This window comes from Acinetobacter sp. ANC5681, from assembly GCF_023488045.1.
Classification (GTDB): Bacteria; Pseudomonadota; Gammaproteobacteria; order Pseudomonadales; family Moraxellaceae; genus Acinetobacter.
The window spans coordinates 1-57,671 of the sequence record NZ_JAMFKZ010000014.1 but is presented as its reverse complement, the minus strand read 5'-3'; the positions used below and the strand labels follow the sequence as shown (position 1 = coordinate 57,671).

Below are 57,671 nucleotides of genomic sequence, written 5' to 3'. Positions count from 1 at the left end.
TGGAATCACAACTTCTGGAGTGGGTGGGACAGATTATGCCTCGCTTTCACCGCTTCCACAGCCTACTAGAAAAGCTGGACTAAGCAAAAAAATACTGCTTACGCCTAAACTGATGTATTGGTTTAATCTTTGTTTTGATCTCAAAGAAGGCATTCCAGCTCTCCAAAATTTAGCATCCATGAAATTTATTATTACAGCATGGTTTTTATTCTATGCGAATACTTAGATGATTCAATAGTATTTCTTGACCAGTGGTAAAATTGAATTTATATAAAACAATTTGACAGAACTTTTACACTGTTTTTAATGTTATAGCGACCAGTTAAGTGAAAAATAAGTTGTTAAATTTACATTTTTGTTTTTAGAAATTTTTATATTTTTACTAACTTTAGCTAGATACAAAATCAATCCTTCAAGTTGTAACTTAGAAATGCTATATAACTTATAGGGTTATGGATTGTGGAAATGGCGTCAAACTGCCATACTACAACCACTATTTATAGTTTGAGGTAGAGCACGTGATTTCTGTTGGCATCGTCGGTGGAACTGGATATACAGGCGTCGAATTATTACGTCTTTTATTAAGGCATCTACAAGCCCAAGTACGTGTTTTAACATCTCGAACTGAAGCAGGAAAACGTGTTGCAGATATGTTTCCAAGCTTAAGAGGGCATACAGATTTAGCGTTCTCCGATCTTGACCTAGATGCATTAAAGCAGTGTGATGTTGTTTTTTTTGCAACGCCACATGGAGTTGCAATGCAACATGCGGAAGAGTTGATAGCTTCTAATGTTAAAGTAATTGATCTTGCTGCAGATTTTCGATTGCAAAATCTATCTGAATTTGAAAAATGGTACGGCATGCAACATAGCTGTCCAGATGTATTAGTCGATTCAGTGTATGGTTTAACTGAACTAAATCGTGAAAAAATTAGAACAGCTCAAGTGATTGGTAATCCTGGTTGCTACCCAACAACAGTACAGTTGGGTTTAGCTCCTTTACTAAAAGCTTCAGAAAAATTGATCAATCCGCAAAGTATTATCATCGATGCAAAGTCTGGTGTATCGGGCGCAGGTCGCAAAGCTAGTTTAGGCATGATTTACAGTGAAAATGCTGATAATTTTAAAGCTTATGGTGTCGCTGGACATCGTCATCATCCAGAAATTGTTGAAGCTTTAGAAAATATTTCAGGTGAAAAGGGACAATTTAATCATCTTATTTTTGTTCCACATCTTGTACCGATGATTCGTGGTATGTTGAGTACAATTTATGTCGATTTGACTGAGCAAGCTCAGAATATAGATCTGCAAGCATTGTATGAGCGTTTCTATGAAAATGAACGTTTTGTTGATGTAATGCCAGCAAATAGTTCGCCTGAAACACGTAGTGTGCGCGGTGCAAATGAGCTACGTATTGCTTTATATCAACCTCAACCGAATAAATTAATTATATTAGTTGCGCAAGACAATTTAGTGAAAGGTGCAGCAGGTCAAGCGATTCAAAATATGAATTTAATGTTCAATTTTGATGAAGCTGCTGGTTTAGAAGGTATTGGTTTATTACCATAAAAAACGCTTTTTTACTTCACACACATTTAAATTTGGATTTAAATGTGTGCTTTGATGTAAATCATAACGATAGAGATGATGATGGAAAACGCTGAACCGACTACTTCACCAGAAAGTTCCGTTAAAAAAAATAAATTCCTCAAGACGAATTTGCCTTTAGTGATTGCGGCTACATTACTGATTGGTAGTAGTTTTATGTTGGGATATACTGTTGGGCATCGTCAAGGTTTGACTGTTGTTGGTTATGATGCAGATGCTGAACAACTTGTTGATGTTCTACAAAAGCAAAAAACCACTTTGGATTCTGTTAGTAAGAGTTTAAATGCTGCTGTTCAAGAACGTGATATGGCGGTTAGTAATGCCGATGAGTTATTTAAAGGTATTAATCAAGCTAATGCTGATAAAACTCAGTTTGAAAGTATGAACGCCATTTATCGTGAAATTTTAAGACAACGTGGTGGTGTTAGCTTAACTGTACAAAATTTAGCGATTAAATCTTTACCCGAAAATGCTTTTGAATATCAACTGGACTTGGTTCAAGTAAGCCCAAATAAACGTCGAGCTGTTGGTAGTGTTGAGTTAAGATTAATTAAAGATACTGAAGTTTTGGTTGTGCCATTAGAAGATGCCAATTTTAATTTCGATGATTTTGAACGGTTGACTGGGCGCTGGACCATGCCTAAAGGTTTCACACCTCAGTTTATTGAAGTTCGCTTATCTGGTTCACCTACACCAGTGATTAAACGCTTTAGTTGGCAACGTGGTCAACCTGTTGATGTGAGTTCTGCTTTTGTATCAGAAATTCCTCAAGCTGAAGCAAATGCCCAATAAAATTTAGTAAGAACTGGATATGCGAAGATATAAACGTCAAATGAATTTAAGTGAAGTGAAAAATGCCTTTCATCAATCTGGATATGTCGATTGGCACTTAAATCCACGTTTAAGTGACTCGCAAGAGGATCATGATGGCGAAGTCATTGTTCAGACAGCACCACCTGAATTAAAAAAACCGCCACTATACGCTGTTGTTTTACTGAATGATGATTACACACCGATGGATTTTGTTATTGAGGTACTACAAAGTTATTTTGGAATGAATCTTGATCAAGCAAGTCAGGTGATGTTGACAGTTCATTATGAAGGCAAAGGAACAGCAGGTATTTATCCACGTGATATTGCAGAAACAAAAGCGAATCAAGTGAATAACTTTGCACGATCTCAAGGCCATCCATTATTGTGTCAGATCGAACCTGAGCAGCGTTAAAAAAAGCGAAGCTTTTTAGCTGCGCAAGACGAGCAACTGTGTTGGGAGTGAAAGCGTTAAAAAAAAGCGAAGCTTTGTTCCGAGTGCAAAACGAGCAACTTTGTTGCGAGTAACAGCGTTAAAAAAGCAATGCACTTGCTTCATATATGGCTCATAAGCTAAGAGTGAAAGCGTAAAAAAGCTGCTGAATATCACTTTGAGTAACCATATCTTGCGAATAGGTCTTTAGAAAACAAGGCTATCTTTCGATATGTTATTTAAGTGCTAAATCAAGACATATATTGTTTTGTGTTAAAAATATGAATCAATATACTGACAATCTTTATATTCAACCTATACATGATTTGTTAGGTTTTAACTAAGATCATAGCATATTAAAATTTTTCATAGGTTGAATACGCTTTCATAAATAAAGAATAGATTTGCTGTCTTTTTGAGCGACTAGGCAAGTCTTATTCTCTTTGTAATCGAAATTTTACAACAATACTTTGTTTTGAATCTTGACCAAGATACTCAAGTAATGCTAACTGTAGATTATGAAGTAAAGTGTTATTGTAAACGTATACTAGATAACGCTTTAAAGCCTCAGACAAACCAAGTTAATACCAGCTTATTCTAATATTATCCTTTTAGATGAAGCACAAAATATAAGGGGGTTGCATGCTCAGTCGTCAATTAGAAGTATCGTTACGTTTGGCTGTTAGCATGGCTCGTCAAAAGAGACATGAGTTTCTGACAGTTGAACACTTGTTGCTTGCTTTACTTGATAATGATTCAGCAGTCAATGCGTTAAAAGCATGTGGTGCTGATATCGTTACATTGCGTAAAGAATTAGAGGAATATGTAGAGCAACATAGCCCAAAACTTGGTGATAATAGTGAACAGGCGCCTCATCCAACTGAGAGCTTTGATCGAATTTTGCAACGTGCAATTTTCCATGTTCAATCGAGTGGTGGTGACCGTACGGTTGAAGGTGCAGATGTTCTAGTTGCAATGTATTCAGAACGAGATTCGTTCGCGGTTTATTTACTTAAACGTCATCAAATTAACCGTTTAACTTTGACTCAATACCTATCTCATGGCACTCGTAAAGATGAGATTCAAGTTGAAGAAGAAGTTGAAGATATTGAAGGTGAAAGTGCAGCTTCAGCAAATGCTGGGCCACTTGAGCAATACACGCTTAACTTAAATATCGAAGCACAAAAGGGCAAAACTGATCCTTTAATTGGACGTGAAAAAGAAATTGAGCGTGCAGCACAAATTTTATGTCGACGTCGTAAAAATAATCCGTTGCTTGTTGGTGATCCGGGTGTAGGTAAAACCTCAATTGCGGAAGGTTTAGCTTGGCTGATTGTAAATGGCAAGGCACCAAAACCACTTGCAAATGCTGAAGTTTATAGCTTAGACATTGGTGCTTTGGTTGCAGGGACTAAATATCGTGGTGACTTTGAAAAACGTTTAAAACAGTTGTTGAATGCTTTGAAAAAGAATCCAAATGCGATTTTATTCATTGACGAAATTCATATGATCATTGGTGCAGGCTCGAGTATGGGCAGCACTATGGATGCATCGAATTTAATTAAGCCTGCATTAGCGAATGGTACTTTGCGTTGTATTGGTTCAACAACTTTCCAAGAGTATCGTCAGGTATTCGAGAAAGATCATGCCTTGTCTCGTCGTTTCCAAAAGATCGATGTGAATGAACCAAGTATTAGTGAAACGATTGAAATTTTACGTGGCTTGAAAAGCAAGTTCGAAGATTTCCATCATGTTGAATACGATGATAAAGCTCTTGTTGCTGCTGTTGAGTCGTCAGCTAAATTTATCAATGATCGTTTTTTACCAGATAAAGCGATTGATGTGATTGATGAGGCTGGTGCACAACGCCGTTTGAAAGCTGAAGTCGATGGTACAACCATCTCGGTTGAAAATATCGAAGACATCGTTTCTAAGATTGCGCGTATTCCACCGAAAACAGTATCTAAAGATGACAAGTCTGTACTTGAGAATTTGGAACGTGATCTTAAACGTGTTGTATTTGGTCAAGATGAAGCGATTACAGCACTTGCATCAGCGATCAAATTATCTCGTGCAGGCTTGAAAGCACCAGATAAACCAGTGGGAAGTTTTGTCTTTGCAGGTCCAACAGGTGTAGGTAAAACCGAGGTTACGAAACAACTTGCGAAATTGCTCGGTGTAGAGTTGGTTCGTTTCGATATGTCTGAATATATGGAGCGCCATGCAGTTTCTCGTTTGATCGGTGCGCCTCCAGGCTATGTTGGATATGATCAAGGTGGTTTGCTGACAGATGCGATTCATAAAAATCCGCATTGTGTACTCTTGCTTGATGAGATTGAAAAAGCACATCCAGATGTATTCAACTTGTTGTTACAAGTCATGGATCATGGTGCTTTAACAGATAACAATGGCCGTAAGTCTGATTTTAGAAATGTGATCATTGTTCTTACGACTAACATCGGTGCAGAAAGTATTGTTCGCGCGAGTATTGGTTTCACTGAACAAGATCATAGTGCAGACAATCAGGATGCAATGAAACGTGCATTCTCGCCAGAATTCCGTAACCGTTTGGATGGTGTTATTCAATTTAAAGCACTTCCGACTACGATTATCGACTCAGTTGTAGATAAATTCTTGACTGAGTTACAAGCGCAGCTTGATGAGAAACAAGTGGTACTTGATGTTGATCAAAGCGCTCGTGATTGGTTGTCAGCTAATGGTTATGACCGTCTGATGGGTGCTCGTCCAATGCAACGTCTGATTCAAGAGCATTTGAAAAAGCCACTTGCTGAGATGATTTTATTTGGTGAGCTTGCAGAGCATGGTGGTAACGTTGCGGTTTCTGTGAAAACAGAAAATGGCAAAAACATTGGTTTAAAATTGGAAGTATTTGAAGATCATATTAACCCGAGTGCTGAACCTGCTTAATGTTTGAACTGTCTTTCTCTATAACCCAAGTACTTAAAGTATTTGGGTTATTTTTCGTCACAGCAATCGCTGAAATCTTAGGTTGTTATTTTCCTTATTTAATTTTGAATCAAGGAAAGTCGCATTGGTTATGGGTTCCTACGGCGTTAAGCTTAGCCGTTTTTGTTTGGTTACTGGCTTTGCATCCTGCTGCGTCAGGGCGTATTTATGCGGCTTATGGTGGTATCTATATTTTCACGGCATTGATGTGGTTACGTTATGTTGATCAGGTGTTATTAACTCGATGGGATATATTAGGAGGAATGATTGTTTTGTGTGGTGCAAGCTTAATTATTTTACAACCACATGGTTTGGTACGTTAAATGCTACAAAATATTTTTCAAAAACACTTGTCAAATGCTGAAATAGTGCGTAATTTAAGTGTTAGGAACAGTTTTTTAGATATTTGAAATAAACATGTTAAAGCATACTGTAAACACAAACGCATACTTTTATTTTTGGCAATATATGTAGTTGCCTGATGCGTTTCGGGCAGCAAAAAAGGGTTGCCCAACCAGTTAATACCTGATCGGCAACACCGATCAGGTTTTTTTATGCTTTAACAATCATGATTTTAGGAGAAATACCATGTATACATTCAATTATTCATATTTTAGCAAGATTTCTTGGTTTTACTTTGCAAAAAAATCAACATCACTTAGATCACACTTGCTCAAATAAATGATAGGACTGCGAAGAAGGTCAGTCCAAAGGAATTGAAAATGAATGCTTTAAATACTGCTTTGACACAACCACACACTCATTCAAAAGAATTAATACTTAGCTTGCCATCACAACTCAAAGCACAGTATCCCTTGTCTGCAACTTTAGCGCAGCAAATTTCAAAACATCGCCAAACGATTCAGAATATTTTATCTGGGCATGATCATCGCTTAATGGTGATCACGGGTCCTTGTTCGATTCATGATCCTATCGCGGTACTCGAATATGCTGATCGCCTCCAACAACTACAAGAACAAGTAAAAGATCAAATATTCTTGGTGATGCGTGCATATATTGAAAAACCGCGTACTACCGTGGGTTGGAAAGGTTTCTTATATGATCCAAATTTAGATGGATCATCAGATTTACAACTTGGTTTAGAAAAGTCTCGTGCACTTTACTTACAACTCATCGAAAAAGGCTTGCCGATTGCTAGCGAAATTTTAAGCCCAATGGCAACAGGTTATTTTGATGATTTACTGGCTTGGGGTGCAATTGGTGCACGTACCAGTGAATCACAGATTCATCGTGAAATTTCTAGCCATATGCCTTACAGTATCGGCTTCAAAAATGGTACAGATGGTTCAATCCAAATTGCTTTGGATGCGATTCAGTCTGCACTGCATGGTCATCAATTCTTAGGTATGACCCAACAAGGTTTACCTGCAATTTTGCATAGCAATGGAAATCCTTTACCACATTTAATTTTACGTGGTTCAAATCAGGGTACCAACTATGATTTGGCTTCGATTCAAGCGATGCATTTCAAACATAAGCATTTACCTGCATTAGTGATTGATTGTAGTCATGGCAATAGTGGCAAAGACCCATTACAACAACCGAATGTTTTAAAGCAAATCATTGCAGAACGTACTGAGTCGAAAGTTCGTGGTGTGATGATTGAAAGTCATTTAGTGGATGGGAATCAAAAGATTTCTTGCGATATGACATATGGGCAATCAGTAACCGATGGCTGTTTAGGCTGGGATAAAACAGCACAAGCTTTATTGGATATTGCTGAGCGGATGCGAAAGTAAAATTTATATAAAAAAGCCAATCATTGAGATTGGCTTTTTTATATCTATGTTGATTTAGGCAGCATGTTTAGATTGAGCATTAAGAAAATGCCCAATTTCTTGGCTGAATTTTCTTGGTTCTGTGATTAGAGGTGTGTGCCCTGAACGCTCAAAGTAAACGGCTGTTGCATTGCTTAATGAGTTCGCAATCAGTGTTTGTCCTGTTTCAGGGTAAAGCGTAGATTCACGACCAATAAAGAAGGTTGTTGGACAATCAACATGACTGATTGCTTCACGATAATCTTCATCGTGATTTAAATAGTTCTCTACATACCAAAGCAAGTAATCTAGGCGTTGAATTGGGAGTAAATACTTTTGTAAGAATGGGCGATGTAATGCGAGTTTGAAAATTTTAGGGCTGTAACTGTTGCTGCTTTGAAACACAATGAATCCAACCCATAAACTGACTAGCTTAAAACGTATTTCTTTGGGTAAATCTTCCAGTATTACAGCGTCTTTGTATTCCAATAATAAAGTTTGAATATCAAGGAGTAAGTTTTTAAATTGCAAATGTTTCTGACCAAATAACCCATACTGCCAAGTTTCATCGACCGAAATCTTTGGCGTTTGATCGATATGTAAATAGGCTTTGAGTTTTGACCCTAAATCAGCATGTTTCATACCATGCATGGCTGTGGTTGCACCCATGGAATAACCGATCAGGATAAATTGGTCTAATTTTAATTGTTTAATAAGTGCATCTATATCATTCCAATGACTCGAAATGGCATCGGTATTTGGTATAGCACAATCTTTTGAACCACCAAAACCACGCCAATCTGGAATAATAAATTCGTATTTTTTGCGACTCGCAAATAAAAAAGGAAGCCATTGCCAACTTTGCATACCTAGTCCTGAGAGTAAGAGTACAGGTTCACCTTCACCCACACGACGTACAAATAATTTTTCTTGGTCAGGCATGGTATAAAACGGCATTATTTTTCTCCTGCAAATTGTTTAAGTTGTGGAATGAGAATATTGAGCCATTTTACCCATTCACTTTCTTGCGTTATGCCTAATTCTAAAATCATTTTATGAATAAATAAGGTACGATTCTCAGAGTTATTATTTTGAAAATCTTTATCATATATGGCTTGGTAAAGCTTTAATTTTTCTTGGTGAAGATTTAGATGTCGTTCTAACTCTGGCAATAACGCATGGCCACCAATCTGAGCTTCTGCTCTTAATCTGACCATGAGGTCATCACGAAGTTGAGCAGGCTCGCTTTGTTGTTGAATCCATGCAGCAAGTTCTATTCTTCCAAGTTGTTCAACTTGATAAGTTTTTTTACGGCTATTGGCAGCTTGTTCTTCTAATGTAGAAATCCATCCTTTTTTCAGCATTCCATTGAGTTCGCGGTAAATTTGCTGATGAGTCGCGTTCCAAAAGAAGCCCATTGAACGGTCAAAACGACGAGCTAAATCAAAACCTGTACTTGGTTTCTCTAATAAGCTCGTCAATAAAACATGGGCAAGTGACATGATGATCCGTAATAAAAAATGACTCATCAGAATTATGCAACATGTTGCATAAAAATCAAATCTTGTTTATAACTTTATGCAACAAGTTGCATTAGCAAGCAGATTGCTAGCCAAAGGAGAAAACATGTCAGCTTATCCACATTTATTACAACCACTTGACTTGGGTTTTACCACATTAAAGAACCGTGTGCTTATGGGCTCTATGCATATTGGTTTAGAGGAAGCGCCTCAAGGCTATGAACGTATGGCTGCATTTTATGCGGAACGTGCCAAAGGTGGTGTAAGTCTGATTGTAACTGGCGGTGTTTCTCCAAATGATGATGGTGTTGTGTTTGCGCATGGTACAAAATTAGATTCAATCGAAGAAGCAGAAAAACATAAAGTGATTACCCAAGCTGTGCATGAGGCTGGTGGAAAAATCGCAATGCAAATTTTGCATACAGGGCGCTATTCTTATCAAGCAAATAATGTTGCGCCATCAGCGATTCAAGCACCAATCAATCCGATTAAACCAAAAGCATTAAGTTCAGCAGAAGTTCAGCAAACGATTGATGATTTTGCAAACTGTGCCAAGCTTGCACAATATGCAGGTTATGATGGCGTTGAAATCATGGGCTCAGAGGGCTATCTGATCAATGAGTTTATTGCAGCGCGTACCAATCACCGTGATGATGAATGGGGCGGTAGCTACGAAAATCGTATTCGTTTTCCAATTGAGATTGTAAAGCGTACTCGCGCCACCGTTGGCGAGAACTTCATTATCATTTACCGTCTATCCATGCTGGACTTGGTTGAGGGTGGTTCAAGTCTTGAAGAAGTGATTCAGCTTGCCAAAGAAATTGAGAAAGCAGGTGCAACCATTATCAATACAGGCATTGGCTGGCATGAAGCCCGTATTCCAACCATTGCCACTAAAGTTCCTCGTGCCGCATTTACATGGGTAACTGAGAAACTTAAAGGTGAAGTATCTGTTCCATTGATTACTTCAAACCGTATTAATACCCCTGAAATGGCGGAACATGTATTGGCTTCAGGTCATGCAGATATGATTTCGATGGCTCGCCCAATGTTGGCTGATGCAGATTTTGTATTGAAAGCGAGTGAAGGTCGTAGTGATGAAATCAATACGTGTATTGGTTGTAACCAAGCATGTTTAGATCATATTTTCTCGATGAAAATTGCTACATGCTTAGTCAATCCACGCGCATGTTATGAAACTGAGTTAATTTTTAAAGAAACAAATACAATAAAAAATATTGCAGTAATTGGCGCAGGTCCAGCGGGTCTAAGTTTTGCAACATATGCAGCGAGTCGTGGCCATAAAGTTAAAGTGTTTGATTCAAATAATCAGATTGGTGGTCAGTTTAATATTGCGAAAACCATTCCTGGTAAAGAAGAATTTTACGAAACTTTACGCTATTTCAAACGTCAGATTGAGTTACAGCCGAATATTGAGCTGGTACTCAATCATACAGTGACTTATGAAGAACTCAGCCAAGCGAATTATGATGAGATTGTTGTTGCAACAGGGGTAACACCGCGTCAATTACAATTTGAAGGTATTGATCATCCAAAAGTATTGAGCTACATCCAAGTATTAAAAGAGCGTGTTCCAGTCGGTAAACGTGTTGCGATTATTGGTGCTGGTGGTATTGGTTTTGATACAGCGGAATATTTAACCCATGAAGGTGATAGCGGTAGTTTGAACCCTGAAAAATTCTATGCGGAGTGGGGTATTGATACGAGCTATGCCCATGTAGGTGGTTTAAAGCAACCTGAGCTAGAGAAATCTGAACGTGAGGTTTACCTATTACAACGTAAAACAGCAGCTGTTGGTGCTGGATTAGGTAAAACGACTGGTTGGATTCATCGTACAGGCTTAAAACATCGCAATGTGAAAATGATTGCTGGTGCAAGTTACGACAAAGTGGATGATCAAGGTTTACATATTACTGTAGATGGTCAGACCACAGTTTTAGACGTTGATAATGTTGTGATTTGTGCTGGTCAAGAATCATATACAGCAATGTTCGATCAACTTAAAGCAGATGGTAAGAATGTTCACTTGATTGGTGGTGCGAAGGAAGCGGGTGAATTAGATGCCAAACGTGCGATTCGTCAAGGTGCTGAGTTAGCAGCAGTTCTATAAATAAAAGATGAGACATTCTCTGTGTTAGGAGAATGTCTCAAACTTCATTAGATTAGAATATAAGGAAATTACAATGACAATCGAAACAACTAAGCAAGCGTTAGAAAAATGGCATCAGATGATCAAAACAGGTGACCTTTCAAATTTAAATGAGTTATTAGCTGACGATGTGGTATTTCGTTCACCTGTTGCTTTTAAGCCTTATGAGGGAAAACATGTAGTTTTCTTCATTTTAACGAATGTGATTCAGGTGTTTGAAAACTTTACTTATCACCGTGTGTTCTACACTGAAGATGGTGAAAATGTCGTGTTAGAGTTCAGTGCTAATGTAAGTGGAAAATCGCTTAAAGGTATTGATATGGTTCGTTTTAATGCACAGGGAAAAATCATTGATTTTGAAGTGATGATTCGTCCAATGAGTGGTTTAGCGGCTTTAGCAGAAAAAATGGGTGCACGCTTCGCACAATATCAGCCAAACGCATCTCAGTAAAATAGCCTAAGTAATATTGAGATCATTAATATGTGGTTAAAACTTTCAACTTTTGCATTATTACCTGTAGTTGTAATACAAGGAGTGAAGGTTCGTAAAAACACACCACGACTTTTAGAAGCGAGTGGTGACCGTGATGGTCTTATTGGACAAGGACAGCCACTCTCTTTACTCATTTTAGGTGATTCGGCAGCAGCTGGGGTTGGTGTTGAGACCCAGCAAGATGCTTTATCTGGTGCGATTATTTCAGAATTAAAAAGAGAATATTTGTTGGACTGGAAATTGCATGCAAAAACTGGTGATACAACAAAACAAGTTTATCAAGCGATCCAACAATTAGAACCCAAAAAATATGATGTAGTCGTCACTTCAGTTGGTGTCAATGATGTGACTAAATTAATTTCTGCTAAAACTTGGATAAAACAACAAAAACAATTATTTACTCAAATACAAAATCATTTTCAGCCAAAATTGATTATTGTGTCTGGAGTCCCGCCAATGCAGCATTTTCCTGCATTACCCAATCCATTAGCATGGTTATTTGGACAATATGCAGAACAAATGAATCAAACATTAAAACAGTGGCTAGCCCCACAGTCAGAATTTAGATTTATTGAATACGATATTAAAAATTTTCAGGCGATGAATTTATCTATGGCAAGTGATGGCTTTCATCCAAGTAAAGAAATCTATGCTATTTGGGGGCAACAGGTCGCGACATTGGTGCGACAAACATTTACTCGTGGTTAGATAGAGGTTTTTATTGAATATGGGTATATCTGCTTTAGACAAAATTAAAGTGTTAGGCTCTGAGCTGCTTGATTCTGTACTTGGTGCTGAGCAACCCAAAATGTACTATGACCCGAAAGGAAAAATAAAAGATGTTTTGGAAAAATTACCTCAGTTAAAGAAAAAGTATCGCCCAACACCTTGGCTTAGTAATACTCATGTACGTCTTTTATATTTTGATATCATTAGAAAAAAAACAATTAAGCTTGAATATGATCGCATTGACCAACTCATCATGCAAGATGGTGGGGTTACTGCAGTTGCATGGTATGGCTATAATCTTCCGGTCGAAACGCCTACAATTGTAATTATGCATACAATTACAGGTACGCCAGAAAGTATGCGTGAACTTGTTAAAGACTTACATGCATATACGGGTTGGCGGATTGCACTTTGTTTACGCCGTGGACATGCAGGTTTACCAATGCCAGTACCTCGCATTTCTCTTTTTGGTTTGACTGACGATTTACGAGAGCAACTGAACCATATTCAAACTTTTTTTCCAGAATCTGATTTTTACGCAGTAGGTTCGTCAGCAGGGACAGGACTTTTAGTACGTTATCTTGGTGAGCAAGGCTTAGACACACCATTTAAAGCAGCTTTTGCAATGTGTCCTGGCTATAACACTGAAATTGGCTTTAAAAATGTACATCCTTTTTATAGCAAAATGATGACTAAAAAATTATTCAAATACTTTATTTACCCTTATGAAAATACATGGAATCAGGTTGCTTCGCTGAAAAAGGTATTAGCAACAACAAACTTAGAAGCCTTTGAGAAAGAATATTTCGAGATGGTAGGTTTTGACGATTATCAAAGTTACTGTAAAGCAATTAATCCAATTTATGTATTGGAGAATATTAAAATTCCATTGATGGTGCTGAATGCAGAAGATGATCCTGTTTGTTCAATTAAAAATTTAGAGCCTTATAAAGAGCTTATTCAGCAAATGGAAAATATTGCTGTAGTTACAACAAAAAAAGGAAGTCACTGTGGTTTTTACGAAAGTTTAGAAGTGAAATCGTGGGCATCACGACTGATGGCAGACTTTTTTAAACACTACTCCTAATTTCTAGGCTATAAAAATGCCATGAGTCGCTTTACAACGACTCATGGTTTTTTTGAGAGGTTAAATAAATTAATTATTTAATGCAGGTGTTGCTGCCGCAATCGCTGCAGCAACCGCATCGTCTTCAGTTTGTGCTGGAGTGGGTTTGACGGCTTTAGGTTGTTCAACTTTTGCTGGTTTCTGCTCAGTTTGCGCAGGTTTTGGTTGTTCAGCTTGTGCCGTTGTTGTCTCTTCTGCTGTTTGAGCTGGGCGAGTTTCACGGCGAATTTCTGTAGTTGTATTTGGCGTTTCTTCTCGACTCATCTCAATCACTGGAGCTGCTGGTTTATCTACGCTTTCCAAAGGCTGAAATTCTTGGTTTTGTTGTGGTTGAGATGCTGCTTGAGTCGTTTGTGTTTCAGAAGTTTGTTCTGATGGTTCTTCATTTTTTGGCTCTTCTTTTTTGACACAAGCAGTAAGTAATAGACCAGTTGCAAGTGCAGCACAAATTAAAAGTTTTTTATTCGCCATTGTTAAAGCTACATATTGAATGAAAGATGCCAGTGATTATAGCAGTAAAATTAAATGAAAAAATCCCTAGGATTTATTGAGCTTGTTGATATTTTATAAATGCTTGCATCAGCGTATCTGTTGAAATTGCGATATGGTCAAAATCTTCAAATGAATTTATTTCTGATCTAAAATTCTTTTTAAACATTAAACGTAATTTATGGATGAAATATCCACAAACCCCATAAATTTTTATCGAAAATGCTGATAGAATAGTCAGTTGTTTATAGTTCTTTGAATTGATGCGGTTTGACTTTGCTTTATAGGGGCAGAGTACAGTAAAATTGCCCAACATTGTAGGCCGATTTCGGCTCGATTGTACGAGAAACTCAATGACCCATTTTATTTTTGTCACTGGTGGTGTGGTTTCATCACTAGGTAAAGGTATTTCTGCTGCTTCTGTTGCCGCACTTTTGGAAGCTCGTGGCTTGAAAGTCACTATGGTAAAAATGGATCCATACATTAATGTCGATCCAGGTACCATGAGCCCATTTCAGCACGGTGAAGTTTTCGTCACAGAGGATGGTGCTGAAACTGACTTAGATTTGGGCTATTACGAACGTTTCTTACGTCGTGCGAAAATGACCAAACTGAATAACTTTACCAGTGGTCGTGTTTATCAGGACGTTTTGAATAAAGAACGTCGTGGTGATTACTTAGGTGGCACGGTTCAAGTTATTCCACATATTACAGATAATATTAAAGAACGTGTACTTCGCGCAGGTGAAGGCTACGACGTTGCAATCGTTGAGATTGGTGGTACTGTTGGTGATATCGAATCACTTCCTTTTATGGAATCAGTACGTCAGTTGATGGTAGAGCTTGGTCATAAACGTACCATGTTGATGCACTTGACATTATTACCATATATCAAATCTGCTGCTGAACTTAAAACCAAGCCAACTCAACATTCAGTTAAAGAACTTCTTTCGATCGGTATTCAGCCAGATATCTTAATCTGCCGTACTGAATATGATGTTGATGTTGATACTAAACGTAAAATTGCATTGTTCACGAATGTTGAAGCGCGTGCCGTTGTCGTCTGTAAAGATGCAAAAACAATTTATCAAATTCCACGTACATTCTACGAACAAAATGTTGACGATTTAATTTGTGAACGTTTTGGTTACAACGACCTTCCAGAAGCAAATCTTGAAGATTGGGATAATGTTGTAGAAGCATTATTGAACCCTGAATACACTGTTCGTGTTGCGATGGTCGGTAAATATGTTGAATTACCAGATGCTTATAAATCTGTAAATGAAGCACTTTTACATGCAGGTATTCAAAATCGCGTTAAAGTTCAGATTGACTACGTGAATGCTGAAGACCTTGAACAGCAAGATATGAGTATTTTGAGCACTGCTGATGCGATTTTAGTACCAGGTGGTTTCGGTGAGCGTGGTACTGAAGGCAAGATGAAAGCTATTCAATATGCACGTGAAAACAAGATTCCATTCCTAGGTATTTGTTTAGGTATGCAGTTGGCTGTGATTGAGTATGCACGCAATGTTGCAGGTATGCCTGAAGCGAGTTCAACTGAATTCAATCGCTCAACTAAGTATCCACTCATCGGTTTAATTACTGAATGGTTAGATGAACGTGGTGAATTACAACAACGCAGTCTTGAGTCGGATCTTGGCGGTACGATGCGTTTGGGTGCACAAAAGTCTGAACTAGTTGAAGGCACAAAAACACGTGCAGTCTATGGTAAAGCTGAAATTACAGAGCGTCACCGCCATCGTTATGAAATGAATGATCGTTTTATTCCAGCGCTTGAAGAGGCAGGAATGAAAATTTCAGGTTATTCATCAGTACAACATTTGGTTGAAACTGTAGAAATTCCTGAACATCCTTGGTTTATTGCTGTACAATTCCACCCAGAATTTACAAGCTCGCCACGTGATGGTCATCCATTATTTGCTAGCTTTATTGAAGCTGCAAAAAAACAGCATCAAAAGTAAGTACTAAGTTTTAAATAAACTGGGAAAGTTTGAATGTCACAATTAAAACCACAAGAAGTTGTACGTTTAGGCGATATAGAAATGGCAAATCATTTGCCATTTGTATTATTTGGCGGAATGAACGTACTAGAGTCAAAAGATTTAGCATTTGAAATTGCTGAAACTTATGTCGATATTTGCAAACGCTTAGATATTCCTTATGTATTTAAGGCAAGCTTTGATAAAGCAAACCGTTCAAGCCTAAACTCTTATCGTGGACCGGGTTTGGAAAAAGGGATTGAATGGCTTGCGGACATTAAAAAACATTTTAATGTGCCAATTATTACGGACGTTCATGAACCTTACCAAGCAGCGCCTGTTGCTGAAGTTGCGGACATTATCCAACTCCCAGCTTTCTTAAGTCGCCAGACTGATCTTGTTGAAGCAATGGCAAAAACTCAAGCCATTATCAATATCAAAAAAGCACAATTCTTAGCACCACACGAAATGCGCCATATTTTGCATAAGTGTTTGGAAGCTGGAAACGATAAACTCATTCTTTGTGAACGTGGTTCAGCATTTGGTTATAACAACTTGGTTGTAGATATGCTTGGCTTCGACATCATGAAAGAAATGAATGTACCTGTATTTTTTGATGTCACCCACGCATTGCAAACGCCTGGTGGTCGTGCTGATTCTGCGGGTGGTCGCCGTGCTCAAATCACGACTTTAGCGCGTGCAGGTATGGCAACAGGTTTAGCGGGTCTGTTCTTGGAAGCACATCCAGAACCTGAAATCGCAAAATGTGATGGACCGTGTGCTTTGCGTTTATCTCAGCTTGAGCCATTCTTGGCGCAATTAAAAGAATTGGATACTTTAGTTAAAGGATTCAAAAAGTTAGATACCCATTGATGTAATTGTTTACATCTTATTTTCATTCAACAGAGGAATTGTTCATGAGCCAAATCGTTGACATCCGCGCACGTGAAATTTTGGACTCTCGTGGTAACCCAACCATCGAAGCAGACGTTATTTTAGAATCTGGGGTTGTGGGTCGTGCATGTGCACCATCTGGTGCTTCGACTGGTTCTCGTGAAGCTTTAGAACTTCGTGATGGTGACAAAGCACGCTATTTAGGTAAAGGTGTTAAAAATGCGGTTAATAACGTAAACACTTTAATCCGTGATGCTTTAGTGGGTAAATCAGTATTTGAACAAAAAGACATCGATAACACGATGATCGAGCTTGATGGTACTGAAAACAAAGAAAAACTAGGTGCTAACGCAACTCTAGCTGTTTCTTTGGCTGCTGCTCGCGCTGCTGCTACTGAAAAGAAAATTCCTCTTTTCCAATACATCGCAGACTTGCGTGGTCAAACAACTTTGAGCATGCCTGTACCAATGATGAACATCATTAATGGTGGTTCACATGCCGACAATAACGTTGATATTCAAGAGTTCATGATTGAGCCAGTTGGTTTCACTTCATTCTCTGAAGCATTACGTGCAGGTGCTGAAATCTTCCATTCTCTAAAATCAGTTTTAAACAAAAAAGGTTTAAACACTGCTGTAGGTGATGAAGGTGGTTTTGCTCCGAACTTGCGTTCAAATGAAGAAGCAATCACTGTTATTCTTGAAGCGATTGGTCAAACGGGTTACAAAGCGGGTTCTGACATTATGTTGGCACTTGACTGTGCATCTTCAGAATTTTACAAAAATGGTCAATATATTCTTGCAGGTGAAGGCAATAAAGCATTCACAAGCAACCAATTCTCTGATTATTTAGCTGGTCTTGTAAATCAATACCCAATCATCTCGATTGAAGATGGTCTTGATGAGTCTGATTGGGAAGGTTGGAGCTACTTAACATCAATCCTTGGTGACAAAATCCAATTGGTTGGCGACGATTTATTCGTAACTAATCCTAAGATTTTACAACGCGGCATTAATGAGAAAGTCGGTAACTCTATTCTGATCAAATATAACCAGATCGGTACGTTGACTGAAACTCTAGATGCAATCTACCTTGCAAAAGCAAATGGTTATAGCACGGTAATTTCACACCGTTCAGGTGAAACTGAAGATTCAACGATTGCTGACTTGGCAGTAGGTACAGCAGCGGGTCAAATCAAGACGGGTTCACTATGCCGTTCTGACCGCGTAGCGAAATATAACCAATTGCTTCGTATCGAAGAATTAACGAATGCAGCTTACCGCGGTAAAGCTGAATTCAAAGGTCTAAACTAAGGTCAATTTATCTATGTTGAATACTTCTGATCATCTTTCTTTACAAAAGACAGAAACTCTGCAAATTCATAATCATATAGAATTTGCAGGTGATCTTCCTTGTAAGAAGGATGTAGGGAATTTTTCATGATAGAGATGTTTCGATCGACCTCGAGTAAATTGATTCTGTTACTTGTCATCTTTTTGGTGGCAAGTTTACAGTATCAATTTTGGCTAGGTGAGGGAGGGTATTTTCCTCATCAAGCCTTGACTCAACAGATTAAGCAACAAGCAGAAGTAAATACGGAGCTTAAAGAGCGCAATCGTATTTTAGCAGCCGAAGTTTTCGACTTAAAAAATGGAACGGAAGCGATTGAAGAACATGCACGTTTAGATTTAGGTTTAATCAAGCCAAATGAAACTTTTGTGCAAATGAGTACCATCAGTACCCATTACAAACCAATTTATATCGATCCAAATGCAAAAATAGATACAGCAACCAATGAAAACCCAGACTAGACTATGGGCGGTTGTGCCAGCCGCAGGTTCAGGCAGTCGTTTTTCAAAAACTGAATTAAAACAATATCAATATATTCAAAATCGTACTGTGCTTGAGCATACAGTTAATCGATTAAATACATTGGATTTAGCGGGTTGTGTACTTGCAATTGGTGAGAATGATAATTTTGCTAGAACACTTTCTTTTGATCATAAAGAGAAATTACATTTTTGCTTAGGTGGTGCAGAGCGGGTTCATTCTGTATTAAACGCACTGATTTATTTATCTGATATTGCGGATGAAAATGATTGGGTATTGGTGCATGATGCAGCCCGACCTTGTGTTACGCGTGATAGTTTAGAGCAATTGGTTAATTCTGCGATACAAAATAATCAAAGTGCAATTTTGGCTATTCCAGTACGTGATACTTTAAAACAGGTATACACTGGAAATCACATTGAGAAAACAGTCAGCCGTGAACTTTTATGGCAGGCACAAACACCACAGATCGCAAAATTAAAAATATTAAAAAATGCGCTTGAAACAGCATTGATAGATCACTTGACGATTACTGATGAAGCAAGTGCATTAGAATACGCTGATTTTCCTGTACAAGTAGTACAAGGTCGTTCAGACAATATTAAAATTACTTATCCTGATGATTTAGAACTTGCACAGTTAATTCTTCAATCACAAATTCGGCTTTAATTTTTATATTCAAATAGCCTAAGTAAATTTTATTTTATACTTTTACATCATTCTGAATGACAATAAAATGATGATTTGTTAGATTAAAAAAACATAATTTATAATGGGTTAACAAATGAAAAAATTATTAATCTTAAGTCTTTTTACTTTTTCTTTAGTAGGATGTGCATCTACACCATCAGAAACTTCAAACACTGTACAGGAAACGATACATTATTCATCAAGTCCTTGTTTTGGTGCTTGTCCAATTTATTCTGTAGAAATCTCACCTTCTGGAACAGTGAATTTCAATGGTAAGCAATATACTAAAGTGACGGGTACTCAGACCTTAACAATAGATCCTTCGGTATATAAAAAATTACAACAGGAGTTGAAAACTTATCGTCCAGAAACAGGTGCAAACGTTAAAACAACTGGCTGTCAGCAAACGGCAACTGATCAACCGAGTGCATATTTTGTTTGGATTAGACCAGATGGAACAACAACAAAATTAAGTCACTATACTGGTTGTATTTCACCAGCAAATATAGAATTAAATAAACTGATTGATAAGCTTCCTAAATTGATTGGTATCGAAGATTTAGTACGCTAATGTCCATGAGAGTCTAAAATAGATAAATTTGTATCAAGTATAAGAATGAACCATGCGGAGTAGTCTTAAATGACAGCTTTTACAATCATGAAAATGAGTATGTAAGAAGAAGATTATCCTCCTAATCTTGCTGTAGAAGCATTCCGCAATGTGTTCAAGCAAGCCAGTCTTCGACTGTGATATTGTGAAAAATCATCTTTTATTGGAATAATCACTGAGAGCTGAAATTGGTATCATTAAAAAATATATCAATATGTCCTAAAACCCAAGAAAAACAGGCTATTGTATATTTTAATGCGGCAAATTAGCTCTAGAATTCGAATGGTCTGGGAAAAGCAAAATTAAAGATGATTTGTTACTCTGGCATATCGAGGCATATTTTAATGCAGATTTCAGATCTAAATCTTCAAATGGTGAAAAAGCAGAATTACGCAAGTTAAATTATCTTGTAAATGATTTTCCTATTTGATTTGTTGGGAGGGTATTGGCTGAATTTGAATAGAAATTCTGTAACAATAAAGAGCTTTAATTACTATACTTAATAATATAATATAGAAATGTATAATGTTTTTGCGGATCAATTATGTCTAGCATTATTTCTGCTTTAATCGGTGGTGGAATTTTAGGGCTTGCAGTCGTTGGCTATTTATATGTGAATGGTCGCATTACGGGTATCAGTGGGTTACTGTCTCAATTATTACAACCCAAGCTATTGGTTCGAAGCTCAGCTATGTGGTTCTTATTGGGGCTACTGATCACACCATTTATTTATCAGATATTTATAACACCTGAGATTGTTATTAAATCATCTCCAATTGGATTGATTATTGCTGGTTTATTGGTTGGTTTTGGTACTCGTTTGGGTTCAGGTTGTACAAGTGGGCATGGGATCTGCGGGATCAGTCGCCTATCTATACGCTCCATGATTGCTACAGTTACATTCATGTTAGCTGGAATAATAACTGTATATGTTATTCGTCATATCTTTGGAGTTGCGCTATGAAGAATGTACTTGCTTTTGTATTTGGTAGCTTGTTTGCGCTAGGCTTGCTGGTTTCAGGAATGTCTAATCCTGAAAAAGTTTTAGGTTTTCTTGATATTTTTGGAAAATGGGATATCAGTTTGATGTTCGTGATGATAGGTGCAATCATTGTGGCGATTCTTCCATTTCAAAAAGCGATTCGAAATCCGAAAACGATTTTTGGTGAAGAAATATCATTACCAATCAGTACCAAAATTGATAAAAAATTAATAGTTGGGTCGAGTCTTTTTGGAGTTGGTTGGGGCATTGCCGGAATCTGTCCCGCACCTGCAATTACATTGATTGGACTAGGTTATTCACAAGCCTGGTATTTTATTGCTGCAATGCTGGTGGGAATGTTTATCCATCGCTTTTGGGCTGAACGATAGGAGACAAACTTATGCAACCTCAAGTCAAGGCATTCTTTGATCAGGATACCAATACATTCAGCTATGTGGTTACTGACCCAGGTACAAAGGTTTGTGCAATCATTGACAGTGTATTGAATTATGATGCGGCATCGGCTTCAACATCAACTCATGGTGCAGATGAAATTATTCAATACATTGAAGAAAACCAGCTCAAGGTGGAGTGGATTTTAGAAACTCATGTCCATGCGGATCATCTAACTGCCTCACAATATTTAAAAAGCAGGGTAGGTGGCAAAATTGCCATGAGTGAAAAGATTGCAATTGTGCAGGAAATTTTTAGTGCAATCTATCATATTGATCTTAAATATTTTAATACCCATCAAACCTTTGATTACCTATTTAAGGATCATGAACATTTTAAGATTGGTGAGATGGATGCCTACAATATTCCAACTCCAGGCCATACGCCAGCCTGTCTGAGTTATGTGATTGGTGATGCTGTTTTTGTCGGTGATACATTGTTTATGCCTGATTATGGGACAGCGCGTTGTGACTTTCCAAAAGGTAGTGCGGAAATTTTATATGACTCTGTGCAGCAGCTTTATAAGTTACCTGAACAGACTCGCGTTTTTCTTTGCCATGACTATAAGCCTGATGGAAGAACTGAGTTTGTGTATGAAACCAGTATTCAAGCACAAAAGCAGGGCAATATTCATTTAAATGCCACAACCACCAAGCAGGATTTTGTGCGGATGCGTCAGGTGCGTGATGCAAAATTAACAATGCCAAAACTAATTCTACCGTCTATTCAAATCAATATGGATGCAGGACGTTTTCCTGAACCAGAATCGAATGGAATACGTTATCTGAAATTACCGCTAAATTATTTCAAATCCTAGACTTATCTTAGGAAACCTTGTTTTTGGTAATAAGGATTCTTTTAGCTTAACTATATAAATAGCCTAAGTGAATTTTAAAAATTTGGGGAATAAGACTATCTCATAACTTAAAAACAAGATTTAATCTTTAGACAATCATGACGTGTGGACAAATGGTTCGTGGGGAAATCGTGACAACTCAAGCAGTTTGACAAGAATTTAATTTCTTATTTTGAAGTGGGGCGAATTTGATGCAGATATGATAATCAACACTAAGAGATAGAAAGGTGATGTTTATCGTAGTAATTTGCATCCTGAGCTGCTTAAATTATTAGTGAACAGGTATTTTTTAGCGGCACGATGATAGAAATAGAAACCCATCCACTCACTCCATTTTTGCCTGGCAATGCAAAACTGCTGATGCTGGGGAGTTTTCCACCACCTCAGAATCGGTGGAAGATGAACTTCTACTATCCAAACTATCAAAATGATATGTGGAGAATATTTGGTCTGATTTTTTTCAGTGATAAAAACCACTTTTTAGATTTACCTAATAAAAATTTTAAGGAAAGTCAAATCCGTGAGTTTTTGTCTCAAGCTGGAATTGGGATATTTGATACGGCCTATCAAATTAAACGCTTGCAGGGCAATGCCTCAGACAAGTTTCTGGAAATTGTGACTCCAACCGATTTGTCAGCATTGCTTGAGCAAATTCCAATGTGCCATACCATTATGACAACGGGAGACAAGGCCACAGATACGTTGATGCAGCATTTTCCAGATCAGCCAGTCAAGCCCATGATCGGTCAATCTGTACAGGTGAATTATGACAATCGTGAGCTAAGCTTATATCGCTTGCCTTCATCATCACGGGCCTATCCATTGGCACTGGAAAAAAAAGCGGATGTTTACAAACAGTTCTTTCAACAAATTGGTTTGGTTTAATTATAAAAGGAGGGGAAATGAATGAACCATGTCGCCAGTCCAATCGACTTACGCAATTATGAGGATGCTGTGGAATGGCAAGACACGGCGAATGTGAAACGCCCGTGGAGAAAAGATTTCTTTGATTATTATGCCAATTTGATTAGAACTCATGCTTCTGATCAAGATCATATTCTGGAGTTGGGAGCAGGGCCAGGATTTTTAGCGCAAAATTTATTGTCGCAATTGCCCAATATTCAATATACCGCTTTCGATTTTTCTGAGGCTATGCATCAGCTTACTCAACAGAAGTTAACCTGCTCTGAACGGGCAAGAGCCAATTATTTCATTGGAAACTTTAAAGAGCCTGAGTGGCAAAATGCTGTAAATCAAAAATATGACTTTATTATCATTCATCAGGCATTGCATGAGCTTCGACATAAAAATATGCTGCTGATTTCCATAAAAAAGTAACAACCTTATTAGAACCTCAAGGTTGTTACTTGGTTTGTGATCATCTATATGCACCTCATGCCATGCAAAATGACCAGCTTTATATGAACAAACAGGAGCATATCGACGCTTTAAAAGTGGCAGCTTTTGAAAATATCAAGATGCCTTTAGAGATTGAGGGGCTGTGCCTGTTTGAAATGCGTTTAGATTAGATTTTCCATCATTCTTGGATATTTGATCCATCTAAAATCATTGATCTTGAATACAGGCTTTGGAATTTTGGCTAAGATTTTCACCCAATCTTTCTGTAAATGTATCAAAGGAATAAGCGGTTTGATTAAATATGAATTTGAGCAACTTTTGATAAACAAAAATGCTATTTGCTAAATCATGGAGCATTTGCATTAAAACAAAGCCTTTTAAGCACCAAGATGAAAATTAGAAAAAATAGTATATCTATAAAATAATATAACCATCTGATTTATATGTTTAAAATAAATTGGCATGGATTCTGCATTTTAAAATTCAAACTTGTATACAAGATGGGATTCATAAAATGCATGAAATAAAAACTTTAGGTTGGACAATTTCAGAGTGGCAAACAGCTTATTCGAAAAATGAGATCCGACTCAATACTTTAAAAGATTTAGTTGCATTAATTGATCCTCAAGATAATGCATGGATTTCAATTGCGACCTTAGAACAGATTGAACAGCAAATTCAAGTTCTCAATGAATTAAGCAAAGAAGCTGAAAGTTTAGAAAAACAATTTCCACTCTACGGCGTTCCATTTGCAGTGAAAGATAATATTGATGTTGCAGGGTTTGTAACTACCGCAGCTTGTAAGGCATTAAATACAATTGCAGTACAAGATGCTGAAACAGTGCGTTTGTTGAAGCAAGCAGGTGCAATCGTAGTTGGTAAAACTAATCTTGATCAGTTTGCAACAGGTTTAGTAGGAACTCGCTCTCCATATGGTGCTGTTGCAAATACATTTAACTCTAAATATGTCAGTGGCGGCTCAAGTTCTGGTTCAGCAAGTGTGGTTGCCCGTGGATTTGTCCCATTTGCATTAGGCACAGACACCGCAGGTTCAGGGCGTGTACCCGCAGCGTTTAACAATATTGTTGGGTTAAAGCCAACCAAAGGGCGGTTTTCAAATCGTGGTTTATTGCCTGCATGTAAAAGTCTAGATTGTATTTCGGTCTTTGCCTTAACCGTTGTAGACGCAGATTTGGTTGCAAATGTTTTAGAAGCATATGATCCATTGGACAGCTATTCACGTAAGCATCCAAAGAATGTGCCAGCGCATTTCTCTAGCAAATTAAAATTTTCCATTCCAGAAAAACTAAATTTCTTTGGAGATGAACAGGCTGAAAAAGCGTTTCAGCAAACAATCCAATTACTTGAGTCATTAAATGCTGAAATCACTAAAATTGATTTTTCAGATTTTGAGCAATTGGCAGCGCAACTATATCAAGGTTCATGGGTGGCAGAACGTACCGCAGCCGTTGAAGATTTACTGAAAGGTAATCCTGATGCATTTGATCCAACGGTATTAGAAATTATTAAAAACGGCGAAAAATATTCAGCGGTGGATGCCTACAATGCAGAATATTTAAAACAAGATTTAGCTCGAAAAATCCAACAAAGACTGGCTGACTTTGATGCCTTAATTGTTCCAACCGCATCTACAATTTATACCATTGAGCAGCTTGAACAAAATCCGATTGAATATAACGCTCATTTAGGAACCTACACTAACTTTACCAACTTGGCAGATTTGAGTGCTTTAGCTTTACCAGCAGGATTTAGGGCTGACCATTTACCATTTGGAATCACTTTAATTGCGCCAGCTTGGCATGATGCGGCATTGGTTCATTTTGGCAAAGCTTGGCAAAACTATCTTGCACTGAAATTAGGGGCATTGGATAAAGCTCTGCCTTTAAGTTCTGCTACGCCTATTTCACAACATCATATTCGCGTTGCAGTCGTCGGTGCTCATTTGACAGATATGCCGCTAAATTTTCAGCTCACCACACGTGATGCCGTACATATCGAAACCACAACGACCTCTAAAAACTATGCGTTGTATGCCTTGAATGGCACTGTTCCACCAAAACCAGGATTAGCGCGTCAGCAAGATGGACAAAGCATCATTGTAGAACTTTGGGATGTTCCAACTGCTCGATTTGGTGAATTTGTGGCTGAAATTCCAACACCTTTAGGGATGGGCAATGTCGAACTGGAAGATGGGCGCTGGGTGAAAGGTTTTATCTGTGAGCCTTATGGCATAGATGATGCAGAGAATATTAGTCATTTTGGTGGATGGAGAGCCTATATCCAGCATCTTAACAGCCAAGCAGCAAACACAGCGAATTAATTGGGGGAAATCATCATGTTTAAAACTGTACTTATTGCAAACCGCGGTGAAATTGCTGTTCGAGCGATTCGCACACTTAAAAAATTAGGTTTAACCAGTGTTGCTGTGTATTCGGATAGTGATCGTTATGCGCAACATGTCGAAGATGCTGATATTGCAATTGCATTAGATGGTTTAAAACCAGCCGATACTTATTTGAGTATCGAAAAATTAATTCAGGCAGCTAAACAAACTGGTGCTGAGGCAATCTTCCCTGGTTATGGCTTTCTTTCTGAAAGTGCTGATTTTTCTCGCGCTTGTGAAGAAAATAACATTGCCTTTATGGGGCCAACGGCCGAGCAAATTCTAGAATTTGGTCTAAAGCATCGTGCTCGTGAATTGGCTGCTGCAGCCAATGTACCTATGACTCCGGGAACAGGATTGTTGGATAGTTTAGAAGAGGCACTGACTGCCGCAGATCGTATTGGCTATCCAATTATGTTGAAAAGTACTGCTGGCGGTGGTGGTATTGGTTTGACCCGTTGTGATACGCCACAAGCGTTAACCGATGCTTACGAAAGTGTAAAACGTTTGGGCGAGCAGTTTTTCAAGGATGCAGGTGTATTTATTGAATGCTTTATTGATAAAGCGCGTCATGTTGAAGTACAAATTTTTGGTGATGGAAAGGGGCAAGTTGTTGCCTTTGGTGAGCGTGATTGCTCTTTGCAACGTCGTAACCAAAAAGTGGTCGAGGAAACGCCTGCGGCAAACTTACCTGAGGCGACACGAAAAAAACTACATCAGGCAGCAGTGGAATTAGGTAAATCCGTTAATTATCGTAGTGCGGGAACAGTGGAGTTTATTTACGATGCCAATCGAGATGAGTTCTATTTTCTAGAAGTGAATACACGCTTACAGGTTGAGCATCCCGTCACTGAGATGGTGACAGGTTTAGACTTAATTGAATGTATGCTAAAAGTGGCTGCTGGTGATGAACTTGATTGGGCATATCTCAGCAATATTCAGCCTAAAGGTGCAGCGATTGAAGTCCGAGTTTATGCCGAAGATCCTGTAAAAAATTTCCAGCCAAGTCCGGGTGTACTGACAGAGGTTGCATTTCCAGAGGGTACACGTGTTGATACTTGGGTAAAAACGGGCACAGAGATTTCTCAATATTTCGATCCGATGATTGCCAAGATCATTGTGCATGCTGATGATCGTGCTAGTGCGATTGAAAAATTAAAAACCGTTTTGGCGGAAACACGCTTGAATGGTATTAGCACCAATCTGGATTATGCCCGTGCGATTATTTCCGATCAACGTTTTGATGATATGCAAATCTGGACACGGATGCTGGATGATTTCAACTACACGCCAAACGTAATTGAAGTAGTTCAAGCAGGAACGTTGAGTTCAATTCAAGATTATCCGGGTCGTACGGGCTATTGGGACATAGGTGTACCGCCATCAGGTCCAATGGATGATTATGCATTTCAGCTTGCCAATCGTATTGTCGGCAATGATGCCAAAGCCGCAGGTTTTGAGTTTACCCTTGTTGGGCCAACATTAAAGTTCCATACAGATGCAACCATTGCTTTGGCAGGTGCAAGCTGTACTGCTTTGTTAGATGATCAGGAAATTGATTTTTGGCAACCTGTTGCAGTCAAAGCTGGGCAAATCCTTAAAATTGGTCAGGTTGAATCAGGTTGCCGTACTTATCTAGCCGTGCGTAATGGTTTGGATGTCCCTGTATATTTGGGCAGTCGCTCTACCTTTGCGCTTGGTAATTTTGGTGGTCATGCAGGTCGTACTTTACGTGTCGGCGACATGATTAAAATGGTTGATCCAGCATTTGCTGGTGCAGAATTGCCACTTGCTCACGATGAACCTCAAGCATTGTCGGCTGACTTGATTCCTGAATATAGTAATGTATGGGAAATTGCGGTTTTATATGGCCCGCACGGCGCACCAGATTTCTTTAAACCTGAGTATGTAGAAGAGTTTTTTGCATCAGAGTGGACGGTTCATTTTAATTCAAATCGTTTAGGTGTGCGTTTATCAGGACCAACGCCAAGCTGGGCACGAGAAAATGGTGGTGAAGCAGGTTTACATCCATCAAATGTTCATGACTGTGAATATGCGATTGGCGCAATTAACTTTACAGGCGATTTCCCAGTAATTCTGGCAAAAGATGGTCCAAGTTTAGGTGGTTTTGTTTGTCCTGTGACGATTGCCAAAGCAGAACTTTGGAAAGTGGGACAGCTAAAAGCCGATGATAAAATTCGTTTTTATCCGATTAGTGTTGAACAAGCCAATGAACTTGAACGTCAGCAAATTGAAAATATCCAAAACTTTGCGGAAGCAAGCAAAATTGTAGAAACAATTGAGCCAATTCAAGAGCTTGTCAGTACGATTTTGGCACAACGTGAACCAACTGAATTGTCGCCAAAAACAGTGTATCGCCAAGCAGGTGATAGTTATATTCTCTTAGAATACGGCGAAAATGTTTTAGATTTGGCTTTACGTTTACGAGTGCATCAACTGATTCAAATGATCCGTGATGCAAAAATCGCAGGCGTATTGGAACTGTCACCAGGTGTTCGTTCACTACAGATTAAATACGATGGCTTAGTGATTCCACAATCACAATTGGTTGCTCAATTACTTCAACTTGAAGAAGAAATGGGCGATTTGAGCCAATTAAAAATCCCATCTCGAATCGTACATTTGCCGATGGCATTTGAAGACAGTGCCACTTTAGGCGCTGTTGAACGCTATCAAGAAAGTGTTTGCTCTAAAGCACCATGGTTGCCAAATAACGTTGACTTTATCCAACGCATTAATGGCTTGGTGGATCGGAATGAAGTCAAAGATATTATTTTTGATGCAAACTATTTAATTCTTGGCTTGGGTGATGTGTATTTAACTGCACCTTGTGCCGTCCCAATTGACCCACGCCATCGTTTACTCAGTTCTAAATATAATCCAGCGCGTACCTTTACCGCAGAGGGAACAGTCGGTATTGGTGGTATGTACATGTGTATCTACGGCATGGATTCACCAGGCGGATATCAATTGATTGGGCGTACACTACCAATCTGGAATAAGTTTAAGAAAAACAAACAATTTGGTGATAAGCAATGGTTCTTACAATTCTTTGATCAAATCAAATATTTTGAAGTGACTGAAGAAGAATTGAATCAATGGCGTGCTGACTTTGAAAATGGTCGTGCTGAGATCAAGATTGAAGAAACAGAATTTGACTATGCAGATTATGTACACTTCTTAGATGATGAAGCTGAAAGTATTGCCGAGTTTAAAGCTAAGCAACAACAAGCATTCACAACTGAAGTGGATCGTTGGAAAGAGGAGTTTGCAGCTCAACCCGAAGAACAGATACAAGAAAATAACCATGCTGATTACAGTCATTTAGCATCATTAAATGCATCGATGACAGGTAATATCTGGAAAATTTTTGTTGAACATGGTCAAGAGGTTAAAAAAGGTGAAACTGTTGCTATTATTGAAGCAATGAAAATGGAACTTCCTGTTTATGCAGAAGAAGATGGCATTGTAAAAGCCATTATTTGTAGAGCAGGGCAAACCGTACATAGTGGTGAACCACTGGTTTATATGGAATAAGGCAAGGTTGCATGAAAGAAACCAAAATAAAAACAACAAAAAGCTCAGACAATTTGTCTGAACTGGTTTACCAACGCATCAAGAATGATATCTTTGATTTCAAACTGATGCCAGGTGAACGTTTCACTGAATCCGAAGTTGCAAAAGCTTATGATGTAAGTCGTACCCCAATCCGACAAGCACTATATCGTTTGCAACAAGAGGGTTATGTTGATGTGAGTTTTCGTAGCGGTTGGCAAATCCGACCGCTCAATTTTCGGTATTATGAAGAACTTTATGATGTGCGGATCGTATTAGAAAAAGATTCGATTCGTAAACTTTGTCAGATGGATCATCAAAACTCGGTTGAATTATCTGTATTAAAAGATTTATGGTTGATTGAACCTCATCAATATCTAAAAGACATTAAACAATTGTCACAACAAGATGAGGATTTCCATTGCGCTTTAGTTCGTGCCTCTGGAAATAATGAAATGGCGAGAATTCATCGTGATTTGAGTGAACGAATTCGTATTATCCGTCGTTTAGACTTCTCTAAAGATTATCGTGTTGAAGCGACTTATCAGGAGCATCAGAAAATATTGGGTTATATTTTTAATCGTAAAGTAGATGAAGCCATTCAGGCGATTGAAGCACATATTATGCAAAGTCGTGATGAAGTGAAAAAAATTACTTTACAGATGTTGGATTCGAGTCAGTTTTATTAGGTTTTAAATAATAACCTTCCATAAGAGTCGTTAGATTTTTATAAATATATTTTTGAATACTTCAGCGTTCTACATTAGATTATGAAAAGGCCCATCAAAAGATGGTTATGTGTGTCTAGAATTTTGGTGGCTATTCACTTGGAAGTAAGGCGGATTTAATTGTTCATAAATAGGCTAGAAAAACAGACAAAAGTTATCAATTACATAAAATACTTCTATAATAGCGCCGATTATGACTAGAGTCAGTTTTTTGTTCAGATGAATGAATGACTCTAGCTACTCTTTTTAAATCAATTTCTTATCCGCGATTCGGGTTATTGATCAATATTTGAAATTTTATGTGTCTGTGCTGACACATAAGAATATTTAGGTGCCAGCATGGAAATCAAGGTTAATTATCTCGACAATCTTCGACAAGAAGCCAAGTTCGATGATTTTACAGTTATCGCTGACCAACCCATTCGTTACAAAGGTGATGGTTCTGCACCGGGTCCATTTGACTACTTTTTAGCATCATCAGCATTATGTGCAGCTTACTTCGTTAAAGTATATTGTGCAGCTCGTGATATTCCGACTGATAATATTCGTTTGTCACAAAACAATATTGTTGATCCAGAAAACCGTTATAAACAAATTTTCAAAATTCAAGTTGAATTACCCGCTGATATTTCTGAAAAAGACCGTCAAGGCATCTTACGTTCAATTGATCGTTGTACCGTTAAAAAAGTAATTCAAACGGGTCCTGAATTTATCATTGAAGAAGTCGAAAGTATTGATGCGGATGCGCAAGCACTGTTGATGCCAAGTCTGACTTCAGAAAGCAGCACTTATATCGCAGGGAAAGATTTACCACTAGAAGAAACCATTGCCAACATGTCTAGTATTTTGGCGAATCTAGGGATGAAGATCGAAATTGCATCTTGGCGTAATATTGTTCCAAATGTCTGGTCTTTACATATCCGTGATGCACAATCACCAATGTGCTTTACTAATGGTAAAGGCTCTACCAAAGAAAGTGCTTTAGCATCAGCTTTAGGTGAGTTCATTGAACGTTTGAACTGTAACTTTTTCTATAATGATCAGTTCTGGGGTGAAGAAATTGCCAATGCAGAATTTGTACATTATCCAGACGAAAAGTGGTTCAAACCGGGTCCGAAAGGTAAATTACCAAAAGAAATTTTGGATGAATATTGCCTTGAAATTTACAACCCAGATAATGAATTACTCGGTACACATTTATATGATACCAACTCAGGAAATACAGAGCGGGGTATTTGTTCGTTGCCATTTGTGCGTCAGTCAGATCAGGAGATTGTGTATTTCCCATCGAATCTGATTGAAAACTTGTACCTAAGTAATGGAATGAGTGCAGGTAATACTTTGGCTGAAGCACAAGTTCAATGTTTATCTGAGATTTTTGAGCGTGCTGTCAAACGTGAAATTTTAGAAGGTGAAATTGCTTTACCTGATGTACCTCAAGAAGTATTAGCAAAATACCCAAGTATTGTGGCGGGCATCCAAGGTTTAGAAGAACAAGGTTTTCCTATTTTAGTGAAAGATGCTTCTTTGGGCGGGGATTTCCCAGTGATGTGTGTGACACTGATGAACCCACGCACAGGAGGTGTATTTGCCTCATTTGGCGCACATCCAAGCTTTGAAATTGCGTTGGAACGTAGTCTAACCGAACTCTTACAAGGACGTAGTTTTGAAGGTTTAAATGACCTACCTCAACCAACCTTCCAAAGTGAAGCAGTCACTGAACCAAATAATTTTGTTGAACACTTTATTGACTCAAGTGGCTTAGTTTCATGGCGTTTCTTTAGTGCAAAATCAGACTATGACTTTGTCGAGTGGGATTTCACCAATGATGGTGAAAACTCAAATGAAGAAGAAGCGGCTGAATTGTTTGGCATTTTGGAAGAAATGGGCAAAGAAGTATATATGGCTGTCTATGAGCATTTAGGTGCAACAGCATGTCGTATCTTAGTTCCAGATTATTCTGAAATTTATTTGGTCGAAGATTTAATTTGGGATAACACTAATAAAGCGTTGGCATTCCGTGAAGACATTTTAAATCTGCATCGTTTGGATCAGACTCAACTTGAAGCTTTGGTCGAACGTTTAGAAGAATGTGAATTAGATGACTATACTGAAATCGCGACCTTGATTGGCATTGAGTTTGATGACAATACCGTGTGGGGACAGTTGACTATTCTTGAGCTCAAACTATTGATCTATATTGCATTAGAACAGTTTGAAGAAGCCAAAGAACTGGTTGAAACCTTCTTACAATACAATACCAATACCGTTGAACGTGGACTATTCTATCAATGCATGAACGTAGTACTTGAAGTATTGCTCGATGATGAGATGGAATTAGAAGACTATGAAACGAATTTCCGTCGTATGTTTGGTAACGAACGTATGGATGCAGTCATCGGATCTGTTGAAGGGAATGTTCGTTTCTATGGTCTCACACCAACAAGTATGAAACTTGAAGGGCTTGATCGCCATTTACGTTTGATTGATAGCTATAAGAAATTGCATCAAGCGCGTGCAAAGGCTGTCGGATTAGCTGTATAAATACAAGCTAAACGTTGAACCTTTAAAAAGTGCATGTTGATCATGCACTTTTATATCGTTAGTCCACTGTTGGGAAGACTATGATGTAATTTATTACACGGGTGGGCACGGCGTGATGTGGGGTTTTTTAAATAATGCCGATTAAAAACATTTTGATCATATGCTCTGTCTCTACCTACGGTATACAGAACATTTAAAAATATTAGATAGATGGTGGAAAACGTACTTGTTCAATCATAGAAAATTGTGAATACTCATGCCCGAAAATTTAGACTATAAGATTATCTTTCGGGGTTAGGCAATTACTGTGAAAACATATCCATTTACATTTTCTCGTTTACACAAAGCGTTACTGGCAGTTGGTTCATTTTCATGCCTAGGGCTAAGCTCAGTATTGGTACATGCTGAAGATGAAAATAAGGTATCCCAATTAGAAACAATCACAGTAAACGCCCAAGCAGCAGAAAGCGTATATTTTCAACCAAAGGTGAATTTATCTGGTTTTACTCAACAAAATATTGCTGAGATTCCTGCATCTATTCATGCAGTGACGGCTGAGCGAATTGCTGATCAACATGCGAAAACATTAACGGATGTTGTGAAAAACGATGCTGCGGTAGGTGATGGTTACGCCCCAATTGGCTATTACTCAAACTTTATGATGCGTGGTTTCGCACTGAACCTTGGTTCAAGCTACTTGCTCAATGGTAACTTACTTCGCGGTGAGCAAAATGTAGCACTTGAAAACAAAGAACAAGTCGAGATTTTAAAGGGTATAAGTGCCATTCAAAGTGGTATGTCAACACCTGCGGGTGTGGTTAATTATGTAAGCAAGCGCCCTAAAGACATCCGTTCAATGACCGTTGATGCAGATAGTCATGGCGGTAATCGTATCGCAGCGGACTTTGGTGGATTTTTAGATGAGCAGCAATTGGGTTATCGAATAAATTTGGCGCATGAGGAAATCCATCCGTATGTAGAACATGCCAATGGTAAACGCTTATTTGGTTCTTTAGCATTAGACTGGAATATATCAGATCGTTCAAAATTAGAACTTGATATCGAATCACAGCGTCAACGTCAGCGTTCAGTACCTAGTTATCAGTTGCTTGATGGTAAAACCGTACCTACTGGCGTAGAGTGGGATCGTTTACTTGGCTATCAAAGTTGGAGCCAACCTGTCATTAACCAAAGTTTAAACACAGGCTTAAAATATAATTACCAAATCAATAAAGATTGGTCAGCAAATCTAAGTGCTTCTCAAAGTCGTGTTGTGGTGGATGATTATTCAGCGTTTGCCTATACCTTTGATCAAAATGGTAACTATGATATTTATGACTTCCGCAGTCCTGATGACAGTTACCTGACCAATCAATTTAAAGCAGGCTTAAATGGTCAATTTAGTACAGGATTATGGCAACATAAGTTGAGTTTAGAATTATCACAAACTTATAAACGACATGCGCAATACGATGCGATTAACCAAGCTGTCGGTACAGGGAATATTTACACTGATACTGTGGACTTTGCTCCATCAGGCGCGGTTTTGGGCAATCACTACAAATCTTTAAACAGTCAGAAAACAGCATTAAATTTAATTGATCAAGTTGAATTTAATACAGCATGGTCAATTCTAGCAGGCGGAAAACTACTGCATTTAAATGAAGATGCTTATAATGCATCTGGTAATAATATTCGTGACACTAACTTTAATCGCTTTTTACCTCAATTTGCTGTGATGTATCAGCCTGGGGAAAAGACTCATATCTATGCTTCTTATGCCAAAGGATTAAGTGACAGCGGACAAGCACCGTGGTTTGCAAACAATCCTTCTGTGACATTAGCACCCAAACATTCAGCGCAATATGAATTGGGATTTAAGCAGCAGTGGCAAGATTTACTTTTTTCAGCTGCATTATTTGATTTAAAACAAGATAATCAACATACCAATACTTCAAATGATTTCGTAAAAGATGGTGAACAACATAACCTCGGCTTAGAACTTGGTCTACAAGGGCGTATTGGTCAAAACCTAGATATGACATCGACTTTAGCACTGACCCGTTCACGCTTAAGAGACATACAATCATCTGAATATGATGGTCATCAAACTCAAAATGTACCAACTGTACGTTTGGCGAGTTATATCTCATACCAAGTTCCCCAAGTTGAAGGATTACGTTTACTCGCTGGCATACAATACAGTAGCAGTAAATATGCCAATAAAATAGGCAGCGTAAAAGTTCCAAGCTACACAGTTTTTAATACTGGTGCAGCTTATAACTTTAAAGCTAATGGCTGTGAAAACACATTAAGATTCAATGTTGATAATCTATTTAATAAAAAATATTGGAGAGATGCGGGAAGCTTCTTTGGGGATGATTATTTGTTCCTAGGCGCTCCACGCACTGCACAATTTTCTTGGACGGTGAATTTTTAAATCCAATTCACTGATATGAATAAAGACGATCTGACTTAAAATTAGATCGTCTTTTTTACGAGATTCTGCTATTGGATTAATAAAATTCAAGTTTTTATATCGTTGTAAACAAAAAATAGAAACGAAACATTGTATGTCATCATCTAAAGAATAATTCCAAATTACAAAGACGCCCTTATAGCAATAATTCAATCAATATCCTGATAGTTTTTCAGCTCATGATGAAGCTCGTTCAGGTTAGAGCACTGAAACCCATAAAAACACACAACAATGAATTTTATTCATCTTTTGGTTAGATTAAATCATTTTTATTCATTTGATGATTCGAGTATAAATTACAACATAAAGAAGTTTACGGTTTATCGCAAAAATTAGGATACCAATCATCATGAGTAAAGAGTTTGCATGTTCAATTAAACGCATTCGTTTTGATGAAAACTATCAACCAGCGGATAGCACACGTCTAACGACTAATTTTGCCAACTTAGCACGCGGTGAAAGTCGAGAGCAGAATCTTCGTAATACACTTCGAATGATTAATAATCGTTTCAATGCTTTAGCACAAACTGATAATCCGAATGGTGACCGTTATTCACTTGAAATAGATATTATTTCTGCAGATTTAGATATTGAAGGTAATGGTAAAACTTTTCCAATCATTGAAATGCTGAAAAGCACCATTACCGATCACCATACCAATCAACGTATTGAAGGCATGATTGGCAATAGTTTCTCATCTTATGTACGTGATTATGATTTTAGTGTAGTACTGAAAGAACATAATAAAGAGAACTCAACTTCGTATGCACCCGAAGGTTTCGGTGATTTACACGGTAAGCTTTATCAATATTTAGTAAATTCAGATACTTTTAAGGCTGAATTTAATCAACAACCTGTCATTTGTTTAAGTGTTTCAACAGCGAGGACTTATCAGCGTACTGTTAATGAGCATCCAGTTTTAGGTGTTGAATATAAGCAAGATCAATACTCACGTACCGATGAGTATTTCCACAAAATGGGCTTACAGGTTCGCTTCTTCATGCCGAAAGGAAGTGTTGCGCCTTTAGCATTCTATTTTGCGGGTGATTTATTACGTGATTACACCGATTTTGAACTGATTAGCGCAATTAGCACGATGGAAACTTTCCAAAAGATCTACCGTCCTGAAATTTACAATGCAAATTCTTCAGCAGCACAAGTGTATCAAGCAAGTTTAGAGTATCCAGATTACTCATTAACACGAATCGTTTACGACCGTGTAGAGCGTGGTCAATTGGCAGTAAAACAAGGTAAATGGACGGAAGAAAACTTTATCAAACCTTATCAAAACATCCTTGAACAATGGGCTGCTAACTACACCGTACAAAGTAACGCTGCTTAATTTACCTGAAATAGAGATAGAAGATTTAAAATGGCAATTTTATTACCAACATCAACGGCTGGCAGCTTACCGAAACCTTCATGGCTTGCAGAACCTGAAAAACTTTGGTCACCTTGGAAATTAGAGGGTGAGGCATTAATCGAAGCGAAGCAAGATGCTCTGCGTTTATCTCTACAAGAACAGATCCATGCGGGAATTGATATTGTGAGCGATGGTGAGCAAACTCGCCAACATTTTGTCACCACATTTATCGAACATCTTGATGGTGTAGATTTTGAAAAGCGTGAAACAGTTCGTATCCGTAATCGTTATGATGCAAGTGTTCCATCTGTAGTCGGTGCAGTCTCTCGCCAAAAGCCAGTTTTCGTGGAAGATGCCAAGTTTTTACGTAGCCAAACAACACAACCAATCAAATGGGCGCTTCCAGGTCCAATGACTATGATTGACACGTTATATGATGGTCACTATAAAAGCCGTGAAAAACTGGCTTGGGAATTTGCCAAGATTCTTAATCAAGAAGCACTTGAATTAGAAGCTGCGGGTGTTGATATTATTCAATTTGACGAACCTGCATTTAATGTATTCTTTGATGAAGTGAATGATTGGGGTGTTGCAACCTTAGAAAGAGCGCTTGAAGGTCTTAAATGTGAGACTGCGGTTCATATTTGCTATGGCTATGGCATCAAAGCCAATACAGATTGGAAAAAGACTTTGGGTTCAGAGTGGCGTCAATACGAAGAAGCTTTCCCTAAGCTTCAAAAGTCTAAAATTGATATCGTTTCACTTGAATGCCAAAACTCTCGTGTACCAATGGATCTCATCGAACTGATCCGTGGTAAAAAAGTCATGGTTGGTGCGATTGATGTTGCAACCAATAATATTGAAACAGCGGATGAGGTTGCAGATACGCTACGCAAAGCGCTTCAGTTTGTGGATGCCGATAAACTTTATCCATCTACTAACTGTGGAATGGCGCCTTTATCTCGTGAAGTAGCACGCGGCAAGCTGAATGCCTTAAGTGCAGGTGCAGAAATTATCCGAAAAGAGCTCGCCGTTTAGTATTTAGCAATTAGGAAATATCGTTAGCAGCCCATTCAGTTTGAAATGATTTAGATGTGCAAATGTGACGCAAGTGTGTGTTAGGTCTTAATCTAAAGAAAAGCTACAGTTCAATTTAGGAATCAGATGATGATTGAAGCAAATGACTTTAGAAATGCGATGTCTTTACTGACAAGTGCAGTGAATGTGGTGACTACAGCGGGAGCATCTGGTCGTCATGGATTTACCGCATCTGCTGTATGTAGCGTTACGGATATACCTCCGACATTATTGGTGTGTATGAATACAGCATCTAGGTCACATGCACATTTTATTGAAAATGAAACTTTAACTGTGAATGTTCTAGGCGCGCAACATCAGCATATTTCCAATGTGTTTTCTTCTAAGTTGACGTCTGAAGAGCGGTTTAAACATGGAACTTGGACTAAATTAAAAACAGGTGCACCTGTTCTAGAGGATGCTCTTGTCAGTTTTGATTGTCAGATTGAACAAATTCAGGAAGTAGGAACACATACTATTTTTATTTGCCGTACAGTTGCTATTCAAAAAAGTCAGCATGAACATAGTCTGGTGTATTTTAATCGTGCTTATCACCAAGTAGGTGAGACTGAAGTTGCTTAAACCAACATTCGCTATTCATCTAATATTAACCTTCAATCAAGTAAGTATGTCGTGGAATTAATCATTTTTTTAGCTATAGGTGCATTAGCGGGATTCGCTGCTGGACTTTTTGGTGTAGGTGGTGGGCTGATCATTGTACCGCTTTTATATGTTGTCTTTACACAAATGGGCTATGATCCTGAAGTTGTGATGCATCTTGCTTTGGGTACTTCATTAGCCACGATTATTGTGACGTCTATCAGCTCATTAATGGCGCATAATAAAAATGGTGCAGTAATTTGGCCTGTATTCAAAAATCTGACTCCTGGTTTAGTCATTGGGTCATTTTTTGGTGCGGGTATTGCAGGATTACTATCAAGGGAACACTTGCAACTGATTATTGGTGTTTTTGTGATTTGGGTTGCATACCAAATGTTTATTGGAGCCAAAAAAGTAATAGATCAGAATAAAGTCCTTCCATCAACGACTAAACAGGTGTTCGCAGGTACAGGAATAGGCATAGCATCAGCAATTTTTGGTATTGGTGGAGGCAGTCTAACCGTACCTTATTTAAATCATCACGGTGTAGTCATGCAAAAAGCAGTTGGAACATCTGCTGCATGTGGCTTACCTATCGCAATCGCAGGTGCGCTAGGGTTTATGTTATTTGGTATGAAAGAACAAATAAATGTTCCGAATAGCATTGGTTTTGTTCATGTTTATGCATTTCTGGGTATCAGTGCGATGAGCTTTTTCACTGCAAAGCTAGGTGCCAAAGTGGCACATGCTTTATCACCTCAAATGTTAAAAAAATGCTTTGCTGTACTACTGTTGTTTGTCGGATGTTTTTTCCTGTTTAAAGGGATATTTTAGAATTAAGTGAATCTCTTTCTGGCTAATAAAAGCCCATCATGTATGGGCTTTTATGTACTAGAGTTTAATAGATTTATTTTTTAACCATTTGAAATATAAATAATTAACAAATTAAGAGTAGTCTATATTCGCCTTCATTTTCAATAGGTGCCCTATGAACACAAGGTAAAACGTGCTGCATTGGGTGATCAACTGCTAGACGCCAAAGATGTCCTAAACCTAAGTTTAAAGGTCTTGCATCAGGAAGCGGCTGGTAATGTAAATCGAAGAAATAATCTTGTAGAAAACTTTCAAACTCAGCTTCTGAGCCATGATGTAATTCTTTCAGTTTCTCTCTGATTTCGGGAATCAAAACTTTTTGCTTAACTTGATCGCTTGGCAAAATTTCACTTGCTGCGCCGTAATAAGTACATAAAAAAGTATCAGTTGGGATAGGGGAACGATCAACATGAAATGAATACACATCAGTTGAAATAAAATTTAACTCATCATCACGTTCGTAATTTTGAATTAAGTTAAGGGTAGGTGAAGCTCCGAAATCACTTAATAGCTGCATATCTTTTAAGATGATTTCTCTTGCTAAATGACCTTGTTCGGAAAGTTGCAATCCCAATAGGTCATCAATAGAAACTTCAGTGATATTTTCCTTTAGTTCAAGCTGTTTTACGATTTCTTGAAAATCTCCATTCAGGTTTCTATACCAACAAATCGCATTTCTATCTCCTTGAAAATTAGAACCGACAAGTTCGGAGAAACTAGAAACCATGCTAATTTGCTTGTGGTCAGAAAATGCATTCTTCATAAAAAGAAGTTTATCAAAAAGAAATTATGTTTAATGATACACAGTTCGATCACGTTAACAACGATAGGTTGAATCGTATTTTTCAAACATTTATCTTTTCATGCCTTATAACAATGAAATAAAGTGTTTTAAATAGATACTGAGAATGATACTTTCCATAGATCGTTATGAGCAAATTTATGCTCAAAAACTTACATAAAAAAGAATTTTGCGCAAATATATTCACAAATATAAAAAAATAGAGTATTTTTGAGAAAATAATTGCTCATTCATATCAATGAAAAAATTAACAATACAGGCGTTACTTGATCAAAGTTGGTTTGATATTGCTGAACTTACGCTATTAGAACCGAAACTAGGCTCAGCAAGTGCTAGTGAATTAGCTTACGAGTTGGAATACGCAATCCATAATTTGGATAAAAGAGATGAGCATGCCTGTAGTTTATCACTACCTATACAAATACTTATAAAACATGAATCTAAGTCATGGTTTGGTTTTTTAGATGATATTGTTCCATCTGGTGCTGCGCGCCGTTATTGGGTGAATTTTCTAGGTCTACAAAGACTAACGCATGCTGAGCAAGATAGTATTTTATTAGAAAAAGGTGGCATTGCACCCGTAGGCAACTTGAGAATTAAAGAAGCTCTGCCAGTAATCAATCCTGACTCCACTCTACATTTACGTTATTTTAGTCAAAGTGATGTTGCTGATCGAAATGTAGATTTTCTTGAATATGCACAGCAAATGGGGGCAATTAGTGGTGGTGCAACGGGAGCAGGTGGTGAAGCTCCAAAATTACTAATTCGTGCTACAAAAGATCAAAATATTTGGATTGATACTTATCAACAAAACTTTGATCAACCTGATCAACACTATCTAGTTAAATTTCCTCGGAATAATCGTGCTGAGATAGACTGTAATATTCTCAGAGCAGAATACTATTACTATCAAGAGCTTAAAGAGTTGGGATTCAATACCATTGAAACAACAGAAATGAAGCTGATTGAAGGTGAAAAATATCCATCTTTATGGCTGCCAAGATTTGATGTCGAATGGCACAATCAACAATGGCAACGTCATGGGCTTGAATCTGTTTATTCTGTATTAAATAAAGCTTCAGGTAGTCATCTCAATCATTTTGAGGTGATTGAGAATCTATGTAAGTTACTGATATCTATTGATTCCGAATTTGATTCGACACAATTCATTTGTGAATGGTTACAAAGGGACTTATTGAATATTATTTTTGGTAATTCTGATAATCATGGGCGAAATACTTCATTTCTAAAAAAATCTGGCAAAATTTCGCTTGCTCCAATTTATGATTTCGCTCCAATGAAAGCTGACCCAGAGGTTGTTACACGGTCAACAACTTGGGGAAGTCCTTATGAGGAAGGAGGAGAATATCGATGGGAGCAAATTACTCAAAAGCTAGCACATTTATGCGATCCGAATTTGTCTCTAACGACATTAAAATCTTTGGCAAGTAATCTTGTTGGGCTAAAACAAAGATTAATAGATAAAGGTGTACCAAAACAAATTGTGGAGATGCCAGCGCTTTCATTCGACTATGTTGAAGCTAAATTAGAAAGATGGGAACTATTATGAATATAAAAAATCAGACTCAAGATCGTCAGCAAGTTCTTATTGATCTATATATGCAGTACTTATTGAATGAAATAACATTAGGACAATTATTGGCGTATTTACGAAAAAACATTCTGAGTATGTCTCAGGAACAATATGCAAATTTAGTCGGCATAAGTCGCAGGACATTAACTGATATTGAGCAAGACAAAGGAAAACTTACTCAATCTGTTTTAGACAAGGTCTTTAAACCACTTGGATTGAAAGCAGGACTCGTACCAACTCATGAGCACATTGTGAGAAAGATTATTAAACCATCAGAATGAGATCAATGGTAAAGTTTAAGTCTATGTAACAAAGCTGTGTAGCCTAGATTAAAATGCTAAGGCTGGGGTTTTGATAGCTAAGATTTCTGTTTGGTTTTTTGGCGTAAGACGTACAAATATAAGCTTTCTACTTTTTCACGTGCCCATGGTGTGGTACGCAAGAATCGCAAAGATGATTTAACACTTGGATCTATGCAAAAACATCTAATTTCAATTTTACGACTTAAGCCTTCAAAGCCACCGTAGTAATCCAATAATTCATCCAAAATATCAGCAAGTTTTTTGCCATGTAGAGGGTCATTTGAGGCATTCATAATAAATAGATCAAAAATATTTTGGGGAGACCATCATTATAACCTGAGTGAGTTGAAATAGGTCAGCATTACGAAGCATAAGTATCATAGGATAGTCAGTAACGTGATGTATAATCTTAGATCATCACATTACTAAGCTATGACAACAAACAGTGTTGTGTAGACCACAGTCTTAGATATTCTATTTAACATAAAATTAAGTTATGCGTATATCCGATGTTCATAATAAAAAATGATATAGGTATTTTAATGTTATTTTATGCTTGTTTATTCTCTCAATTATCAGCACTGTTTTTTATCTTTGGTGTGACTACATTTGAACTATTATCAAATGAAAAAACGGGAACATTAAGTTCCCTTTCTTTTTGAGAAAAATTCGTAACTCGGTGAGTCCACGTCTTCTAATGGTGGACTCTACTGACAAATTTGTCATAAAACAGGAATTTTATTCGCGATTATTTTTTTGTTTCTACTTTTACCTGACCGTCTCTTGTTACTTCGATAATTCCTTCAATCAACGTTTGTCTAATAATTTCGTGGAATATTTCTGTATCACGTAATGGCTTATTTCCTGCTTTAACTAGGTCTCTATTTATCTTCAAAGCTGTTTCATTTAACGCCTGTTCTTCTTCATCAGTGAATCTAAATGTTTTAGCCATAACAACATTCCTTTTAAAAATGATTTGATTCTAAATGAATTTGTGATTTGTGCTTGTCTTTATATGTGATTTATGGTTTTATCTCCTGAAAATGATTTGTGAATTTGTGATTCATGATTGACCATATCTGTATAAATGCTCCGTTTGAAAGCTCGTTTTACTCTTTGAGTGAAGCGGGGGAGTATTTTTTTATAGATGTCGATCTCCACTCAATCGAGATTCCATTGGCTTCAAGATCAGTTCATAAAAACGATGATGGCTCAATTTCTGCTGCTGCGTTATTCCATCCTTATGAATCTGTACCAACTCATTACACTGGTATGGCTATGAAAGTGTTCTTCGACTCCAGCTATCCTCCTTATGTCCAGATCAAGGCATCACCCGCAAAGTTATTGCAAGGTCATAACGTCTTTGGTTCTGACAATTTGGAATCGGGTGCAATGGAGATGATCGGTTTTTTATTTGAAGCATATCCCACACTAGCCCGAATGCTTGATTTTAAACAAGCAACCGTTGCCCATATTGATGTTACTTATTCGGCTCGTTTACGTGATCAATCAACAGCAAAAAAAGTTCTAGATTTTTTAAGTAATGTCAGCAAAGGGCAAACACGTTTAAGTAACAAACGTTATGACAGTTCTGTTTATTGGGGTGGTCAGCATTCAAGATTGATCAATCATAAGTGCTACATGAAGCATGATGAATTTATGTCTCAATTCGAAGAATACAAAATGTTAGCCAAAAAGAATGATAAGGCTGCAATTCGAGTTGTTGACGTTATGTCAGATTCACGCTTGATCAACTGGACAGTTGGTCTATTGCGCTTTGAATCACGTATGAAAAAACGTTGGCTTGAACGCAATGGCATCCCTACAAACCTATTCGATTTAATCAACTTTCAGCGCGAAAATCCTGAAATCTTACAATCACTTTGGACTAAAGCTACTCATAGCATATTTGAAGCCCTGCGAGGTCAAACTATGAAACTTACTGACGATAAAAGTGTTTTGGAAGCGATCTCCTCTAGCAATGCTGTGATTACAAATAGTGGAAAAGTTTCACAAACACGCATCCGTAATATTTATGCAACTTTCTGTTTAGTACGAGAGCACGGCATAAAAAAACTTCAAGAAATGGTCGAAGACAAGATACTGCACGAACGTACTTATTTTAGACACATCAAAGATTTAACCGAATGTGGGTTTTCACTCGCATTTCTCCAAAACCTTCATGACGAGAAGGCATCAAACGTCATTCCGTTCATGAGACTTGTCGAAATCGACTTTTCTCAACAGTTGCCTGAGTGGTACGAGCCACCAGTCTCGCAATTCAATTACAAAATAGCTTAAGAGGTAAGCCATGAACACAGAACAAATGCCAATTATGACCGTTACAGGTATCCGCAAAGCTGCTGGAGACTTCGAAGATCAAAAGGGTAAAACAATCGAGTTCTCAAACACTGTTGTAACGGTTCTTCAACCGTATTCAGACCGTGAAAAAGAACAAGGCGCAATTGGTATGAAATCGACTGATTACAAGATTAAAGGCGCTCAATTCTTCAATGATTATATGCATCAGATTTTGCCTGCTAAAGCAAAAATGATTTTCCAATGGGATTTCACAGGCAAACAACCACGTGCAGTTTTACATGCGTTGAATTTCGATATTTCTGAAAACGAACAAGATGATGCAGCGTAATCGTCACCAGTACGGAACGGTACATTACAGCCGTTCCATTGGAATGCTAACTGCAAGTGATTTCAACAAGATCAACGAACATTTAGAGCAACAGTTACAGCAATTACAACAAACAGATTGCGCTGATCAAGCCATAACAGATTTAAAACTCTTGATTCAGAAAGTCAGTCATAACGTTGGATTAACACGATGAATATTGATGTTTTAGACGAAGACGGTGCAAGCAACATTGCACACCCTGAATATTTTGCAGAGCCAAAAACTGTCTACTGGGGTAATTCATATGCACCAAGTGTAGCTTATCCAAAAGACGAAACAAAACTAACACCTTTTAAATCTGTCACTTGTAGCTCATGCAATAACACATTTGGAAGCGTACAAGACTTTTACAAGCAACAACTTCACGAAGTTGGCTGTCAAAACATACGTTAAGGAATTCGAGTATGCAGATTTATTTCCTGCACTTTAACAAGTGCAAAGGATAAGAAATGACATATTTATTTTTATTTCTGTGTATGTCGGGAGTAATAGGCTTTTTAGCAGGCATATTGCTCGAAAAACGAAAACACAAACAAGATTAAGGAATTAAACGATGCAGATTGATGATTGCTCAGTAACAACCGTTATAGATGGCGTTAATTACTGCATTGTTTTACTGAATCAAAACTCGTGGGCTGATCAATTGAATAACTTGCCACCTGAAAAGGTTGCAGCACTTTTATCAGCAACGGCTTTGATCTGGTACGTAGCTGGAGCCATACGTACACATTTAAGACTACTCGGCTCAGACGACAAGGAGGCTTAATATGCCAAATAAAGACCAAAAAAAACCAATCACATTTGCCAAAAAAGCGTGGGGCATTGCTTCAACTGCAACGGGCGTAATGATTGCAACTTCATCAACTGCTTTTGCTGCTGAAACCACAATCGACTTAACAACAGGGCTTGCGGGCGTTGCTGTTATCGGTGGTTTGATGGCATCAGGAACGCTAAAAGCCCTCCCGACTTACACAGCTTGGGGCATTCGCAAAGCGTTATCAATGCTTCGCTAATAACTAAAAAAAAGGTGGCGGGGAGCGCACAACCGTACGCACCTCAGCCACCTTTTTTAATGGGGTAAAAAATGACTTTGTATACGATCGTAGTTGTCACTATGGCTCTTTGGATAGTGCTTTCGGGGGACTGATGAATAAACTCATAAAATATATATTTGCATTATTATCCTTCTTATTTATATCAATTAATGTTAATGCTGCAACATATACAATTTCACAAGTAGCCGGTTCACCCCAATTTAACTCAGCCGATCAAGCATGTGCTTATTTTAAAACACGATATGCTGCTGCTGTATCATACCAACTGACACACTCAGAAACTTGGTGCGAACTTTACGACTCATTTGAACGTTTAGCAATTGGCACAATTGTTAAAGATGAATCTTGTCCCACAACTGTACAAACACAAGCTATATCTGTCCCAGGTTGGACAAATTGGACAATCGAACAACAAGAGTCTTATTTAAACAAAGTTAAGGATACAACTGTTTGTTATAGCGGTTGTAAATATAAAAGCCCTAGTCTTGGTGGTAGTTCAGGTTCTGATCTAATGCATTTAACTTATGGTTCACCAGTCAAAGACGCTGCATGTCCTAATACGTCTGATAAACCGCCAACTATTCCACCTGACAACTCACCAACGCAAAGCACATGCAAAAACGCAAGTGGTTCAGATGCATACTGCACAAAACCGCCTAGTGGATGCCCAAGTGGATATTCACAAGGTTCATTCAATGGACAAACAATTTGTATTAAAAATTCACCTAACAATCCAAACCCTAATGACCCAAACAATGACCCCAAAGACCCTGATGACCCCAATTCAGGCGATCTAAAAGGTGTAATTGATGCAATTAATAACGCAAAAAATGAACTTAAATCAGCCATACAGTCACAAGCCAATCAAATTAGCTCGGCAATTCAAGAACAAACAACCGCATTAAAAGATTCTATAAATAATCAAACGAGTGCTATTAATACGACATTAAATAATGTTAAAGAATCTATTACTGGTTCTATTAATGCTGCAAAAGATTCTATTAATAGTTCTATTAATGCTGCAAAAGATTCTATTAATAGTTCTATTAATGCTACAAAAGATTCTATTAATAGTTCTATTAATGCTGCAAAAGACTCTATTAACTCATCAATTAAAAATGTCACTGATGCACTGGGAATTACTAATTCAAAACTTGGTGATTTAAATAAAACAAATACTGATATTAAAGAGAATACGAAAGAAACAAATAACAAGCTTGATGATTTACGTGCATCAAATCAGGCTACAAACACAAAACTTGATGATGTTAAAAAGCATTTGGATGATTCAAATAAAGTTCTTAGTGATATTAAAAAGAATGGTGAAGATACAAACAAAGCGATTAATGATTTAAAAACAAGTAACGATGGTATTAAAGATGCAATTGGTCAATCTAATTCTAAACTAGGTTCTATTGATGCTAATGGAAAAGAAACTAATTCAAAACTTGATGATATGAAAAAAGGTCAAGATGAGGGTAATGCACTACTTAAAGAAATTAAAGGGGTACTTTCAGCCATTAAGACAAAACTTGATGAAATGTCAGACTGGTTTAAAGAAGAAAACGATCTCCAAGATACTCCTTTAGAAACCACTGAAGAAGATATTACTCAGTATCAGCGAGAAGATTATTTTAGCTTTAGTGGTTCTTGTCCTTTCGGTTCATTCTCTGCATCAATACCGCTCGGAATTGGCTCTCTAAACTTCGGTCAAGATTTAACGTTCTTCTGTACATTTGCATCAGAAGCAAGACCTTACATCATCGGCTTGGGCTACCTGCTCGGTCTCATATATTTATTCCAATGGGTGAGGAACGGCAATGCTTAGAATCCTTGCGATACTAGCCGAATGGCTTTTAAAAAATGCAGTTCAAAAAATCTTACTGGGGGCAGGCTTAGGCATTGTTTCTTATTTAACTGTAGTTGCATCAGTTAAAGCAGCGTTTATGTCACTCGTTGGATCTGTCCATACGATGCCGACTGCAATCTTAGCAATCATGGGAATGCTTGGTTTAGATCATGTACTCGGTACTGTCGCAAGTGTTTCAGTATTTATTTTAACTCTAAGTTCTGGAAAATTAGCAATAAGGAAAATGTCATGACTAATTCTGTTGGTGGTGTATTTAAATTAACATGCGGTATGATTGGCGGTGGTAAATCATATAAAAATGTTAAAGATGCTGATGATGAATATAAACGTGGTACATATAAAAAAATATATTCAAACATTAGAAAACATGCAGAATTAGGTAATGGAATTTCTGAATTACCTGACGACTGGAGAGAATGCGAATCTGATTCTTTAATTATTATTGATGAGATTCAAAAACAAGAAAAGTTTAGTAAGTATTTCTCGTCAAGACGTAATGATGAAGTATCAGACTTATCTATGATTCGACATAGACGAATTGACATATGGATGATTTCACCTGATCCAGCAATGGTTAATTCAGATATTAGAAATCTAGTAAATGATTATGTTTATTTAGAATCAGCAGGGAAAAAAACTACTAAAGCATACTGCTTTACTAAGCCACATTTAAAAGTATCTAAATCAATCAAAAATCAGGCATACGATGAATTTATTTACACCATTGAAGATAAATACTGTGCGATGTACTGGAGTACTGAGGACGGCAAACCGAGCGGGCGTAATCACAAAACTAATATTAAGTTAATCAGCTTCGTTCTTAGTATTATATTTATTGCTTGCATCATTGGTGGTTTAACACTGTATCTTACAAAAGATACAAAAGATTCAGTCAATCAGTTATCAAAAGATGCAAAACAACAATCTAACGGTGTTTCATTTGATTTGCCCAATCTAGTCGAAAAAGTTGTTTCAGACGAAGAATGTCGAAAGGGTATCAATGTAAATCGTCCTGAATGTGTTGCTTACTACAATAAGTTGACGAAGAACAAGCAAAGTGTTCAGACTGTTCATTACGATCCGAGTAAACCATTCGAATCAACAGACAATATCAACAAAGATTTACAGTATGAAGTTACAGCAAAACCTGTCTTGTCAGGATGCACAAAACTAGGTGCTCGAATTGAGTGTTATACACAACAAGGAACGATCATACATGGCATGTCACAAGAGGATAAGCAAAGAATAATGGACGGTGATCGTCCGTTTAATTACTTTGCACAGAATAAAAATACAATTCAAAACGGTGCTTCAGCTCAAGCTACAAATACAAGTCTCAATCAAGTTACTGCAATGCAGCAGCAAGACAAGATGACTCCAGAGCAGTATTACAAGTATATTCAGTATCTCGATGATACAAATCAGGCGAATAATGTTATAGCTGAGACTCAAACGCTAACGTACTCAAGAGACATACATCATATTAATTAAGTAATCTGAGCTTTCTATTCAAAATGTTTTAGACGAACAATGAGCAGGCGAAAGATTCTATTTAATTAATTTATAAAGGAAAAATAGCGGAATGAACAAAAGAGAAATTTATAAAGGAAAAATAGCGGAATGAATGGAATCAATCAGCAAGGCTCACGAAATAAGCGCGCGCACTTTTCCCAACAAAATTTCTGAGCGTGTGCAGGGATTTGAAAAAGCGATTAAGTGATTTCGTAAACGTCTCTGATGTCCCTAAACAACTAAAAACAAAGATTAAAAAAACTATGGTTAAGTTCAGCATAGAGCTTGTGGATTGAGTTATTTCCTGTTGATTAAACCTGTTGAGAAGTCAACGTATAACAGCTTCATCGTTATGCGGACTTATCAATAGCGTTTATCAACAGATCAGAAATAACGTTGCGGAGCACAATCCACATGCTCGCTGAACTGCTTTTTAAGCTTTGTGTTGTTGGGTCATAGTTGAGAAACACAGCTTTGAAAAACCAAAAAGAGAAGAAAGCAGGAAAAGTGCGCGCGCTGATTTGGGGAAACCTGATTTATGCAATGAATGCAGCGGAAAGAGTGTTAAATTTAGATTGCAGTGAATGCAGCGGAAAGAGTGTTAAATTAATTAAATAGATGAATATGCAAGATAAATTTCTCGATTTTACTAATTTGGGAACAAGTCTCGCAAACTTGCGCATAATTTAAATAGCGCAAGTTGAGAAACGTTCGGATTATGCATAACTCTATGTTATGTTCATTGTGATACACTTGACAGCGATTCAGTTTAAGCTGTCCAGTGCGGTGCGATCTGACAGTGATAGAAGCGCACCGCCTTTAGGTATCGCATTTAACATAAAATTAAGTTATGCGTATATCCGATGTTCATAATAAAAAATGATATAGGTATTTTAATGTTATTTTATGCTTGTTTATTCTCTCAATTATCAGCACTGTTTTTTATCTTTGGTGTGACTACATTTGAACTATTATCAAATGAAAAAACGGGAACATTAAGTTCCCTTTCTTTTTGAGAAAAATTCGTAACTCGGTGAGTCCACGTCTTCTAATGGTGGACTCTACTGACAAATTTGTCATAAAACAGGAATTTTATTCGCGATTATTTTTTTGTTTCTACTTTTACCTGACCGTCTCTTGTTACTTCGATAATTCCTTCAATCAACGTTTGTCTAATAATTTCGTGGAATATTTCTGTATCACGTAATGGCTTATTTCCTGCTTTAACTAGGTCTCTATTTATCTTCAAAGCTGTTTCATTTAACGCCTGTTCTTCTTCATCAGTGAATCTAAATGTTTTAGCCATAACAACATTCCTTTTAAAAATGATTTGATTCTAAATGAATTTGTGATTTGTGCTTGTCTTTATATGTGATTTATGGTTTTATCTCCTGAAAATGATTTGTGAATTTGTGATTCATGATTGACCATATCTGTATAAATGCTCCGTTTGAAAGCTCGTTTTACTCTTTGAGTGAAGCGGGGGAGTATTTTTTTATAGATGTCGATCTCCACTCAATCGAGATTCCATTGGCTTCAAGATCAGTTCATAAAAACGATGATGGCTCAATTTCTGCTGCTGCGTTATTCCATCCTTATGAATCTGTACCAACTCATTACACTGGTATGGCTATGAAAGTGTTCTTCGACTCCAGCTATCCTCCTTATGTCCAGATCAAGGCATCACCCGCAAAGTTATTGCAAGGTCATAACGTCTTTGGTTCTGACAATTTGGAATCGGGTGCAATGGAGATGATCGGTTTTTTATTTGAAGCATATCCCACACTAGCCCGAATGCTTGATTTTAAACAAGCAACCGTTGCCCATATTGATGTTACTTATTCGGCTCGTTTACGTGATCAATCAACAGCAAAAAAAGTTCTAGATTTTTTAAGTAATGTCAGCAAAGGGCAAACACGTTTAAGTAACAAACGTTATGACAGTTCTGTTTATTGGGGTGGTCAGCATTCAAGATTGATCAATCATAAGTGCTACATGAAGCATGATGAATTTATGTCTCAATTCGAAGAATACAAAATGTTAGCCAAAAAGAATGATAAGGCTGCAATTCGAGTTGTTGACGTTATGTCAGATTCACGCTTGATCAACTGGACAGTTGGTCTATTGCGCTTTGAATCACGTATGAAAAAACGTTGGCTTGAACGCAATGGCATCCCTACAAACCTATTCGATTTAATCAACTTTCAGCGCGAAAATCCTGAAATCTTACAATCACTTTGGACTAAAGCTACTCATAGCATATTTGAAGCCCTGCGAGGTCAAACTATGAAACTTACTGACGATAAAAGTGTTTTGGAAGCGATCTCCTCTAGCAATGCTGTGATTACAAATAGTGGAAAAGTTTCACAAACACGCATCCGTAATATTTATGCAACTTTCTGTTTAGTACGAGAGCACGGCATAAAAAAACTTCAAGAAATGGTCGAAGACAAGATACTGCACGAACGTACTTATTTTAGACACATCAAAGATTTAACCGAATGTGGGTTTTCACTCGCATTTCTCCAAAACCTTCATGACGAGAAGGCATCAAACGTCATTCCGTTCATGAGACTTGTCGAAATCGACTTTTCTCAACAGTTGCCTGAGTGGTACGAGCCACCAGTCTCGCAATTCAATTACAAAATAGCTTAAGAGGTAAGCCATGAACACAGAACAAATGCCAATTATGACCGTTACAGGTATCCGCAAAGCTGCTGGAGACTTCGAAGATCAAAAGGGTAAAACAATCGAGTTCTCAAACACTGTTGTAACGGTTCTTCAACCGTATTCAGACCGTGAAAAAGAACAAGGCGCAATTGGTATGAAATCGACTGATTACAAGATTAAAGGCGCTCAATTCTTCAATGATTATATGCATCAGATTTTGCCTGCTAAAGCAAAAATGATTTTCCAATGGGATTTCACAGGCAAACAACCACGTGCAGTTTTACATGCGTTGAATTTCGATATTTCTGAAAACGAACAAGATGATGCAGCGTAATCGTCACCAGTACGGAACGGTACATTACAGCCGTTCCATTGGAATGCTAACTGCAAGTGATTTCAACAAGATCAACGAACATTTAGAGCAACAGTTACAGCAATTACAACAAACAGATTGCGCTGATCAAGCCATAACAGATTTAAAACTCTTGATTCAGAAAGTCAGTCATAACGTTGGATTAACACGATGAATATTGATGTTTTAGACGAAGACGGTGCAAGCAACATTGCACACCCTGAATATTTTGCAGAGCCAAAAACTGTCTACTGGGGTAATTCATATGCACCAAGTGTAGCTTATCCAAAAGACGAAACAAAACTAACACCTTTTAAATCTGTCACTTGTAGCTCATGCAATAACACATTTGGAAGCGTACAAGACTTTTACAAGCAACAACTTCACGAAGTTGGCTGTCAAAACATACGTTAAGGAATTCGAGTATGCAGATTTATTTCCTGCACTTTAACAAGTGCAAAGGATAAGAAATGACATATTTATTTTTATTTCTGTGTATGTCGGGAGTAATAGGCTTTTTAGCAGGCATATTGCTCGAAAAACGAAAACACAAACAAGATTAAGGAATTAAACGATGCAGATTGATGATTGCTCAGTAACAACCGTTATAGATGGCGTTAATTACTGCATTGTTTTACTGAATCAAAACTCGTGGGCTGATCAATTGAATAACTTGCCACCTGAAAAGGTTGCAGCACTTTTATCAGCAACGGCTTTGATCTGGTACGTAGCTGGAGCCATACGTACACATTTAAGACTACTCGGCTCAGACGACAAGGAGGCTTAATATGCCAAATAAAGACCAAAAAAAACCAATCACATTTGCCAAAAAAGCGTGGGGCATTGCTTCAACTGCAACGGGCGTAATGATTGCAACTTCATCAACTGCTTTTGCTGCTGAAACCACAATCGACTTAACAACAGGGCTTGCGGGCGTTGCTGTTATCGGTGGTTTGATGGCATCAGGAACGCTAAAAGCCCTCCCGACTTACACAGCTTGGGGCATTCGCAAAGCGTTATCAATGCTTCGCTAATAACTAAAAAAAAGGTGGCGGGGAGCGCACAACCGTACGCACCTCAGCCACCTTTTTTAATGGGGTAAAAAATGACTTTGTATACGATCGTAGTTGTCACTATGGCTCTTTGGATAGTGCTTTCGGGGGACTGATGAATAAACTCATAAAATATATATTTGCATTATTATCCTTCTTATTTATATCAATTAATGTTAATGCTGCAACATATACAATTTCACAAGTAGCCGGTTCACCCCAATTTAACTCAGCCGATCAAGCATGTGCTTATTTTAAAACACGATATGCTGCTGCTGTATCATACCAACTGACACACTCAGAAACTTGGTGCGAACTTTACGACTCATTTGAACGTTTAGCAATTGGCACAATTGTTAAAGATGAATCTTGTCCCACAACTGTACAAACACAAGCTATATCTGTCCCAGGTTGGACAAATTGGACAATCGAACAACAAGAGTCTTATTTAAACAAAGTTAAGGATACAACTGTTTGTTATAGCGGTTGTAAATATAAAAGCCCTAGTCTTGGTGGTAGTTCAGGTTCTGATCTAATGCATTTAACTTATGGTTCACCAGTCAAAGACGCTGCATGTCCTAATACGTCTGATAAACCGCCAACTATTCCACCTGACAACTCACCAACGCAAAGCACATGCAAAAACGCAAGTGGTTCAGATGCATACTGCACAAAACCGCCTAGTGGATGCCCAAGTGGATATTCACAAGGTTCATTCAATGGACAAACAATTTGTATTAAAAATTCACCTAACAATCCAAACCCTAATGACCCAAACAATGACCCCAAAGACCCTGATGACCCCAATTCAGGCGATCTAAAAGGTGTAATTGATGCAATTAATAACGCAAAAAATGAACTTAAATCAGCCATACAGTCACAAGCCAATCAAATTAGCTCGGCAATTCAAGAACAAACAACCGCATTAAAAGATTCTATAAATAATCAAACGAGTGCTATTAATACGACATTAAATAATGTTAAAGAATCTATTACTGGTTCTATTAATGCTGCAAAAGATTCTATTAATAGTTCTATTAATGCTGCAAAAGATTCTATTAATAGTTCTATTAATGCTACAAAAGATTCTATTAATAGTTCTATTAATGCTGCAAAAGACTCTATTAACTCATCAATTAAAAATGTCACTGATGCACTGGGAATTACTAATTCAAAACTTGGTGATTTAAATAAAACAAATACTGATATTAAAGAGAATACGAAAGAAACAAATAACAAGCTTGATGATTTACGTGCATCAAATCAGGCTACAAACACAAAACTTGATGATGTTAAAAAGCATTTGGATGATTCAAATAAAGTTCTTAGTGATATTAAAAAGAATGGTGAAGATACAAACAAAGCGATTAATGATTTAAAAACAAGTAACGATGGTATTAAAGATGCAATTGGTCAATCTAATTCTAAACTAGGTTCTATTGATGCTAATGGAAAAGAAACTAATTCAAAACTTGATGATATGAAAAAAGGTCAAGATGAGGGTAATGCACTACTTAAAGAAATTAAAGGGGTACTTTCAGCCATTAAGACAAAACTTGATGAAATGTCAGACTGGTTTAAAGAAGAAAACGATCTCCAAGATACTCCTTTAGAAACCACTGAAGAAGATATTACTCAGTATCAGCGAGAAGATTATTTTAGCTTTAGTGGTTCTTGTCCTTTCGGTTCATTCTCTGCATCAATACCGCTCGGAATTGGCTCTCTAAACTTCGGTCAAGATTTAACGTTCTTCTGTACATTTGCATCAGAAGCAAGACCTTACATCATCGGCTTGGGCTACCTGCTCGGTCTCATATATTTATTCCAATGGGTGAGGAACGGCAATGCTTAGAATCCTTGCGATACTAGCCGAATGGCTTTTAAAAAATGCAGTTCAAAAAATCTTACTGGGGGCAGGCTTAGGCATTGTTTCTTATTTAACTGTAGTTGCATCAGTTAAAGCAGCGTTTATGTCACTCGTTGGATCTGTCCATACGATGCCGACTGCAATCTTAGCAATCATGGGAATGCTTGGTTTAGATCATGTACTCGGTACTGTCGCAAGTGTTTCAGTATTTATTTTAACTCTAAGTTCTGGAAAATTAGCAATAAGGAAAATGTCATGACTAATTCTGTTGGTGGTGTATTTAAATTAACATGCGGTATGATTGGCGGTGGTAAATCATATAAAAATGTTAAAGATGCTGATGATGAATATAAACGTGGTACATATAAAAAAATATATTCAAACATTAGAAAACATGCAGAATTAGGTAATGGAATTTCTGAATTACCTGACGACTGGAGAGAATGCGAATCTGATTCTTTAATTATTATTGATGAGATTCAAAAACAAGAAAAGTTTAGTAAGTATTTCTCGTCAAGACGTAATGATGAAGTATCAGACTTATCTATGATTCGACATAGACGAATTGACATATGGATGATTTCACCTGATCCAGCAATGGTTAATTCAGATATTAGAAATCTAGTAAATGATTATGTTTATTTAGAATCAGCAGGGAAAAAAACTACTAAAGCATACTGCTTTACTAAGCCACATTTAAAAGTATCTAAATCAATCAAAAATCAGGCATACGATGAATTTATTTACACCATTGAAGATAAATACTGTGCGATGTACTGGAGTACTGAGGACGGCAAACCGAGCGGGCGTAATCACAAAACTAATATTAAGTTAATCAGCTTCGTTCTTAGTATTATATTTATTGCTTGCATCATTGGTGGTTTAACACTGTATCTTACAAAAGATACAAAAGATTCAGTCAATCAGTTATCAAAAGATGCAAAACAACAATCTAACGGTGTTTCATTTGATTTGCCCAATCTAGTCGAAAAAGTTGTTTCAGACGAAGAATGTCGAAAGGGTATCAATGTAAATCGTCCTGAATGTGTTGCTTACTACAATAAGTTGACGAAGAACAAGCAAAGTGTTCAGACTGTTCATTACGATCCGAGTAAACCATTCGAATCAACAGACAATATCAACAAAGATTTACAGTATGAAGTTACAGCAAAACCTGTCTTGTCAGGATGCACAAAACTAGGTGCTCGAATTGAGTGTTATACACAACAAGGAACGATCATACATGGCATGTCACAAGAGGATAAGCAAAGAATAATGGACGGTGATCGTCCGTTTAATTACTTTGCACAGAATAAAAATACAATTCAAAACGGTGCTTCAGCTCAAGCTACAAATACAAGTCTCAATCAAGTTACTGCAATGCAGCAGCAAGACAAGATGACTCCAGAGCAGTATTACAAGTATATTCAGTATCTCGATGATACAAATCAGGCGAATAATGTTATAGCTGAGACTCAAACGCTAACGTACTCAAGAGACATACATCATATTAATTAAGTAATCTGAGCTTTCTATTCAAAATGTTTTAGACGAACAATGAGCAGGCGAAAGATTCTATTTAATTAATTTATAAAGGAAAAATAGCGGAATGAACAAAAGAGAAATTTATAAAGGAAAAATAGCGGAATGAATGGAATCAATCAGCAAGGCTCACGAAATAAGCGCGCGCACTTTTCCCAACAAAATTTCTGAGCGTGTGCAGGGATTTGAAAAAGCGATTAAGTGATTTCGTAAACGTCTCTGATGTCCCTAAACAACTAAAAACAAAGATTAAAAAAACTATGGTTAAGTTCAGCATAGAGCTTGTGGATTGAGTTATTTCCTGTTGATTAAACCTGTTGAGAAGTCAACGTATAACAGCTTCATCGTTATGCGGACTTATCAATAGCGTTTATCAACAGATCAGAAATAACGTTGCGGAGCACAATCCACATGCTCGCTGAACTGCTTTTTAAGCTTTGTGTTGTTGGGTCATAGTTGAGAAACACAGCTTTGAAAAACCAAAAAGAGAAGAAAGCAGGAAAAGTGCGCGCGCTGATTTGGGGAAACCTGATTTATGCAATGAATGCAGCGGAAAGAGTGTTAAATTTAGATTGCAGTGAATGCAGCGGAAAGAGTGTTAAATTAATTAAATAGATGAATATGCAAGATAAATTTCTCGATTTTACTAATTTGGGAACAAGTCTCGCAAACTTGCGCATAATTTAAATAGCGCAAGTTGAGAAACGTTCGGATTATGCATAACTCTATGTTATGTTCATTGTGATACACTTGACAGCGATTCAGTTTAAGCTGTCCAGTGCGGTGCGATCTGACAGTGATAGAAGCGCACCGCCTTTAGGTATCGCATTTAACATAATATACATTATACGTAATTATGTATTGTTAAGTATTTGATTTGTAAAGGCTTTTTATATATTTGATCTGTCCGGATAAGTTTGT

General features: G+C 37.5%; 56 protein-coding genes and 4 pseudogenes (1 of these 60 running past the window's edge). 52 read left to right on the top strand and 8 right to left on the bottom strand.

All coding sequences use genetic code 11. The features are described 5' to 3' along the window. Positions 1 to 153: pseudogene (locus tag M5121_RS09725) on the bottom strand (hypothetical protein) (it extends 1,386 nt beyond the left edge of the window). A gap of 365 nt (positions 154 to 518) precedes the next feature. Between M5121_RS09725 and argC the strand changes: the two are divergent. From argC to M5121_RS09690, 7 genes and pseudogenes are all read left to right on the top strand, one after another. Next, positions 519 to 1,568 (top strand): N-acetyl-gamma-glutamyl-phosphate reductase, encoded by a 1,050-nt coding sequence (argC, locus tag M5121_RS09720; RefSeq protein ID WP_249571059.1) that lies wholly within the window; start codon positions 519 to 521, stop codon positions 1,566 to 1,568. An 81-nt stretch (positions 1,569 to 1,649) separates the two neighbouring features. Beyond that, positions 1,650 to 2,399 (top strand): DUF6776 family protein, encoded by a 750-nt coding sequence (locus M5121_RS09715; RefSeq protein ID WP_502798278.1) that lies wholly within the window; start codon positions 1,650 to 1,652, stop codon positions 2,397 to 2,399. A 19-nt stretch (positions 2,400 to 2,418) separates the two neighbouring features. Further along, on the top strand, positions 2,419 to 2,832 hold the full coding sequence (gene clpS / locus M5121_RS09710) for an ATP-dependent Clp protease adapter ClpS (RefSeq protein ID WP_005160061.1): 414 nt from the start codon (positions 2,419 to 2,421) through the stop codon (positions 2,830 to 2,832). Between the two features lie 460 nt (positions 2,833 to 3,292). Continuing rightward, a pseudogene (locus M5121_RS15995) lies at positions 3,293 to 3,451 on the top strand (ATP-dependent Clp protease adaptor ClpS); the annotation flags it as partial. 41 nt (positions 3,452 to 3,492) lie between these two features. Next, positions 3,493 to 5,778, top strand: coding sequence for an ATP-dependent Clp protease ATP-binding subunit ClpA (clpA, locus tag M5121_RS09700; RefSeq protein WP_249571057.1), 2,286 nt, complete (start codon positions 3,493 to 3,495; stop codon positions 5,776 to 5,778). After that, the gene (locus tag M5121_RS09695; protein ID WP_087535804.1) at positions 5,778 to 6,140 is read left to right on the top strand and encodes a YnfA family protein; all 363 of its coding nucleotides are present in this window, start codon (positions 5,778 to 5,780) and stop codon (positions 6,138 to 6,140) included. The genes clpA and M5121_RS09695 overlap by 1 nt, the downstream gene beginning before the upstream one ends. Before the next feature lie 399 nt (positions 6,141 to 6,539). Further along, the gene (locus tag M5121_RS09690; RefSeq protein WP_249571056.1) at positions 6,540 to 7,577 is read left to right on the top strand and encodes a 3-deoxy-7-phosphoheptulonate synthase; all 1,038 of its coding nucleotides are present in this window, start codon (positions 6,540 to 6,542) and stop codon (positions 7,575 to 7,577) included. A 54-nt stretch (positions 7,578 to 7,631) separates the two neighbouring features. On the opposite strand, the gene M5121_RS09685 is transcribed toward M5121_RS09690, so the two are convergent. Both M5121_RS09685 and M5121_RS09680 read right to left on the bottom strand, forming a co-directional pair. Further along, a complete protein-coding gene (locus M5121_RS09685) occupies positions 7,632 to 8,552 on the bottom strand; it encodes an alpha/beta fold hydrolase (RefSeq protein WP_249571055.1) in 921 nt (306 codons plus the stop codon). Next, positions 8,552 to 9,097: a PadR family transcriptional regulator gene (locus M5121_RS09680; RefSeq protein ID WP_249571069.1), complete on the bottom strand. Its 546-nt coding sequence runs from the start codon at positions 9,095 to 9,097 to the stop codon at positions 8,552 to 8,554. Before M5121_RS09680 ends, M5121_RS09685 begins: the two co-directional genes overlap by 1 nt. A gap of 124 nt (positions 9,098 to 9,221) precedes the next feature. On the opposite strand from M5121_RS09680, the gene M5121_RS09675 reads away from it, so the two are divergent. The 4 genes from M5121_RS09675 to M5121_RS09660 all read left to right on the top strand — a co-directional run bounded on the left by M5121_RS09675 (position 9,222) and on the right by M5121_RS09660 (position 13,594). Beyond that, positions 9,222 to 11,246 (top strand): NADPH-dependent 2,4-dienoyl-CoA reductase, encoded by a 2,025-nt coding sequence (locus M5121_RS09675; protein WP_249571054.1) that lies wholly within the window; start codon positions 9,222 to 9,224, stop codon positions 11,244 to 11,246. Positions 11,247 to 11,319: 73 nt separating this feature from the next. Further along, positions 11,320 to 11,736: a nuclear transport factor 2 family protein gene (locus M5121_RS09670; protein ID WP_249571053.1), complete on the top strand. Its 417-nt coding sequence runs from the start codon at positions 11,320 to 11,322 to the stop codon at positions 11,734 to 11,736. A gap of 30 nt (positions 11,737 to 11,766) precedes the next feature. Then, positions 11,767 to 12,486, top strand: a complete 720-nt coding sequence (locus M5121_RS09665) for an SGNH/GDSL hydrolase family protein (protein ID WP_249571052.1) — start codon at positions 11,767 to 11,769, stop codon at positions 12,484 to 12,486. Between the two features lie 19 nt (positions 12,487 to 12,505). Beyond that, entirely contained in the window at positions 12,506 to 13,594 is a 1,089-nt protein-coding gene (locus M5121_RS09660) for a YheT family hydrolase (protein WP_249571051.1), read from the top strand. A 69-nt stretch (positions 13,595 to 13,663) separates the two neighbouring features. Here the strand turns inward: M5121_RS09660 and M5121_RS09655 are convergent, their stop codons facing one another. Then, on the bottom strand, positions 13,664 to 14,104 hold the full coding sequence (locus M5121_RS09655) for an internalin (protein ID WP_249571050.1): 441 nt from the start codon (positions 14,102 to 14,104) through the stop codon (positions 13,664 to 13,666). A 371-nt stretch (positions 14,105 to 14,475) separates the two neighbouring features. Here M5121_RS09655 and pyrG point away from each other — a divergent pair, with 371 nt between their 5' ends. The 21 genes and pseudogenes from pyrG to M5121_RS09555 all read left to right on the top strand — a co-directional run bounded on the left by pyrG (position 14,476) and on the right by M5121_RS09555 (position 39,404). Continuing rightward, on the top strand, positions 14,476 to 16,107 hold the full coding sequence (gene pyrG, locus M5121_RS09650) for a CTP synthase (RefSeq protein ID WP_087535797.1): 1,632 nt from the start codon (positions 14,476 to 14,478) through the stop codon (positions 16,105 to 16,107). Between the two features lie 33 nt (positions 16,108 to 16,140). Further along, positions 16,141 to 16,998, top strand: coding sequence for a 3-deoxy-8-phosphooctulonate synthase (kdsA, locus tag M5121_RS09645; protein WP_249571049.1), 858 nt, complete (start codon positions 16,141 to 16,143; stop codon positions 16,996 to 16,998). 44 nt (positions 16,999 to 17,042) lie between these two features. After that, on the top strand, positions 17,043 to 18,332 hold the full coding sequence (gene eno, locus M5121_RS09640) for a phosphopyruvate hydratase (RefSeq protein WP_005160092.1): 1,290 nt from the start codon (positions 17,043 to 17,045) through the stop codon (positions 18,330 to 18,332). A 126-nt stretch (positions 18,333 to 18,458) separates the two neighbouring features. Further along, positions 18,459 to 18,830 (top strand): cell division protein FtsB, encoded by a 372-nt coding sequence (gene ftsB / locus M5121_RS09635; RefSeq protein ID WP_087535795.1) that lies wholly within the window; start codon positions 18,459 to 18,461, stop codon positions 18,828 to 18,830. Further along, positions 18,814 to 19,518 (top strand): 2-C-methyl-D-erythritol 4-phosphate cytidylyltransferase, encoded by a 705-nt coding sequence (gene ispD, locus M5121_RS09630; RefSeq protein WP_249571048.1) that lies wholly within the window; start codon positions 18,814 to 18,816, stop codon positions 19,516 to 19,518. The genes ftsB and ispD overlap by 17 nt, the downstream gene beginning before the upstream one ends. Before the next feature lie 115 nt (positions 19,519 to 19,633). Next, positions 19,634 to 20,110, top strand: a complete 477-nt coding sequence (locus tag M5121_RS09625; RefSeq protein ID WP_249571047.1) for a DUF6438 domain-containing protein — start codon at positions 19,634 to 19,636, stop codon at positions 20,108 to 20,110. 583 nt (positions 20,111 to 20,693) lie between these two features. Then, positions 20,694 to 21,113 carry a YeeE/YedE family protein gene (locus M5121_RS09620; RefSeq protein WP_005160124.1) on the top strand — a complete coding sequence of 140 codons (420 nt, stop codon included), beginning with the start codon at positions 20,694 to 20,696 and terminating at the stop codon, positions 21,111 to 21,113. Next, entirely contained in the window at positions 21,110 to 21,520 is a 411-nt protein-coding gene (locus M5121_RS09615; RefSeq protein WP_249571046.1) for a DUF6691 family protein, read from the top strand. The genes M5121_RS09620 and M5121_RS09615 overlap by 4 nt, the downstream gene beginning before the upstream one ends. A gap of 11 nt (positions 21,521 to 21,531) precedes the next feature. Further along, positions 21,532 to 22,401, top strand: a complete 870-nt coding sequence (locus M5121_RS09610; RefSeq protein ID WP_249571045.1) for an MBL fold metallo-hydrolase — start codon at positions 21,532 to 21,534, stop codon at positions 22,399 to 22,401. A 339-nt stretch (positions 22,402 to 22,740) separates the two neighbouring features. Beyond that, positions 22,741 to 23,325, top strand: coding sequence for a uracil-DNA glycosylase family protein (locus M5121_RS09605; protein ID WP_249571044.1), 585 nt, complete (start codon positions 22,741 to 22,743; stop codon positions 23,323 to 23,325). Positions 23,326 to 23,346: 21 nt separating this feature from the next. Further along, positions 23,347 to 23,969: pseudogene (locus tag M5121_RS09600) on the top strand (class I SAM-dependent methyltransferase). Between the two features lie 344 nt (positions 23,970 to 24,313). Then, positions 24,314 to 26,140: an allophanate hydrolase gene (atzF, locus tag M5121_RS09595; protein WP_249571043.1), complete on the top strand. Its 1,827-nt coding sequence runs from the start codon at positions 24,314 to 24,316 to the stop codon at positions 26,138 to 26,140. Positions 26,141 to 26,155: 15 nt separating this feature from the next. Beyond that, the gene (uca, locus tag M5121_RS09590) at positions 26,156 to 29,761 is read left to right on the top strand and encodes an urea carboxylase (protein WP_249571042.1); all 3,606 of its coding nucleotides are present in this window, start codon (positions 26,156 to 26,158) and stop codon (positions 29,759 to 29,761) included. A gap of 11 nt (positions 29,762 to 29,772) precedes the next feature. Further along, positions 29,773 to 30,468, top strand: a complete 696-nt coding sequence (locus M5121_RS09585; protein WP_004639207.1) for a GntR family transcriptional regulator — start codon at positions 29,773 to 29,775, stop codon at positions 30,466 to 30,468. Between the two features lie 378 nt (positions 30,469 to 30,846). Next, a complete protein-coding gene (locus M5121_RS09580) occupies positions 30,847 to 33,051 on the top strand; it encodes an OsmC domain/YcaO domain-containing protein (protein ID WP_249571041.1) in 2,205 nt (734 codons plus the stop codon). Positions 33,052 to 33,121: 70 nt separating this feature from the next. Next, a pseudogene (locus tag M5121_RS15990) lies at positions 33,122 to 33,193 on the top strand (type 1 glutamine amidotransferase domain-containing protein); the annotation flags it as partial. 165 nt (positions 33,194 to 33,358) lie between these two features. Continuing rightward, on the top strand, positions 33,359 to 35,491 hold the full coding sequence (locus tag M5121_RS09575; RefSeq protein ID WP_249571040.1) for a TonB-dependent siderophore receptor: 2,133 nt from the start codon (positions 33,359 to 33,361) through the stop codon (positions 35,489 to 35,491). A gap of 388 nt (positions 35,492 to 35,879) precedes the next feature. Then, positions 35,880 to 36,872 (top strand): DUF1852 domain-containing protein, encoded by a 993-nt coding sequence (locus M5121_RS09570; RefSeq protein WP_087535784.1) that lies wholly within the window; start codon positions 35,880 to 35,882, stop codon positions 36,870 to 36,872. 30 nt (positions 36,873 to 36,902) lie between these two features. Beyond that, positions 36,903 to 37,931 (top strand): methionine synthase, encoded by a 1,029-nt coding sequence (locus tag M5121_RS09565; RefSeq protein WP_005160145.1) that lies wholly within the window; start codon positions 36,903 to 36,905, stop codon positions 37,929 to 37,931. 129 nt (positions 37,932 to 38,060) lie between these two features. Then, a complete protein-coding gene (locus M5121_RS09560; protein ID WP_208728207.1) occupies positions 38,061 to 38,552 on the top strand; it encodes a flavin reductase in 492 nt (163 codons plus the stop codon). 51 nt (positions 38,553 to 38,603) lie between these two features. Beyond that, entirely contained in the window at positions 38,604 to 39,404 is an 801-nt protein-coding gene (locus M5121_RS09555; protein WP_208727795.1) for a sulfite exporter TauE/SafE family protein, read from the top strand. Between the two features lie 103 nt (positions 39,405 to 39,507). Here the strand turns inward: M5121_RS09555 and M5121_RS09550 are convergent, their stop codons facing one another. Continuing rightward, the gene (locus M5121_RS09550; RefSeq protein WP_249571039.1) at positions 39,508 to 40,206 is read right to left on the bottom strand and encodes a DUF1826 domain-containing protein; all 699 of its coding nucleotides are present in this window, start codon (positions 40,204 to 40,206) and stop codon (positions 39,508 to 39,510) included. Between the two features lie 277 nt (positions 40,207 to 40,483). Between M5121_RS09550 and M5121_RS09545 the strand changes: the two genes are divergently transcribed. Continuing rightward, on the top strand, positions 40,484 to 41,815 hold the full coding sequence (locus M5121_RS09545) for a type II toxin-antitoxin system HipA family toxin (RefSeq protein WP_249571038.1): 1,332 nt from the start codon (positions 40,484 to 40,486) through the stop codon (positions 41,813 to 41,815). Continuing rightward, on the top strand, positions 41,812 to 42,120 hold the full coding sequence (locus M5121_RS09540) for a helix-turn-helix domain-containing protein (protein ID WP_249571037.1): 309 nt from the start codon (positions 41,812 to 41,814) through the stop codon (positions 42,118 to 42,120). The genes M5121_RS09545 and M5121_RS09540 overlap by 4 nt, the downstream gene beginning before the upstream one ends. Positions 42,121 to 42,197: 77 nt before the next feature. On the opposite strand, the gene M5121_RS09535 is transcribed toward M5121_RS09540, so the two are convergent. Both M5121_RS09535 and M5121_RS09530 read right to left on the bottom strand, forming a co-directional pair. Beyond that, complete coding sequence (locus M5121_RS09535; RefSeq protein ID WP_231765221.1) at positions 42,198 to 42,434, bottom strand: VF530 family protein; 237 nt, start codon at positions 42,432 to 42,434, stop codon at positions 42,198 to 42,200. A 455-nt stretch (positions 42,435 to 42,889) separates the two neighbouring features. After that, entirely contained in the window at positions 42,890 to 43,093 is a 204-nt protein-coding gene (locus M5121_RS09530; protein WP_249571036.1) for a hypothetical protein, read from the bottom strand. A 113-nt stretch (positions 43,094 to 43,206) separates the two neighbouring features. Between M5121_RS09530 and M5121_RS09525 the strand changes: the two genes are divergently transcribed. The 9 genes from M5121_RS09525 (at position 43,207) to M5121_RS09485 (ending at position 49,246) form a co-directional block, all read left to right on the top strand. Beyond that, on the top strand, positions 43,207 to 44,442 hold the full coding sequence (locus M5121_RS09525; protein WP_249571035.1) for a phage/plasmid replication protein, II/X family: 1,236 nt from the start codon (positions 43,207 to 43,209) through the stop codon (positions 44,440 to 44,442). 10 nt (positions 44,443 to 44,452) lie between these two features. After that, a complete protein-coding gene (locus M5121_RS09520; protein WP_249571034.1) occupies positions 44,453 to 44,791 on the top strand; it encodes a hypothetical protein in 339 nt (112 codons plus the stop codon). After that, entirely contained in the window at positions 44,778 to 44,984 is a 207-nt protein-coding gene (locus tag M5121_RS09515; RefSeq protein WP_249571033.1) for a hypothetical protein, read from the top strand. The genes M5121_RS09520 and M5121_RS09515 overlap by 14 nt, the downstream gene beginning before the upstream one ends. Next, positions 44,981 to 45,223: a hypothetical protein gene (locus M5121_RS09510; protein WP_249571032.1), complete on the top strand. Its 243-nt coding sequence runs from the start codon at positions 44,981 to 44,983 to the stop codon at positions 45,221 to 45,223. The genes M5121_RS09515 and M5121_RS09510 overlap by 4 nt, the downstream gene beginning before the upstream one ends. A gap of 160 nt (positions 45,224 to 45,383) precedes the next feature. Beyond that, on the top strand, positions 45,384 to 45,596 hold the full coding sequence (locus M5121_RS09505) for a hypothetical protein (RefSeq protein WP_249571031.1): 213 nt from the start codon (positions 45,384 to 45,386) through the stop codon (positions 45,594 to 45,596). Between the two features lies 1 nt (position 45,597). Next, positions 45,598 to 45,843: a hypothetical protein gene (locus M5121_RS09500; RefSeq protein ID WP_249571030.1), complete on the top strand. Its 246-nt coding sequence runs from the start codon at positions 45,598 to 45,600 to the stop codon at positions 45,841 to 45,843. A 133-nt stretch (positions 45,844 to 45,976) separates the two neighbouring features. Then, positions 45,977 to 47,713: a coiled-coil domain-containing protein gene (locus tag M5121_RS09495; RefSeq protein ID WP_249571029.1), complete on the top strand. Its 1,737-nt coding sequence runs from the start codon at positions 45,977 to 45,979 to the stop codon at positions 47,711 to 47,713. Beyond that, positions 47,706 to 47,987 carry a DUF2523 family protein gene (locus M5121_RS09490; RefSeq protein WP_249571028.1) on the top strand — a complete coding sequence of 94 codons (282 nt, stop codon included), beginning with the start codon at positions 47,706 to 47,708 and terminating at the stop codon, positions 47,985 to 47,987. Before M5121_RS09495 ends, M5121_RS09490 begins: the two co-directional genes overlap by 8 nt. After that, the gene (locus M5121_RS09485) at positions 47,984 to 49,246 is read left to right on the top strand and encodes a zonular occludens toxin domain-containing protein (RefSeq protein WP_249571027.1); all 1,263 of its coding nucleotides are present in this window, start codon (positions 47,984 to 47,986) and stop codon (positions 49,244 to 49,246) included. The genes M5121_RS09490 and M5121_RS09485 overlap by 4 nt, the downstream gene beginning before the upstream one ends. A 1,123-nt stretch (positions 49,247 to 50,369) precedes the next feature. Here the strand turns inward: M5121_RS09485 and M5121_RS09480 are convergent. After that, on the bottom strand, positions 50,370 to 50,573 hold the full coding sequence (locus tag M5121_RS09480; protein WP_249571036.1) for a hypothetical protein: 204 nt from the start codon (positions 50,571 to 50,573) through the stop codon (positions 50,370 to 50,372). Between the two features lie 113 nt (positions 50,574 to 50,686). Here M5121_RS09480 and M5121_RS09475 point away from each other — a divergent pair, with 113 nt between their 5' ends. The 9 genes from M5121_RS09475 to M5121_RS09435 all read left to right on the top strand — a co-directional run bounded on the left by M5121_RS09475 (position 50,687) and on the right by M5121_RS09435 (position 56,726). Further along, positions 50,687 to 51,922 (top strand): phage/plasmid replication protein, II/X family, encoded by a 1,236-nt coding sequence (locus M5121_RS09475; RefSeq protein ID WP_249571035.1) that lies wholly within the window; start codon positions 50,687 to 50,689, stop codon positions 51,920 to 51,922. 10 nt (positions 51,923 to 51,932) lie between these two features. Next, positions 51,933 to 52,271 carry a hypothetical protein gene (locus tag M5121_RS09470; protein WP_249571034.1) on the top strand — a complete coding sequence of 113 codons (339 nt, stop codon included), beginning with the start codon at positions 51,933 to 51,935 and terminating at the stop codon, positions 52,269 to 52,271. Beyond that, entirely contained in the window at positions 52,258 to 52,464 is a 207-nt protein-coding gene (locus M5121_RS09465; RefSeq protein ID WP_249571033.1) for a hypothetical protein, read from the top strand. Before M5121_RS09470 ends, M5121_RS09465 begins: the two co-directional genes overlap by 14 nt. Further along, positions 52,461 to 52,703: a hypothetical protein gene (locus M5121_RS09460; RefSeq protein ID WP_249571032.1), complete on the top strand. Its 243-nt coding sequence runs from the start codon at positions 52,461 to 52,463 to the stop codon at positions 52,701 to 52,703. Before M5121_RS09465 ends, M5121_RS09460 begins: the two co-directional genes overlap by 4 nt. 160 nt (positions 52,704 to 52,863) lie before the next feature. Next, a complete protein-coding gene (locus M5121_RS09455; protein WP_249571031.1) occupies positions 52,864 to 53,076 on the top strand; it encodes a hypothetical protein in 213 nt (70 codons plus the stop codon). 1 nt (position 53,077) lies between these two features. Continuing rightward, positions 53,078 to 53,323: a hypothetical protein gene (locus tag M5121_RS09450; RefSeq protein WP_249571030.1), complete on the top strand. Its 246-nt coding sequence runs from the start codon at positions 53,078 to 53,080 to the stop codon at positions 53,321 to 53,323. A gap of 133 nt (positions 53,324 to 53,456) precedes the next feature. Further along, positions 53,457 to 55,193: a coiled-coil domain-containing protein gene (locus M5121_RS09445; protein ID WP_249571029.1), complete on the top strand. Its 1,737-nt coding sequence runs from the start codon at positions 53,457 to 53,459 to the stop codon at positions 55,191 to 55,193. Beyond that, positions 55,186 to 55,467, top strand: a complete 282-nt coding sequence (locus M5121_RS09440; protein WP_249571028.1) for a DUF2523 family protein — start codon at positions 55,186 to 55,188, stop codon at positions 55,465 to 55,467. The genes M5121_RS09445 and M5121_RS09440 overlap by 8 nt, the downstream gene beginning before the upstream one ends. Further along, positions 55,464 to 56,726: a zonular occludens toxin domain-containing protein gene (locus M5121_RS09435; protein WP_249571027.1), complete on the top strand. Its 1,263-nt coding sequence runs from the start codon at positions 55,464 to 55,466 to the stop codon at positions 56,724 to 56,726. Before M5121_RS09440 ends, M5121_RS09435 begins: the two co-directional genes overlap by 4 nt. Positions 56,727 to 57,671: the final 945 nt, after the last annotated feature.

Coding starts and splice junctions, on each gene's coding strand:
- M5121_RS09525 (WP_249571035.1), top strand. CDS start 43,207: ATGATTGACCATATCTGTATAAATGCTCCGTTTGAAAGCTCGTTTTAC.
- M5121_RS09550 (WP_249571039.1), bottom strand. CDS start 40,206: ATGAAGAATGCATTTTCTGACCACAAGCAAATTAGCATGGTTTCTAGT.
- ispD (WP_249571048.1), top strand. CDS start 18,814: ATGAAAACCCAGACTAGACTATGGGCGGTTGTGCCAGCCGCAGGTTCA.
- M5121_RS09540 (WP_249571037.1), top strand. CDS start 41,812: ATGAATATAAAAAATCAGACTCAAGATCGTCAGCAAGTTCTTATTGAT.
- M5121_RS09545 (WP_249571038.1), top strand. CDS start 40,484: ATGAAAAAATTAACAATACAGGCGTTACTTGATCAAAGTTGGTTTGAT.
- clpS (WP_005160061.1), top strand. CDS start 2,419: ATGCGAAGATATAAACGTCAAATGAATTTAAGTGAAGTGAAAAATGCC.
- M5121_RS09440 (WP_249571028.1), top strand. CDS start 55,186: ATGCTTAGAATCCTTGCGATACTAGCCGAATGGCTTTTAAAAAATGCA.
- M5121_RS09445 (WP_249571029.1), top strand. CDS start 53,457: ATGAATAAACTCATAAAATATATATTTGCATTATTATCCTTCTTATTT.
- M5121_RS09585 (WP_004639207.1), top strand. CDS start 29,773: ATGAAAGAAACCAAAATAAAAACAACAAAAAGCTCAGACAATTTGTCT.
- uca (WP_249571042.1), top strand. CDS start 26,156: ATGTTTAAAACTGTACTTATTGCAAACCGCGGTGAAATTGCTGTTCGA.
- M5121_RS09520 (WP_249571034.1), top strand. CDS start 44,453: ATGAACACAGAACAAATGCCAATTATGACCGTTACAGGTATCCGCAAA.
- M5121_RS09670 (WP_249571053.1), top strand. CDS start 11,320: ATGACAATCGAAACAACTAAGCAAGCGTTAGAAAAATGGCATCAGATG.
- M5121_RS09505 (WP_249571031.1), top strand. CDS start 45,384: ATGCAGATTGATGATTGCTCAGTAACAACCGTTATAGATGGCGTTAAT.
- M5121_RS09510 (WP_249571032.1), top strand. CDS start 44,981: ATGAATATTGATGTTTTAGACGAAGACGGTGCAAGCAACATTGCACAC.
- M5121_RS09565 (WP_005160145.1), top strand. CDS start 36,903: ATGGCAATTTTATTACCAACATCAACGGCTGGCAGCTTACCGAAACCT.
- M5121_RS09515 (WP_249571033.1), top strand. CDS start 44,778: ATGATGCAGCGTAATCGTCACCAGTACGGAACGGTACATTACAGCCGT.
- M5121_RS09675 (WP_249571054.1), top strand. CDS start 9,222: ATGTCAGCTTATCCACATTTATTACAACCACTTGACTTGGGTTTTACC.
- M5121_RS09535 (WP_231765221.1), bottom strand. CDS start 42,434: ATGAATGCCTCAAATGACCCTCTACATGGCAAAAAACTTGCTGATATT.
- M5121_RS09570 (WP_087535784.1), top strand. CDS start 35,880: ATGAGTAAAGAGTTTGCATGTTCAATTAAACGCATTCGTTTTGATGAA.
- atzF (WP_249571043.1), top strand. CDS start 24,314: ATGCATGAAATAAAAACTTTAGGTTGGACAATTTCAGAGTGGCAAACA.
- M5121_RS09460 (WP_249571032.1), top strand. CDS start 52,461: ATGAATATTGATGTTTTAGACGAAGACGGTGCAAGCAACATTGCACAC.
- M5121_RS09580 (WP_249571041.1), top strand. CDS start 30,847: ATGGAAATCAAGGTTAATTATCTCGACAATCTTCGACAAGAAGCCAAG.
- M5121_RS09500 (WP_249571030.1), top strand. CDS start 45,598: ATGCCAAATAAAGACCAAAAAAAACCAATCACATTTGCCAAAAAAGCG.
- M5121_RS09435 (WP_249571027.1), top strand. CDS start 55,464: ATGACTAATTCTGTTGGTGGTGTATTTAAATTAACATGCGGTATGATT.
- M5121_RS09455 (WP_249571031.1), top strand. CDS start 52,864: ATGCAGATTGATGATTGCTCAGTAACAACCGTTATAGATGGCGTTAAT.
- M5121_RS09620 (WP_005160124.1), top strand. CDS start 20,694: ATGTCTAGCATTATTTCTGCTTTAATCGGTGGTGGAATTTTAGGGCTT.
- ftsB (WP_087535795.1), top strand. CDS start 18,459: ATGATAGAGATGTTTCGATCGACCTCGAGTAAATTGATTCTGTTACTT.
- kdsA (WP_249571049.1), top strand. CDS start 16,141: ATGTCACAATTAAAACCACAAGAAGTTGTACGTTTAGGCGATATAGAA.
- M5121_RS09695 (WP_087535804.1), top strand. CDS start 5,778: ATGTTTGAACTGTCTTTCTCTATAACCCAAGTACTTAAAGTATTTGGG.
- M5121_RS09470 (WP_249571034.1), top strand. CDS start 51,933: ATGAACACAGAACAAATGCCAATTATGACCGTTACAGGTATCCGCAAA.
- M5121_RS09560 (WP_208728207.1), top strand. CDS start 38,061: ATGATTGAAGCAAATGACTTTAGAAATGCGATGTCTTTACTGACAAGT.
- M5121_RS09605 (WP_249571044.1), top strand. CDS start 22,741: ATGATAGAAATAGAAACCCATCCACTCACTCCATTTTTGCCTGGCAAT.
- M5121_RS09490 (WP_249571028.1), top strand. CDS start 47,706: ATGCTTAGAATCCTTGCGATACTAGCCGAATGGCTTTTAAAAAATGCA.
- pyrG (WP_087535797.1), top strand. CDS start 14,476: ATGACCCATTTTATTTTTGTCACTGGTGGTGTGGTTTCATCACTAGGT.
- M5121_RS09690 (WP_249571056.1), top strand. CDS start 6,540: ATGAATGCTTTAAATACTGCTTTGACACAACCACACACTCATTCAAAA.
- M5121_RS09655 (WP_249571050.1), bottom strand. CDS start 14,104: ATGGCGAATAAAAAACTTTTAATTTGTGCTGCACTTGCAACTGGTCTA.
- M5121_RS09680 (WP_249571069.1), bottom strand. CDS start 9,097: ATGTCACTTGCCCATGTTTTATTGACGAGCTTATTAGAGAAACCAAGT.
- M5121_RS09485 (WP_249571027.1), top strand. CDS start 47,984: ATGACTAATTCTGTTGGTGGTGTATTTAAATTAACATGCGGTATGATT.
- M5121_RS09475 (WP_249571035.1), top strand. CDS start 50,687: ATGATTGACCATATCTGTATAAATGCTCCGTTTGAAAGCTCGTTTTAC.
- M5121_RS09615 (WP_249571046.1), top strand. CDS start 21,110: ATGAAGAATGTACTTGCTTTTGTATTTGGTAGCTTGTTTGCGCTAGGC.
- M5121_RS09495 (WP_249571029.1), top strand. CDS start 45,977: ATGAATAAACTCATAAAATATATATTTGCATTATTATCCTTCTTATTT.
- M5121_RS09610 (WP_249571045.1), top strand. CDS start 21,532: ATGCAACCTCAAGTCAAGGCATTCTTTGATCAGGATACCAATACATTC.
- M5121_RS09450 (WP_249571030.1), top strand. CDS start 53,078: ATGCCAAATAAAGACCAAAAAAAACCAATCACATTTGCCAAAAAAGCG.
- M5121_RS09530 (WP_249571036.1), bottom strand. CDS start 43,093: ATGGCTAAAACATTTAGATTCACTGATGAAGAAGAACAGGCGTTAAAT.
- M5121_RS09685 (WP_249571055.1), bottom strand. CDS start 8,552: ATGCCGTTTTATACCATGCCTGACCAAGAAAAATTATTTGTACGTCGT.
- M5121_RS09660 (WP_249571051.1), top strand. CDS start 12,506: ATGGGTATATCTGCTTTAGACAAAATTAAAGTGTTAGGCTCTGAGCTG.
- M5121_RS09465 (WP_249571033.1), top strand. CDS start 52,258: ATGATGCAGCGTAATCGTCACCAGTACGGAACGGTACATTACAGCCGT.
- M5121_RS09715 (WP_502798278.1), top strand. CDS start 1,650: ATGGAAAACGCTGAACCGACTACTTCACCAGAAAGTTCCGTTAAAAAA.
- M5121_RS09480 (WP_249571036.1), bottom strand. CDS start 50,573: ATGGCTAAAACATTTAGATTCACTGATGAAGAAGAACAGGCGTTAAAT.
- M5121_RS09625 (WP_249571047.1), top strand. CDS start 19,634: ATGAAAAAATTATTAATCTTAAGTCTTTTTACTTTTTCTTTAGTAGGA.
- eno (WP_005160092.1), top strand. CDS start 17,043: ATGAGCCAAATCGTTGACATCCGCGCACGTGAAATTTTGGACTCTCGT.
- M5121_RS09665 (WP_249571052.1), top strand. CDS start 11,767: ATGTGGTTAAAACTTTCAACTTTTGCATTATTACCTGTAGTTGTAATA.
- clpA (WP_249571057.1), top strand. CDS start 3,493: ATGCTCAGTCGTCAATTAGAAGTATCGTTACGTTTGGCTGTTAGCATG.